The sequence below is a fragment of the Pseudomonas rhodesiae genome, from assembly GCF_007858255.1.
Taxonomy (GTDB): Bacteria; Pseudomonadota; Gammaproteobacteria; order Pseudomonadales; family Pseudomonadaceae; genus Aquipseudomonas; species Aquipseudomonas rhodesiae.
Genome location: NZ_VFEU01000011.1, coordinates 55,906 through 111,722 on the forward strand (window position 1 = coordinate 55,906; position 55,817 = coordinate 111,722).

Annotated in this window: 56 protein-coding genes and 4 tRNA genes (2 of these 60 only partly in view); 46 read left to right on the forward strand and 14 right to left on the reverse strand. The window is 59.5% G+C overall.

Going from position 1 to position 55,817, the window contains the following annotated elements; all coding sequences use genetic code 11:
* From FIV35_RS17175 to FIV35_RS17190, 4 genes are all read left to right on the forward strand, one after another.
* On the forward strand, positions 1–157 hold the final stretch of the coding sequence (locus tag FIV35_RS17175) for an acyl-CoA thioesterase (RefSeq protein ID WP_034099188.1). The gene continues 278 nt to the left of window position 1, outside the view; only the last 157 of its 435 coding nucleotides appear in the window; its start codon lies off the left edge, out of view; the stop codon is at positions 155–157.
* Positions 158–212: 55 nt separating this feature from the next.
* The gene (locus FIV35_RS17180; RefSeq protein ID WP_034136861.1) at positions 213–1,178 is read left to right on the forward strand and encodes a tRNA dihydrouridine synthase; all 966 of its coding nucleotides are present in this window, start codon (positions 213–215) and stop codon (positions 1,176–1,178) included.
* A 536-nt stretch (positions 1,179–1,714) separates the two neighbouring features.
* On the forward strand, positions 1,715–3,067 hold the full coding sequence (locus FIV35_RS17185) for a hypothetical protein (RefSeq protein WP_146375022.1): 1,353 nt from the start codon (positions 1,715–1,717) through the stop codon (positions 3,065–3,067).
* 87 nt (positions 3,068–3,154) lie between these two features.
* The gene (locus FIV35_RS17190; RefSeq protein ID WP_167418240.1) at positions 3,155–4,099 is read left to right on the forward strand and encodes a hypothetical protein; all 945 of its coding nucleotides are present in this window, start codon (positions 3,155–3,157) and stop codon (positions 4,097–4,099) included.
* Between the two features lie 34 nt (positions 4,100–4,133).
* On the opposite strand, the gene FIV35_RS17195 is transcribed toward FIV35_RS17190, so the two are convergent.
* The gene (locus tag FIV35_RS17195) at positions 4,134–7,412 is read right to left on the reverse strand and encodes a sensor domain-containing protein (protein WP_034136862.1); all 3,279 of its coding nucleotides are present in this window, start codon (positions 7,410–7,412) and stop codon (positions 4,134–4,136) included.
* A gap of 70 nt (positions 7,413–7,482) precedes the next feature.
* Positions 7,483–8,373 carry a LysR family transcriptional regulator gene (locus tag FIV35_RS17200; protein ID WP_034114436.1) on the reverse strand — a complete coding sequence of 297 codons (891 nt, stop codon included), beginning with the start codon at positions 8,371–8,373 and terminating at the stop codon, positions 7,483–7,485.
* Positions 8,374–8,521: 148 nt separating this feature from the next.
* Here FIV35_RS17200 and leuC point away from each other — a divergent pair, with 148 nt between their 5' ends.
* The 19 genes from leuC to FIV35_RS17295 all read left to right on the forward strand — a co-directional run bounded on the left by leuC (position 8,522) and on the right by FIV35_RS17295 (position 27,411).
* Entirely contained in the window at positions 8,522–9,940 is a 1,419-nt protein-coding gene (leuC, locus tag FIV35_RS17205) for a 3-isopropylmalate dehydratase large subunit (RefSeq protein WP_034099176.1), read from the forward strand.
* 10 nt (positions 9,941–9,950) lie between these two features.
* Positions 9,951–10,595: a 3-isopropylmalate dehydratase small subunit gene (gene leuD / locus FIV35_RS17210; protein WP_034099174.1), complete on the forward strand. Its 645-nt coding sequence runs from the start codon at positions 9,951–9,953 to the stop codon at positions 10,593–10,595.
* A gap of 136 nt (positions 10,596–10,731) precedes the next feature.
* Entirely contained in the window at positions 10,732–11,496 is a 765-nt protein-coding gene (locus FIV35_RS17215) for a class I SAM-dependent methyltransferase (protein WP_034136863.1), read from the forward strand.
* Between the two features lie 53 nt (positions 11,497–11,549).
* Complete coding sequence (gene leuB / locus FIV35_RS17220) at positions 11,550–12,632, forward strand: 3-isopropylmalate dehydrogenase (RefSeq protein WP_034136864.1); 1,083 nt, start codon at positions 11,550–11,552, stop codon at positions 12,630–12,632.
* A 64-nt stretch (positions 12,633–12,696) separates the two neighbouring features.
* On the forward strand, positions 12,697–13,809 hold the full coding sequence (gene asd / locus FIV35_RS17225) for an aspartate-semialdehyde dehydrogenase (protein ID WP_034099168.1): 1,113 nt from the start codon (positions 12,697–12,699) through the stop codon (positions 13,807–13,809).
* 237 nt (positions 13,810–14,046) lie between these two features.
* The gene (locus FIV35_RS17230) at positions 14,047–15,057 is read left to right on the forward strand and encodes an aspartate-semialdehyde dehydrogenase (RefSeq protein WP_034136865.1); all 1,011 of its coding nucleotides are present in this window, start codon (positions 14,047–14,049) and stop codon (positions 15,055–15,057) included.
* A gap of 164 nt (positions 15,058–15,221) precedes the next feature.
* On the forward strand, positions 15,222–17,732 hold the full coding sequence (locus tag FIV35_RS17235) for a FimV/HubP family polar landmark protein (RefSeq protein ID WP_034136866.1): 2,511 nt from the start codon (positions 15,222–15,224) through the stop codon (positions 17,730–17,732).
* A gap of 158 nt (positions 17,733–17,890) precedes the next feature.
* Complete coding sequence (gene truA, locus FIV35_RS17240; protein WP_034136867.1) at positions 17,891–18,715, forward strand: tRNA pseudouridine(38-40) synthase TruA; 825 nt, start codon at positions 17,891–17,893, stop codon at positions 18,713–18,715.
* A gap of 63 nt (positions 18,716–18,778) precedes the next feature.
* Positions 18,779–19,411: a phosphoribosylanthranilate isomerase gene (locus FIV35_RS17245; RefSeq protein ID WP_034136868.1), complete on the forward strand. Its 633-nt coding sequence runs from the start codon at positions 18,779–18,781 to the stop codon at positions 19,409–19,411.
* 244 nt (positions 19,412–19,655) lie between these two features.
* Positions 19,656–20,576, forward strand: a complete 921-nt coding sequence (accD, locus tag FIV35_RS17250) for an acetyl-CoA carboxylase, carboxyltransferase subunit beta (RefSeq protein ID WP_034136869.1) — start codon at positions 19,656–19,658, stop codon at positions 20,574–20,576.
* Positions 20,573–21,880: a bifunctional tetrahydrofolate synthase/dihydrofolate synthase gene (gene folC, locus FIV35_RS17255; protein WP_034136870.1), complete on the forward strand. Its 1,308-nt coding sequence runs from the start codon at positions 20,573–20,575 to the stop codon at positions 21,878–21,880. Before accD ends, folC begins: the two co-directional genes overlap by 4 nt.
* Entirely contained in the window at positions 21,864–22,532 is a 669-nt protein-coding gene (locus tag FIV35_RS17260) for an SPOR domain-containing protein (RefSeq protein ID WP_034136871.1), read from the forward strand. The genes folC and FIV35_RS17260 overlap by 17 nt, the downstream gene beginning before the upstream one ends.
* A 227-nt stretch (positions 22,533–22,759) precedes the next feature.
* A complete protein-coding gene (locus FIV35_RS17265; RefSeq protein WP_034099153.1) occupies positions 22,760–23,317 on the forward strand; it encodes a CvpA family protein in 558 nt (185 codons plus the stop codon).
* A gap of 41 nt (positions 23,318–23,358) precedes the next feature.
* Positions 23,359–24,864: an amidophosphoribosyltransferase gene (gene purF, locus FIV35_RS17270; RefSeq protein ID WP_034099151.1), complete on the forward strand. Its 1,506-nt coding sequence runs from the start codon at positions 23,359–23,361 to the stop codon at positions 24,862–24,864.
* Between the two features lie 65 nt (positions 24,865–24,929).
* Complete coding sequence (locus FIV35_RS17275) at positions 24,930–26,141, forward strand: O-succinylhomoserine sulfhydrylase (protein WP_034136872.1); 1,212 nt, start codon at positions 24,930–24,932, stop codon at positions 26,139–26,141.
* 11 nt (positions 26,142–26,152) lie between these two features.
* On the forward strand, positions 26,153–26,917 hold the full coding sequence (locus tag FIV35_RS17280) for an SDR family oxidoreductase (protein ID WP_034136873.1): 765 nt from the start codon (positions 26,153–26,155) through the stop codon (positions 26,915–26,917).
* 107 nt (positions 26,918–27,024) lie between these two features.
* Positions 27,025–27,100 (forward strand) — tRNA-Val (locus tag FIV35_RS17285).
* A 54-nt stretch (positions 27,101–27,154) separates the two neighbouring features.
* Positions 27,155–27,231, forward strand: a tRNA-Asp gene (locus tag FIV35_RS17290).
* Positions 27,232–27,334: 103 nt separating this feature from the next.
* A tRNA-Asp gene (locus tag FIV35_RS17295) sits at positions 27,335–27,411 on the forward strand.
* A gap of 155 nt (positions 27,412–27,566) precedes the next feature.
* Here FIV35_RS17295 and FIV35_RS17300 read toward each other — a convergent pair.
* Complete coding sequence (locus FIV35_RS17300) at positions 27,567–28,850, reverse strand: NAD(P)/FAD-dependent oxidoreductase (protein ID WP_083377794.1); 1,284 nt, start codon at positions 28,848–28,850, stop codon at positions 27,567–27,569.
* A 184-nt stretch (positions 28,851–29,034) separates the two neighbouring features.
* Here FIV35_RS17300 and FIV35_RS17305 point away from each other — a divergent pair.
* The 7 genes from FIV35_RS17305 to FIV35_RS17340 all read left to right on the forward strand — a co-directional run bounded on the left by FIV35_RS17305 (position 29,035) and on the right by FIV35_RS17340 (position 34,518).
* Positions 29,035–29,111: transfer RNA gene (locus tag FIV35_RS17305), tRNA-Val, on the forward strand.
* Between the two features lie 156 nt (positions 29,112–29,267).
* Positions 29,268–29,690 (forward strand): hypothetical protein, encoded by a 423-nt coding sequence (locus FIV35_RS17310; protein ID WP_034136875.1) that lies wholly within the window; start codon positions 29,268–29,270, stop codon positions 29,688–29,690.
* A 121-nt stretch (positions 29,691–29,811) separates the two neighbouring features.
* Complete coding sequence (locus tag FIV35_RS17315) at positions 29,812–31,425, forward strand: histidine kinase famiy protein (RefSeq protein WP_034136876.1); 1,614 nt, start codon at positions 29,812–29,814, stop codon at positions 31,423–31,425.
* Between the two features lie 254 nt (positions 31,426–31,679).
* A complete protein-coding gene (locus FIV35_RS17325) occupies positions 31,680–32,396 on the forward strand; it encodes a DUF969 domain-containing protein (RefSeq protein WP_034136877.1) in 717 nt (238 codons plus the stop codon).
* Entirely contained in the window at positions 32,393–33,343 is a 951-nt protein-coding gene (locus FIV35_RS17330; RefSeq protein WP_034099141.1) for a DUF979 domain-containing protein, read from the forward strand. The genes FIV35_RS17325 and FIV35_RS17330 overlap by 4 nt, the downstream gene beginning before the upstream one ends.
* 7 nt (positions 33,344–33,350) lie before the next feature.
* Positions 33,351–33,980, forward strand: a complete 630-nt coding sequence (pcp, locus tag FIV35_RS17335) for a pyroglutamyl-peptidase I (protein WP_034136878.1) — start codon at positions 33,351–33,353, stop codon at positions 33,978–33,980.
* 76 nt (positions 33,981–34,056) lie between these two features.
* Positions 34,057–34,518 carry an anti-virulence regulator CigR family protein gene (locus FIV35_RS17340; protein WP_034136879.1) on the forward strand — a complete coding sequence of 154 codons (462 nt, stop codon included), beginning with the start codon at positions 34,057–34,059 and terminating at the stop codon, positions 34,516–34,518.
* Here the strand turns inward: FIV35_RS17340 and FIV35_RS17345 are convergent, their stop codons facing one another.
* Genes FIV35_RS17345 through FIV35_RS17355 form a run of 3 tightly spaced genes read right to left on the reverse strand, consistent with a single transcriptional unit; the run spans position 34,519 to position 36,884 of the window.
* Positions 34,519–35,922, reverse strand: a complete 1,404-nt coding sequence (locus FIV35_RS17345; RefSeq protein WP_034136880.1) for a heavy metal sensor histidine kinase — start codon at positions 35,920–35,922, stop codon at positions 34,519–34,521.
* Positions 35,919–36,590 (reverse strand): heavy metal response regulator transcription factor, encoded by a 672-nt coding sequence (locus tag FIV35_RS17350; RefSeq protein WP_034136881.1) that lies wholly within the window; start codon positions 36,588–36,590, stop codon positions 35,919–35,921. The genes FIV35_RS17345 and FIV35_RS17350 overlap by 4 nt, the downstream gene beginning before the upstream one ends.
* 42 nt (positions 36,591–36,632) lie before the next feature.
* Positions 36,633–36,884 carry a DUF2790 domain-containing protein gene (locus tag FIV35_RS17355; RefSeq protein ID WP_034136882.1) on the reverse strand — a complete coding sequence of 84 codons (252 nt, stop codon included), beginning with the start codon at positions 36,882–36,884 and terminating at the stop codon, positions 36,633–36,635.
* Positions 36,885–37,088: 204 nt separating this feature from the next.
* On the opposite strand from FIV35_RS17355, the gene FIV35_RS17360 reads away from it, so the two are divergent.
* Positions 37,089–37,766 (forward strand): HAD-IA family hydrolase, encoded by a 678-nt coding sequence (locus tag FIV35_RS17360; protein WP_034136883.1) that lies wholly within the window; start codon positions 37,089–37,091, stop codon positions 37,764–37,766.
* Between the two features lie 19 nt (positions 37,767–37,785).
* On the opposite strand, the gene FIV35_RS17365 is transcribed toward FIV35_RS17360, so the two are convergent.
* Positions 37,786–38,082, reverse strand: coding sequence for a DUF1652 domain-containing protein (locus tag FIV35_RS17365; RefSeq protein ID WP_034136884.1), 297 nt, complete (start codon positions 38,080–38,082; stop codon positions 37,786–37,788).
* 551 nt (positions 38,083–38,633) lie between these two features.
* Complete coding sequence (gene csrA, locus FIV35_RS17375) at positions 38,634–38,828, reverse strand: carbon storage regulator CsrA (protein WP_003192511.1); 195 nt, start codon at positions 38,826–38,828, stop codon at positions 38,634–38,636.
* 262 nt (positions 38,829–39,090) lie between these two features.
* On the opposite strand from csrA, the gene FIV35_RS17380 reads away from it, so the two are divergent.
* The gene (locus FIV35_RS17380) at positions 39,091–39,456 is read left to right on the forward strand and encodes an SPOR domain-containing protein (protein ID WP_034136885.1); all 366 of its coding nucleotides are present in this window, start codon (positions 39,091–39,093) and stop codon (positions 39,454–39,456) included.
* Between the two features lie 32 nt (positions 39,457–39,488).
* Here FIV35_RS17380 and FIV35_RS17385 read toward each other — a convergent pair whose 3' ends face one another.
* The 3 genes from FIV35_RS17385 to FIV35_RS17395 form a co-directional block, all read right to left on the reverse strand.
* Entirely contained in the window at positions 39,489–40,178 is a 690-nt protein-coding gene (locus FIV35_RS17385; protein ID WP_034099128.1) for an endonuclease, read from the reverse strand.
* Between the two features lie 4 nt (positions 40,179–40,182).
* Positions 40,183–40,434 carry a DUF1654 domain-containing protein gene (locus FIV35_RS17390; RefSeq protein ID WP_169869002.1) on the reverse strand — a complete coding sequence of 84 codons (252 nt, stop codon included), beginning with the start codon at positions 40,432–40,434 and terminating at the stop codon, positions 40,183–40,185.
* Positions 40,435–40,599: 165 nt separating this feature from the next.
* On the reverse strand, positions 40,600–41,688 hold the full coding sequence (locus FIV35_RS17395; protein ID WP_034099126.1) for an asparaginase: 1,089 nt from the start codon (positions 41,686–41,688) through the stop codon (positions 40,600–40,602).
* A 545-nt stretch (positions 41,689–42,233) separates the two neighbouring features.
* Between FIV35_RS17395 and FIV35_RS17400 the strand changes: the two genes are divergently transcribed.
* Genes FIV35_RS17400 through FIV35_RS17430 form a run of 7 tightly spaced genes read left to right on the forward strand, consistent with a single transcriptional unit; the run spans position 42,234 to position 49,203 of the window.
* Positions 42,234–43,193 carry a sugar ABC transporter substrate-binding protein gene (locus tag FIV35_RS17400; protein WP_034136887.1) on the forward strand — a complete coding sequence of 320 codons (960 nt, stop codon included), beginning with the start codon at positions 42,234–42,236 and terminating at the stop codon, positions 43,191–43,193.
* A 59-nt stretch (positions 43,194–43,252) separates the two neighbouring features.
* The gene (locus FIV35_RS17405; RefSeq protein WP_034136888.1) at positions 43,253–44,806 is read left to right on the forward strand and encodes a sugar ABC transporter ATP-binding protein; all 1,554 of its coding nucleotides are present in this window, start codon (positions 43,253–43,255) and stop codon (positions 44,804–44,806) included.
* Positions 44,803–45,780: an ABC transporter permease gene (locus FIV35_RS17410; protein WP_034136889.1), complete on the forward strand. Its 978-nt coding sequence runs from the start codon at positions 44,803–44,805 to the stop codon at positions 45,778–45,780. The genes FIV35_RS17405 and FIV35_RS17410 overlap by 4 nt, the downstream gene beginning before the upstream one ends.
* Positions 45,781–45,783: 3 nt before the next feature.
* Positions 45,784–46,806, forward strand: coding sequence for a LacI family DNA-binding transcriptional regulator (locus FIV35_RS17415; protein WP_034114417.1), 1,023 nt, complete (start codon positions 45,784–45,786; stop codon positions 46,804–46,806).
* 23 nt (positions 46,807–46,829) lie between these two features.
* Complete coding sequence (rbsK, locus tag FIV35_RS17420; RefSeq protein WP_034136890.1) at positions 46,830–47,747, forward strand: ribokinase; 918 nt, start codon at positions 46,830–46,832, stop codon at positions 47,745–47,747.
* The gene (rbsD, locus tag FIV35_RS17425; protein WP_034136891.1) at positions 47,744–48,148 is read left to right on the forward strand and encodes a D-ribose pyranase; all 405 of its coding nucleotides are present in this window, start codon (positions 47,744–47,746) and stop codon (positions 48,146–48,148) included. Before rbsK ends, rbsD begins: the two co-directional genes overlap by 4 nt.
* A gap of 26 nt (positions 48,149–48,174) precedes the next feature.
* The gene (locus tag FIV35_RS17430) at positions 48,175–49,203 is read left to right on the forward strand and encodes a nucleoside hydrolase (RefSeq protein WP_034136892.1); all 1,029 of its coding nucleotides are present in this window, start codon (positions 48,175–48,177) and stop codon (positions 49,201–49,203) included.
* A 33-nt stretch (positions 49,204–49,236) separates the two neighbouring features.
* Here FIV35_RS17430 and FIV35_RS17435 read toward each other — a convergent pair whose 3' ends face one another.
* Complete coding sequence (locus FIV35_RS17435; RefSeq protein WP_034099115.1) at positions 49,237–49,449, reverse strand: hypothetical protein; 213 nt, start codon at positions 49,447–49,449, stop codon at positions 49,237–49,239.
* A gap of 171 nt (positions 49,450–49,620) precedes the next feature.
* Here FIV35_RS17435 and FIV35_RS17440 point away from each other — a divergent pair, with 171 nt between their 5' ends.
* Both FIV35_RS17440 and FIV35_RS17445 read left to right on the forward strand, forming a co-directional pair.
* Positions 49,621–49,929 (forward strand): hypothetical protein, encoded by a 309-nt coding sequence (locus tag FIV35_RS17440; RefSeq protein ID WP_034136893.1) that lies wholly within the window; start codon positions 49,621–49,623, stop codon positions 49,927–49,929.
* Between the two features lie 145 nt (positions 49,930–50,074).
* Positions 50,075–50,395, forward strand: coding sequence for an I78 family peptidase inhibitor (locus FIV35_RS17445; RefSeq protein ID WP_034099112.1), 321 nt, complete (start codon positions 50,075–50,077; stop codon positions 50,393–50,395).
* A gap of 72 nt (positions 50,396–50,467) precedes the next feature.
* Here the strand turns inward: FIV35_RS17445 and FIV35_RS17450 are convergent, their stop codons facing one another.
* Both FIV35_RS17450 and FIV35_RS17455 read right to left on the reverse strand, forming a co-directional pair.
* Positions 50,468–50,680 carry a cold-shock protein gene (locus FIV35_RS17450; RefSeq protein ID WP_003234260.1) on the reverse strand — a complete coding sequence of 71 codons (213 nt, stop codon included), beginning with the start codon at positions 50,678–50,680 and terminating at the stop codon, positions 50,468–50,470.
* Between the two features lie 289 nt (positions 50,681–50,969).
* On the reverse strand, positions 50,970–51,284 hold the full coding sequence (locus tag FIV35_RS17455) for a hypothetical protein (RefSeq protein ID WP_080761387.1): 315 nt from the start codon (positions 51,282–51,284) through the stop codon (positions 50,970–50,972).
* Between the two features lie 366 nt (positions 51,285–51,650).
* Between FIV35_RS17455 and thrS the strand changes: the two genes are divergently transcribed.
* The 5 genes from thrS to pheS all read left to right on the forward strand — a co-directional run.
* Positions 51,651–53,573 carry a threonine--tRNA ligase gene (thrS, locus tag FIV35_RS17460; RefSeq protein WP_034114413.1) on the forward strand — a complete coding sequence of 641 codons (1,923 nt, stop codon included), beginning with the start codon at positions 51,651–51,653 and terminating at the stop codon, positions 53,571–53,573.
* Positions 53,573–54,124: a translation initiation factor IF-3 gene (gene infC / locus FIV35_RS17465; protein WP_169850653.1), complete on the forward strand. Its 552-nt coding sequence runs from the start codon at positions 53,573–53,575 to the stop codon at positions 54,122–54,124. Before thrS ends, infC begins: the two co-directional genes overlap by 1 nt.
* Before the next feature lie 60 nt (positions 54,125–54,184).
* Entirely contained in the window at positions 54,185–54,379 is a 195-nt protein-coding gene (rpmI, locus tag FIV35_RS17470) for a 50S ribosomal protein L35 (RefSeq protein ID WP_002553160.1), read from the forward strand.
* A 30-nt stretch (positions 54,380–54,409) separates the two neighbouring features.
* On the forward strand, positions 54,410–54,766 hold the full coding sequence (gene rplT / locus FIV35_RS17475) for a 50S ribosomal protein L20 (RefSeq protein WP_002553161.1): 357 nt from the start codon (positions 54,410–54,412) through the stop codon (positions 54,764–54,766).
* 109 nt (positions 54,767–54,875) lie between these two features.
* A protein-coding gene (gene pheS, locus FIV35_RS17480) for a phenylalanine--tRNA ligase subunit alpha (protein ID WP_034136894.1) crosses the window boundary here: on the forward strand, positions 54,876–55,817 show its 5' portion. Its footprint extends 75 nt past the window's final position; 942 of the gene's 1,017 nt are visible here — the first part of the coding sequence; its start codon is at positions 54,876–54,878; the stop codon falls past the right edge of the window.

Sequence of the window (55,817 nt, forward strand, 5' to 3'; positions counted from 1 at the left end):
GATGACCCGCCGTTTCCAACTGGTCCGCCCCCGGGATGGCGCCACCTTGCTGCGGGCGCACACCACATTCGTCTGCATTGAGCTGTCCAGCGGCAAGCCCAAGCGCATGCCGGCGGAGTTTCTCGATGGCTATGGCCCTGCCCTGACAGGGGGTTAACGGTTGCAGCGGGAAACCCAGTAAACTGCGCCACGATTTTTCTTGAGTGTTTTCCATGCAAATTGCTTTGGCGCCCATGGAGGGGCTGGTCGATAACATCCTGCGTGACGTGCTGACCCGCGTCGGTGGGATTGACTGGTGCGTGACCGAATTCATCCGCGTCAACGACCGCCTGCTCACCCCAGCCTATTTCCATAAGCTCGCGCCTGAACTGCTGCACGGTGCCCACACCGCTGCGGGTGTGCCATTGCGTGTGCAATTGCTCGGCTCCGATCCGGTTTGCCTGGCGGAAAACGCCGCGCTGGCCTGTGAGCTGGGCTCTGAAGTGATCGACTTGAACTTCGGCTGTCCAGCCAAGACCGTCAATAAATCGCGCGGCGGTGCCGTGCTGCTCAAGGAACCAGAGCTGCTTAACCAGATTGTCGAGCATGTGCGCCGCGCGGTGCCGACGCATATCCCGGTGACTGCCAAGATGCGCCTGGGCTTCGACAGCCCCGACGGTGCATTGGTGTGCGCCACGGCCTTGGCCGAGGGCGGCGCCGCCCACATCGTGGTGCATGCTCGTACCAAAACCGATGGCTACAAGCCGCCCGCGCATTGGGAGTGGATTCCTCGTGTGCAGGAGGTGGTCAAGGTTCCGGTGTTTGCCAACGGCGATATCTGGAGTGTTGAAGACTGGCGGCGTTGTCGCGAAGTCAGCGGCGCCGAAGACATCATGCTCGGCCGTGGCTTGGTGGCGCGTCCTGATCTCGCGCGGCAAATCGCGGCTGCTCGTGCAGGTGAAGACGTGGTGGAAATGTCCTGGGCCCAACTGCAACCGCTGCTGCAGGATTTCTGGGTGCAATGCGTGGCGCAATTGACCGAGCGCCAGGCGCCGGGTCGCCTGAAACAGTGGCTGGCGATGTTGACGCGTAACTACCCTGAAGCGGTGGCGTTGTTTGCCGCCTTGCGGCGTGAGACATCGCTGGAGCAAGTCAGTCGTTTGCTCGGCGCGCCCCACCCTCCGGTTTATCAACCCTGACGGGGGAGTGGGTCGGCGGCATGGCGTGAATGGCTGCATGTTTTAAGGAAATGCTCCGTATCGAAAGATGCGGGGCATTTTTTGTTTATGGGCAGCATTAGTGATGCGGCGTCAAGTGAGATGTATTTTTTATATTTAACCAAGCTGATGTATCGCCGGGTGTCTTTTTATTTAAGTTCATACACATGTGTCAGTTTGTCTTGATTTGTTTCTTGCGAGGCTGTTAGCAGAATCAATTACTGGGCGGTATCCGGAATTATTTCGCTGAGTTGCGCGCGCGTCGATTTATTAATTTGTATTTCCGTTAATGCTTTCGCTTGGCGGCTTGATTCGCGGACTTCCGATAAAAGCCATGGGGTATTATCTGAAAATTCGGTTTGGTTTCCTTATATGAAATGCGATTCGAGGAACCCGACAGCGTTATTTTCCACGAAAGTAGGGACTGTGAAGCAGCTTTGTTGCTTACTGGTCAATAAGACTAATTGCTTTCCTGTTCCTATAGCGGAGTCAGGTTGCGTTAATTGAGGAATTTATGAATGTCTCTAACGATCAATAATCCTACTTTTGTAAAACCTGATACATCGATTCTCGATCAACCGTCGTCCAAGCCGACGAGCGCTGATGCTAAATCCACCCCGCCTAGTAGCACTTCCCGTTCCGATGTTTCGACGGCGCGCTTTGAAAATTCTAGCGTTAAAAATAACGAGTTGATGTTCAGCGCGGGTGCACTCTCCAAGATGTTTGACATGATCGAACAGTTCTTTAGGTCTATGCGGGAAGTGTTTGTTGGGCGAAATAATGCGCCTGATCTTATGTCTGGTTTGAAGCATTCGCCGGGTCTTACGCCGGACGTCACCAAAGCGCCTGTGAAGCCGGATGCCGCTGACCAACCGGCGACGCCAGGTGCAGATAAGCGAATGGTTAAGCCGGATATGGAAAAGCAATCGGTAAAGCCGGATATGGAAAAGCAATCGGTAAAACCAGATATGGAAAAGCAATCGGTGAAGCCGGATGCTGCCGACCCATCCGTGACACCAGGCTTGGATAAGCGTCGGGTAACCCCTCAGACAACGGACCTCTCCGGTAAGGCTGACGCAGAGAAGTCGATGGTTTTAGCGGACGCCCGCAACACCCCAAAACCGGTGATGCCGCAAGTGCCCCGGCCTGAGGTCGCAGTGACCAACGATGCAAAGGCGAACGTACAGGTGAATGTCAACGTCAGCCATTGTCACTGCCCCGACCACGGCGTATTGCCTGATAGTGGGATCAGGCCAAGGGTTATCCCAGACGTGCGCGTTGGGCCCAATCCCGATGTAACGCCTGGCGTAACGCCAAAACCCGTGCCGAGAGTCAAGCCTGAGGTGAAACCGGACACGAAGCCAGACGTGAAGTTGGAAGTGAAACCGGACACGAAGCCGGCGGTGAAGTTGGATGTGAAACCGGACACGAATCCGGCCGTGAAGTTGGATGTGAAACCGGACACGAATCCGCCGGTGAAGTTGGATGTGAAACCGGACACGAATCCGGCCGTGAAGTTGGATGTGAAACCGGACACGAATCCGGCCGTGAAGTTGGATGTGAAACCGGACACGAATCCGCCGGTGAAGTTGGATGTGAAACCGGACACGATTCCGGCCGTGAAGTTGGATGTGAAACCGGATACGAACCCTGCCGTGAAGTTGGATGTGAAACCGGACACGAATCCGGCCGTGAAGTTGGATGTGAAACCGGATACGAAACCCAACGTGACGCCACCCGTCAATCCGGACACCCTCGTCGAAGTTAAACCTGACAAAACGGAACCTGATTTGACCAGCCCTGGCCCAGCCGAAAATACATTCGATAACAGGGACTGGCGTTTTAATAGGCGGCCTGCATTCAGGCGTTGAAAACAACAGGCTAGGTTCGTTCACGTAAAACAATGACTTCTCCGGTGTCGGCTCGGTTCGGTGAGGTCATTGTTCAAGGAGTCAGTTATGCCATGTCCTTTAATTAATAATGTTGCGCGTGTGATAGATGTGCGCCAGGTCCTGGGTGTTGATACTTTCAATGCAGTGAATGAAGACGTCTCGCACGGTTCTTCCAGAAATAACATAAAGTTTGATGCGTCGCCCAGCGCCGTCGCGAATGTAAAAAATAGTGCTGTCCAAAATGCGGATGCGGTCAATTCATTGGTGGCATTATTTACTTCATTTTTTAACCAATTAATTGGCTTGATATCCAATAAAAAAGAAACAACCGTACCTGACGTTCCACGTCCCCCTGACGTACTGCCCAAGGTCGTACCTGATCCGACACCGCCCGCTCCCGGACCAGCCACTGATATCCCAGGTCTTTCAAGCAAGCGTAGTGGTGCCAAGCCGGAGAATATTTGGAGTGGTTTTCGTCAGGGCCCCGATGGCAATTGTGTCACTGTCTCGGCGATCAAGGCGGCGATGCATCGCTTCGGTCAAAGCCCAACGGATATTTATAAAGAGGTGAAAAAAACCAGTACGGGTTATCACGTGGTCATGCGGGACGGCTATGAACTGACCTTGAGCGACCAAGAGTTGAGAGAGGGCGCACAAGGCGCGAAGTTTATTGGCCCAGACAAAGGAATGCTCAAGGATGCGCAGTTTCTGTTTGCGGTGAGCGCCAAGCGTGCTCAACTGGACAATAACGACGGCACGGCGGGCAGGAGTTACCGTGCTGCGATCCACAGCTTGAACAACGGTGAGGATGAATCCATCGCGGGTGAGGGGTTTGAACGGCTTGGGTTGAAAAAGCACATGAAAAGAGTCTCCGTGCGTGAGCTCGCCCGTGGACAAATAGGCATGTGTAATCGAGCCGGGCATTCGGTGGCGGTTATCAACGGACGTGAAGAGTTGTGGGGGCGACAGGGTTCGACACCGAGGCGGGGCGTTGCAGTAGCCTTGATCTAGGGGTCGCTTACCAGCGCTGAAGGGCGGGTGTCGGCTATACCAGCAGCCGCCTGAAGCCTTCAATCGGCAGCGGACGACTGTGTAAATACCCCTGGTATAAATGGCAGCCCAGCTTTTGCAGGAACGCCAGTTGTTCAGGGGTTTCCACGCCCTCGGCAATCACCTCCAGGTTCAAGCTGCGCGCCATGGCCACAATGGCGCGGATGATTTCGGCATCGTTGGGATCGTGGGTGGCATCGCGGACAAACGATTGGTCGATTTTCAGCGCGTCCACCGGCAAGCGCTTGAGGTAAGTGAGGGATGAATAGCCGGTGCCGAAGTCATCCATCGCAAAGCTTACGCCGAGTTTTTTCAGGCGGCGCATCTTGCTGATGGTGTCGTCGAGGTTCTGGATCACGATGCCTTCGGTGATTTCCAGTTTCAGCAGGCTGCAGGGCAAGGAGTGCTGCTGCAGACTGCGCTCCACCCGCTCGACAAAATCGCTCTGGCGGAACTGCCGCGGGCTGATGTTCACACACAGGCTGAAGTCCAACGGGTCGATCTTGCCCTCCTGAAGCAATTGCCCGAACGCCGCGCAGGCCTCGTCGAGAATCCAGGTGCCGACTTCAAGGATCAAGCCACTGTCTTCCAATACCTTGATAAATTCCGCCGGCGACTGCGCGCCCAATTGCGGGTGCTGCCAGCGCACCAAGGCTTCGGCGCCGACGATACGGTTGCCGCGCGCGTCCACTTGCGGCTGGTAATGCACGCTGAACTCGCCGCGCGACAGGGCCAGGCGCAGGTCGGTTTCCATGCGCAGCCGTTCGCTGGCGGTCTTCTGCATGCTGTTGTGGAACATTTGCGTGGTATTGCGCCCCGAGTCCTTGGCGCGGTACAGCGCGATGTCGGCGCGCTTGAGCAGGTCGGCCGGGGTCGAACCGTGGTCGGGGATCAGCGCCACGCCGATGCTGGGAGTGACTTGCAGGCGGTGACCGTCTAAAAACATTGGCTCCGAGAGCAACTCACGCAGGGTATTGGCCAGGTTCTGAACCTGATGGCTGACTTCGTTGCGTGAGCCTTCCAGACCGCTAAGCAACACCACGAACTCATCGCCGCCCAGGCGCGCCACGGTGTCTTCCATGCGCACGCTGGCTTCAAGCCGCGCGGTGACGATTTTCAACACGGTGTCGCCCACCGGGTGGCCGAGGGAATCGTTGATGTGCTTGAAATGGTCCAGGTCCAGAAACAACAGCGCCCCGCGCAGGTTATGGCGCTTGAGCAATGCAATCTGCTGGCTCAGACGATCCATCAGCAACGCGCGGTTGGGCAGGTTGGTCAGTGGGTCGTGATAGGCCAGGTGGCGGATCTGCGCCTGGGCGTTTTTCAGCAGGCTCACATCCCGCGCCGTCAGCAGCAGGCACGGGGTTTCATTCAGCGTAATAGGCTCCACCGAGACTTCCACTGCCAGTAATTCGCCGCGTTTGTTGTGCCAGAGCATCTCCAGATGATGGATGCGACCCTTGATCTGCAGCTCGGCCAGCAGCGCCGAGCGTTGTTTGTCGTCGGCCCAGATGCCGATCTGGTAGAGGGTCAGACCGATGGCCTCTTCAGCACGGTAGCCGGTCAAGCGGCAGAAACCATCGTTGACTTCTACATACCGGCCGGTGTCGCGTTCGGTGATCGAGATAGCGTCCGGGCTGGAATGGAACGCCTTGGCGAACTTTTCTTCGCTGGCCTTCAACGCCGCCTCCGAGCGTTGTTGCTGGGTGATATCGCGCAAGGTTGTGACAATGCATGGTTGCTCCCCCACTTTGATCAGGCGGCTGGAAATTACACAGGTGAGGCTGCGGCCGTCTTTGTGATGGGCCACCACCGCCACATTGTTCAGCGCTTGCTCGCGGATTACTCGCTCGATGCGCTCAAGGCGCTGGCTCGAATCGTTCCATAGGCCGATTTCATCGGCGCTTCTGCCGATCACCTCGGCGACGCTCCAGCCGAAGGTCTGGGTAAACGCCGGGTTGATCTCGATGAACGCGCCGCTATCCAGGCCGGTGACGCAGATTGGGTCGGGGCTGGCCTGGAACAGACTGGCGAATTTCTCTTCGGAGGCGCTCAGGCGCTGTTCCCGTTCGACCTGGTCAGTGATGTCCAGCAAGGTGCCCGCCATGCGCAACGGCGCGCCCTGGGCGTCGCGGTACAGGCGGGCGCGGCTTTCCAAGTAGCGTGAGGAGCCGTCTTCCATCGGCACGCGGTAGGTCAGCTGATAGTTGCCGGCCGGGCCTTCGCGCAGGGTGCGGTAGGCATGGCGCATATTTTCGCGCTCTTCATCGGGCATGCCTTCGAAAAACGCATCGAAGGACTCGTGGAACGGCTCCGGCGGCAGGCCATGCAGTTGGGCGGCGCGGGCCGAGCCGTAGAGCATGCCGCTGGGGATGTGCCAATCCCAGGTGCCCAATTGCGCGGAATCAAGGGCCAGGTCGAGACGCTCCTGGCTGTCCTTGAGGGCGTCCTCGGCCATTTTGCGTTCGGTGGTGTCGAGGAACGTGCTGATCAGGTAGGCCTCACCGTCCAGTTCGACCTTCTGGGCGCTGAGCGTGCCGTCGTGGATCTGGCCGTTACTGGCGCAGAACTGCACTTCCATGGTGATCGGTTCGCCCTTGCGCTGGGTGGCTTTGACCAGTTGCGCGCGCTGTTCGGGATGGCGCCACAGGCCCAGGTCCAGGGTGGTGCGGCCAATCGCATCGGCCAGGGGCCAGCCGAACAGCATTTCGAAATACTGGTTGGCCTCGCTGATCAAACCGTCGGCCTGGCGGGTCAGCAGCACCATGTTCGGGCACAGGTGGAACAGCGTGGCGAAGCGCTTTTCGGAGTGGCTGAGGGCGTGCTCCCGTTCGCGCTGCTCGGTGATCTCGCGGATCACCCCGATCATGCGGCCCCGTCCGGTGCTGTCCGGCACCACACTGCCGTTGATCTCCAGCCAATGAAAGCTGCCGTCGGGCCACTGGATGCGGTGGTGCATGGCTTGCTCGAACGGCTCGCCGGCCAAGACGGCGTGGAAGGCGCGCACCACCCGGGAGCGATCGGCGGGATCCAGCAGCTCCAGGTATTCCAGGTCCTTGGGCAGTGGCTGGCGCGGGTCGAAGCCGAACAGCGCCTGGGTGCCCCGTGACCAACTGATGCGCCCGCTGTCGATTTCCCAGCACCATGCGCCCAGGCGCGCGGCATTGAGCGCCGCCAGCAACTGCGGGGCGCTCTCCCAGCTTTGCTCCGCCTCACGCGGGTCGAGGGCGTAGATGCGGGGCAGCGGTGGCATGGAATCGACGGGGGTGCGCATTATCAAAGGGCCTTGGCTCACTCAATGGGCAAACAACGCGGTCCTGCTCAATAAACCGGGACGCAGTAGGTCATGCCGATATCCCCGGGAGATCGACCTGTGCATCCAGCAAGCTCATAAAGGCCCGCGCAGCGTTCGACAGCGTCCTTTCGGTGTGCACGATATAGCCTAGCTGGCGACTGAGCTGTATGCCTGGCAAAGCAACACTGGCCACCTGATCGTCCAGCATGGTGCGCGGCAGCACGCTCCAGGCCAGGCCGATGGACACCATCATTTTGATGGTTTCCAGGTAATTGGTGCTCATCGCAATATTCGGCGTGAGCCCCTGAGCCTCGAACAAACGGCTGACAATATGGTGGGTAAAGGTGTTACCGCCAGGGAATACGGCTGGGTGGCCGGCAATGTCGGCCAGACTCACAGGGCTATCGCCGGCCAGGCTGTGTTCCGGCGCTACCACGAAATCCAGCGGGTCGTCCCAAACGGGGGTGGCGCGCACTAGATGATGAGGGTCGGGCGCCAGGGTGATCACCGCTACTTCGGCACGGCCATGGAGGATTTCTTCGTAGGCCACTTCCGAATCCAGAAACTGAATATCCAAGGCCACGTTAGGGTACTGCCGGGTAAATGTGCGCAGTACCGGCGGCAGGCGATGCAGGCCGATATGGTGGCTGGTGGCAAGGGTCAGGCGCCCGCTGACTTCGCCGGTGAGATTGGTGAGGGCGCGGCGCGTGTCGTCCAGCACATTCAGAATCTGATACGCGCGCGGCAGCAGGGCACGCCCGGCTTCGGTCAGGCCGACCTCGCGGCCCAGGCGGTCGAACAGTCGCACGTTGAGCTGTTGCTCCAGGCCAGCAATGCGCTTGCTGATGGCGGGCTGGGTCAGGTGCAGGCGCTCGCCGGCCCCGGAAAAGCTGCCAGTCTCGGCGATGGCAATAAAGGCATTGAGGTTGGCCAGGTCCATTGTTGTATTCCAGCTGGTAATCCAAAGCATAAAAAATATGAATTTGAGTTATTTAATGTAGCGCCATACCATCAGCCTCACAAGCCAAAGGGTTATTGATACATCTCAAAACCCGGGGCATAGAAAGACCGCTGATGAGGACCGACTGATGGCCGGCAAAACGCTTTACGACAAGCTTTGGGATTCCCATGAAGTGAAACGGCGCGACGACGGTTCGTCGCTGATCTATATCGACCGTCACATCATCCATGAAGTGACCTCGCCCCAAGCGTTCGAAGGCCTGCGGCTGGCCGGGCGCAAGCCTTGGCGCGTCGATTCCATCATCGCCACCCCGGATCACAATGTACCGACCACTCCCGAGCGCAAGGGCGGCATCGACGCCATCGCCGACCAGGTATCGCGCCTGCAGGTGCAAACCCTCGACGACTATTGCGACGAATATGGCATCACCGAATTCAAGATGAATGACGTGCGTCAAGGCATCGTGCACGTCATCGGCCCGGAGCAGGGCGCCACGCTGCCGGGCATGACCGTGGTGTGCGGCGACTCCCACACCTCTACCCACGGTGCGTTCGGCGCGCTGGCCCATGGCATCGGCACTTCCGAGGTGGAGCATGTGTTCGCCACCCAGTGCCTGGTCGCCAAGAAAATGAAGAACATGCTGGTGCGCGTCGAAGGCCAATTGCCTTTTGGCGTGACCGCCAAGGACATCGTGTTGGCTGTGATCGGCAAGATCGGCACCGCCGGCGGGAACGGCCATGCCATCGAGTTCGCCGGCAGCGCCATTCGTGATCTGTCCATCGAAGGCCGCATGACCATTTGCAACATGTCCATCGAAGCCGGTGCCCGCGTGGGCATGGTGGCGGCGGACGAAAAAACCATCGAGTACGTCAAAGGCCGGCCGTTCGCCCCGCAAGGCGCCGACTGGGCCGCGGCGGTCGAAGCCTGGAAAGACCTGGTGTCCGACGCCGATGCGGTGTTCGACACCGTGGTCGAGCTGGATGCAACCCAGATCAAGCCGCAGGTCAGTTGGGGCACTTCGCCGGAAATGGTCTTGGCGGTGGATCAGAACGTGCCGGACCCGGCCAAGGAAACCGACCTGGTCAAGCGCGGCTCCATCGAGCGCGCCTTGAAGTACATGGGGTTGACCGCCAACCAGGCGATCACCGATATCCAGTTGGATCGCGTGTTCATCGGCTCCTGCACCAACTCGCGGATCGAAGACCTGCGCGCCGCGGCGGTGATCGCCAAGGGCCGCAAAGTCGCCTCGACCATCAAGCAAGCCATCGTGGTGCCGGGCTCGGGCCTGGTCAAAGCGCAAGCCGAGGCCGAGGGCTTGGACAAGATCTTCCTTGAGGCCGGTTTTGAATGGCGCGAGCCGGGCTGCTCCATGTGTCTGGCGATGAACCCGGACCGTTTGGAGTCGGGCGAGCATTGCGCGTCGACCTCCAACCGTAACTTCGAAGGGCGTCAGGGCGCCGGTGGCCGTACCCATCTGGTCAGCCCGGCCATGGCCGCCGCTGCTGCCGTCAACGGTCGTTTCATCGACGTTCGCGAATTGATCTGAGGAATACCCGATGCGAGCTTTTACCCAACACACAGGTCTTGTCGCGCCGTTGGACCGTGCCAACGTGGACACCGACCAGATCATCCCCAAGCAGTTCTTGAAGTCGATCAAGCGCACCGGCTTCGGCCCCAACCTGTTCGACGAGTGGCGCTATCTGGACGTGGGCTATGCCTACCAGGACAACTCCAAGCGCCCGCTGAACAAGGATTTCGTCCTCAACGCCGAGCGTTACCAGGGCGCCAGTGTATTGCTGGCCCGGGAAAACTTCGGCTGCGGTTCCAGCCGTGAGCACGCGCCGTGGGCCCTGGAAGAATATGGCTTTCGCAGCATCATCGCGCCGAGCTTTGCCGACATCTTCTTCAACAACAGCTTCAAGAACGGCCTGTTGCCGATCATCTTGAGCGACGCCGAAGTGGACGAGCTGTTCCAGCAAGTGGAAGCCACTGTGGGCTACCAGTTGACGGTGGACCTGGCCGCGCAGACCGTGACCCGTCCGGACGGCAAGGTGTATCACTTTGAAGTGGATGCCTTCCGCAAGCACTGCCTGCTCAACGGGTTGGACGATATTGGCCTGACCCTGCAGGACGGCGATGCGATTGCGGCGTTTGAAGCCAAGCACCGGGCCAGCCAGCCTTGGTTGTTTCGTGATGCGTAAATTGATGTAGGCAGGGCCGGCTTCATCGGGGGCAAGCCCCCTCCCGCCTTTTGAGTTGTGAATACATTCAAATGTGGGAGGGGGCTAGCCCCCGATAGGGCCGGTACCAGCAACACAGCCCTTGAAGGATGCCACCATGACTACCACCGCCCACACCCAAGTCGTGCAAAAACAATTCGGCGAACAGGCCTCGGCCTACCTGAGCAGCGCCGTGCACGCCCAAGGCACCGAATTCGCGCTGCTCCAGGCCGAGCTGGCCGGGCAGGGCGGTGCGCGACTGCTGGACCTGGGGTGTGGAGCCGGTCATGTGAGTTTCCAGGTGGCGCCGCTGGTCAAGGATGTGGTGGCCTACGACCTGTCCCAGCAGATGCTCGACGTAGTGGCCGCCGCCGCGCAGGAGCGCGGTCTCACCAACATAAGCACCGTAAACGGCGCCGCCGAGCGCTTGCCGTTCGCCGATGGCGAGTTCGATTTTGTGTTCAGTCGCTATTCGGCCCACCACTGGAGTGACCTCGGCCTGGCCCTGCGCGAAGTACGCCGGGTGCTTAAACCAGGGGGCGTGGCGGCCTTTGTCGATGTGCTGTCACCCGGCAGCCCGCTGCTGGACACTTACCTGCAAACCGTCGAAGTGCTGCGCGACACCAGCCACGTACGCGATTATTCTGCCGCTGAATGGATGCGTCAGCTCAGCGAAGCCGGTTTGCACGTACGCAACAGCAGCCGCCAACGCCTGCGTCTGGAATACACCTCTTGGGTCGAGCGCATGCGCACGCCACAAGCCTTGCGCACCGCGATTCTTGAGCTGCAGCAAGCGATGGGCCAGGAAGTGCGCGATTACTACGAGATTCAAGCCGACGGCACCTTCAGCACCGACGTGTTGGTAGTGTGGGCCGAGCGCTGATTAATTTTTCCGACCTGTCCCGTGGATGGGTCGCCCGATGAAATGAGGCAAGCATGAGCAAGCAGATTCTGATTCTCCCTGGCGATGGTATTGGTCCGGAAATCATGGCCGAAGCGGTCAAAGTCCTGGAGCTGGCCAACACCAAGTACAGCCTGGGCTTCGAATTGAGCCACGACGTGATCGGCGGCGCCGCCATCGACAAGCATGGCGTGCCGCTGGCCGATGAAACCCTGGAACGTGCCCGCGCCGCCGATGCCGTGCTGCTGGGCGCCGTGGGCGGACCGAAATGGGACAAGATCGAACGCGACATCCGTCCAGAGCGCGGCTTGCTGAAAATCCGCGCGCAACTGGGCCTGTTCGGCAACCTGCGTCCGGCGATCCTCTATCCGCAGTTGGCTGATGCGTCGAGCCTCAAGCCGGAGGTTGTGTCGGGCCTCGACATTCTGATCGTGCGTGAGCTGACCGGCGGCATCTATTTCGGCGCCCCACGTGGCGTGCGCGTGCTGGACAACGGCGAGCGTCAGGCCTACGACACCTTGCCCTACAGCGAAAGCGAAATCCGCCGGATCGCCCGTGTCGGTTTCGACATGGCCCGCGTGCGCGGCAAAAAGGTCTGCTCGGTGGACAAGGCCAACGTACTGGCGTCCAGCCAACTGTGGCGCGAGATTGTCGAAGAAGTCGCCAAGGACTACCCGGACGTTGAACTGAGCCACATGTATGTCGATAACGCCGCGATGCAGCTGGTGCGTGCGCCCAAGCAGTTCGACGTGATCGTCACCGACAACCTGTTCGGCGATATCCTGTCCGACCAGGCCTCGATGCTCACCGGCTCCATCGGCATGCTGCCGTCGGCGTCTTTGGACACCAACAACAAGGGTATGTACGAGCCTTGCCACGGCTCGGCGCCTGACATCGCAGGGCAGGGCATTGCCAACCCGCTGGCGACTATCCTTTCGGTGTCGATGATGCTGCGTTACACCTTCAACCTGAGCGACGCGGCGGATGCCATCGAGAAGGCCGTGAGCCTGGTCTTGGATCAGGGCTTGCGCACTGGCGACATCTGGTCGCAGGGTTGCACCAAAGTCGGTACGCAAGAAATGGGCGACGCAGTAGTCGCCGCGCTGCGGAATCTGTAATCTCTCGGGCCCGCTTGCAGTTGTTGCTGCAAGGCGGCCCACTTTTTAACAAGGTGTAGTTGCGATGAAACGTGTAGGTCTGATCGGTTGGCGCGGTATGGTCGGTTCCGTGCTCATGCAGCGGATGCTGGAAGAGCAGGATTTCGATCTTATTGAGCCGGTGTTTTTCACCACGTCGAACGTGGGTGGCCAGGGGCCGTCCGTGGGCAAGGACATTGCTCCGCTCAAGGACGCCTACAGCATTGACGAGCTGAAGACCCTCGACGTGATTCTGACCTGCCAGGGCGGCGACTACACCAGCGAAGTCTTCCCCAAGCTGCGCGAGGCCGGCTGGCAGGGTTACTGGATCGACGCCGCGTCGAGCCTGCGCATGCAGGACGATGCCGTGATCATCCTGGACCCGGTCAACCGCAAGGTCATCGACCAGCAACTGGACGCCGGCACCAAGAACTACGTCGGCGGCAACTGCACCGTCAGCCTGATGCTGATGGGCCTGGGCGGCCTGTTCGAAGCAGGGCTGGTCGAGTGGATGAGCGCCATGACCTATCAGGCGGCGTCCGGCGCCGGCGCGCAGAACATGCGCGAGTTGATCAAACAGATGGGCGCCACCCACGCCGCCGTCGCCGATCAATTGGCCGATCCGGCCAGCGCGATCCTCGACATCGACCGCCGTGTGGCCGAAGCCATGCGCAGCGAAGCCTACCCGACCGAGAACTTCGGCGTGCCGTTGGCCGGCAGCCTGATTCCCTGGATCGACAAGGAGCTGCCCAACGGTCAGAGCCGTGAAGAGTGGAAGGCCCAGGCCGAGACCAACAAGATCCTCGGTCGCTTCAAGAGCCCGATCCCAGTCGACGGTATCTGCGTGCGCATCGGCGCCATGCGCTGCCACAGCCAGGCGCTGACCATCAAACTGAACAAAGACGTGCCGATCGCCGATATCGAATCGCTGATCAGCCAGCACAACCCCTGGGTCAAGCTGGTGCCGAACAACCGCGAGATCAGCATGCAGGAGCTGAGCCCGACCAAGGTCACCGGCACCCTGAATGTACCGGTGGGTCGTCTGCGCAAGCTGAACATGGGCACCCAGTACCTGGGCGCATTCACCGTCGGCGACCAGTTGCTGTGGGGCGCGGCCGAACCGCTGCGTCGCATGCTGCGGATTCTGCTGGAGCGTTGATCGCCTGAGGCGGTAAGAGAAACCCGCGTTCTGGTGACAGACGCGGGTTTTTTGTTGGGCGTTCGGGTGCTATCGGGGGCAAGCCCCCTCCCACAGTGGCATGTGTTCGCAACTCAAAGCTGGGAGGGGGCTTGCCCCCGATAGCGCCATCCGCCCCACCACACCCCCACGCCAATTGCCTCGCCCCCAGCCACCCGGTAAAGTGCCGCTCCCCCCGCAATGCCCGAGGCAACCCCCATGACCCAGACCTTTGAAGTCGCCGTGATCGGCGCCACCGGCACCGTCGGTGAAACCCTGGTGCAGATTCTCGAAGAACTGGCATTTCCGGTGGGCACTTTGTATCTGCTGGCGGGCAGCAATTCCGCCGGCGCCTCGGTGCCGTTTCGTGGCAAGAACGTGCGGGTCAGAGAAGTCGACGAGTTCGATTTCAGCAAAGCGCACCTGGCGTTTTTCGCCGCCGGCCCGGCCGTGACCATGAGCTTCGCTGCGCGCGCCACGGCCGCGGGTTGCTCGGTGATCGACCTGTCGGGCGCGTTGCCCGCCGAGCAGGCGCCGCAGGTGGTGCCCGAGGCCAATGCCCATCTGCTCGATGGACTGGGCAAACCTTTCCTGCTGAGCAGCCCGAGCCCATCCGCCACATACCTGGCGGTGGCCCTGGCGCCGTTGCGTGGCTTGCTGGATATCCAGCGCGTTAACGTCACCGCTAATCTGGCGGTGTCGGCACAGGGGCGCGAAGCCGTCAGTGAACTGGCCCGGCAAACCGCCGAATTGCTGAATGCGCGGCCATTGGAGCCAACGTTTTTCGATCGCCAGATGGCCTTTAACCTCTTGGCGCAAGTCGGCACGCCAGATGCCCAAGGTCATACCGCCCTGGAAAAGCGCCTGGTACACGAACTGCGCGCCGTGCTGGATTTACCTTTGCTAAAGATTTCCGCAACCTGCGTTCAAGCCCCGGTGTTTTTTGGCGATAGCCTGACTGTCTCGCTGCAATTGGGGGCGCCGGTCGATCTTGCTGCGGTGAATCGCATCCTCGATACCTCGCCAGGGATAGAGCTTGTGGAGGAGGGCGATTATCCAACGGCAGTCGGCGATGCGGTGGGCCAGGATGTGGTCTATGTCGGGCGCGTGCGTGCCGGTGTGGATGACCCGGCGGAACTAAATCTGTGGCTGACGTCAGATAACGTACGCAAAGGCGCGGCGCTCAACGCCGTGCAGCTGGCGCAGTTGTTGATAAAAGGCCTTGTGTAAAAGATACTTGGCGGCAATTTGTAGATTGATTCTAACCAGGCGCTATGCTTGGCCCCAAGCAGGAACAATTGCGTGTCGGTGACCTATCGGCTCGCCATGCCTTTTATGGCAGCGGTTACCAACCTTCTCGCAGGCCGGGGAGCGTTCAAACAAAGGATGAGGCTATGGTTCAAGTTCGCAAACTGGTGTTAGCAATAGCGGCCGCCTCGGCGCTGTCCTCCGGTATGGCGCAGGCGCTCCAGTTGGGGGAAATGACCCTCAAGTCGAAGCTGAACCAGCCCTTGTCGGTGGAAATCGAATTGCTCGATGTCGGCGGCCTCACGGCGTCCGAGATCACGCCGAGCCTGGCGTCTTCCCAGGCATTTGTGGATGCCGGCGTCGATCGTCAGGCGTTTCTCGATGACCTGACGTTCACCCCGGTGGTCAATCCCAATGGTCGCAGTGTGGTGCGCGTCACCTCCAGCAAGCCATTGCCCGATTCCTACATCCGTTTCCTGTTGCAGGTGCAATGGCCCAATGGCCGTTTGATGCGTGACTACAGCGTGCTGCTTGACCCGGCCAAGTTCGATCAGCCAGCCGCCACCACGGCAGCCCCGGCGCCGCGCCTGAGTGCGCCGGCCGTGAGCAAGCCCGCCCAGCACACCACCACTCCCCGCGATACCCTGTGGGAAATTGCCGAAAAGCATCGCAATGGCGCTTCGGTCCAACAGACCATGCTGGCTATCCAGGCACTTAATCCGAGCGCGTTCGTCGACGGCAATATCAACCGGCTGAAAACCGGCCAGGTGCTGCGCCTGCCGGACACCGTCCAAAGTACCGCACTGCCGCAACCCCAGGCGATCGCCGAAGTCAGGGCGCAGAACGAGGCCTGGCGTCAGGGCCGTCGCACGGCGGCCAACCAGGCCACCGGCAAGCAGCAGCTGGACGCCACCAAACGCACCCAGGCAGGCAATGCCCCGGCGACCACCAATGCCAAGGACAACCTGAGCCTGGTCTCTGCCGAAGCGGCCAAGAAAGGCGGCAAGGGTAAGGCTGGCGACAGCCAGGCCCTGAGCGACAAGTTGGCGATGACCCAGGAGCAATTGGACACCACGCGCCGCGACAACGAAGAGCTGAAAAGCCGCGCCGCCGACCTGCAAAGCCAACTGGACAAGCTGCAAAAGCTGATTCAACTGAAGAACGATCAGTTGGCTCGCCTTCAGGCTGAAAAAGCGGACCCTGCCGCCGCCGCGCCGGCGATGTCGGCCCAACTGGCCGCCGACCCCGCTGCCACCCCGGCTGCTCCTGCTGCACCGACCACACCGACCCCAGTGGCCCCGGTGTCTGAACCGATCAAGACGGACGCAGCACCGGCCACCACCGAAGGCAAGTTCAATGAGCTGCTGACCAATCCGATCGTCCTGGGTGTGGTCGGCGGTGCCGCGGCCTTGATTGCACTGCTGCTTTTGCTGCTGGTGTTGCGCCATCGCAATGCTCGCCGCGAAGAAGAAAAGCACCTGCGCATGGCGCGAGCCCTGGCCGAAGAGCCGGAATTCACCTCCAATATCGACCAGGACTTGCCGCCGGACAGTTTTGAAGGCCTGGAAGTGCCACCACCAAACGTCAAACTGGCTGCTGCGCCCGCGCCTGCTGCGGTGAGCGCGCCGGTGGCGGCACCGTCGGTTGCGTCCGTGCTGTCGCCCCTGGCCGCGGCGGTCGCGCCGCAAAACGCCAATGATGCCTTGGCGCTGGCTCAGTCCCATATCGATCGCGGCCTGCTCAACCAGGCCGCCGACGTATTGGAGCAAGCGATCAAGCATGAGCCCAAGCGCAGCGATCTGCGCCTGAAGCTGATGGAGGTCTATGGCCTGCAAAACGACAAAGACGGCTTCGTCACCCAAGAGCGTCAACTGGTGGCCAACGGTGAAAACCACGCCCAGGTCGAGCAGCTCAAGGCGCGCTTCCCGGCGATGGCTGTGCTGGCGGCGGGGGTCAGTGCCGCGGTGGCCGCCGCTGCCCTTGACGCTCAGTACGTCAAGGAGTTGCTGGAAGATAAGCCGGCGCAGCAGTCGGAAGCGTTCGATACCGATTTCGACCTGAGCCTGGACGAGCTGGAGTCGGCATCCCCAGCCGAACTCAAGGACGATCAGCAGACCTTCGAATCCCTGCTCAAGGAGCAAACCCAGGCCCAGGCCGCCACCGATGAACTGGCGGATTTCGATTTGCAACTGGACGCACCGGCGTCGGCGCAGTCGGACGACGATTTCCTCTCGGGTCTGGAAAGCGAGATGAAGGATGTACCGGCCGTCGAGCCGCCAACGTTGACCCCCGCGGCGCTGGACGACTTCGAACTGCCGGAAGATTTCGATTTGTCACTGGCGGACGAACCCGAAGCAGAGGCCAAGCCGGATGCGTTTGCCTCGGAGCTGAACGACGTCAACGCTGAGTTGGATCGCCTGTCTCAGAGCCTTGAGCACCCGTCCTTCACGGCGCAGGACGCTGCGCTGGGTGACGATGAGCCAGAGTTTGACTTCCTCTCCGGCACCAATGAAGTGGCCACCAAGCTCGACCTGGCCCAGGCCTATATCGACATGGGCGATGCGGATGGTGCGCGGGACATCCTTTCCGAAGTGCTCACCGAGGGCGACGAGGTGCAGCGCGGCGAGGCCAAGGAGATGCTCGGCCGGCTGGCTTGATGACCGGTCAGTGACGCAGCGGCGGCCTTCGGGTCGCCGTTTTGCTTTGCAGCCCACCAAACACATGGCGTCCGCGGCGAGCCGCCTTATAATGGCCGCCTTTGCGCAACTCATCAGGCTCTCAGTTCTTGGCAAATATAGATAACGCGGCCGCCGAAATGGCGGCCGCAGGCTTTTACCGCATCGCCTTGGGCGTTGAATACAAAGGTTCGCGCTATCGCGGCTGGCAGCGCCAGGCGTCCGGCGTGCCGACGGTGCAGGAAACCCTGGAGAATGCGCTGTCCAAAGTCGCCGACTCGCCGGTGTCGCTGATGTGCGCCGGGCGCACCGATGCCGGCGTCCACGCGTGCGGCCAGGTGGTGCATTTCGATACCCAGGCCGAGCGCTCGATGAAGGCATGGGTCATGGGCGCTAATATCAATTTGCCCCATGACGTCAGCGTCAGCTGGGCCAAAGTGATGCCCGCGCATTTTCACGCGCGTTTCAAGGCCATCGCCCGGCGCTACCGTTACGTGATCTACAACGACCAGATCCGTCCGGCCCACCTCAATGAAGAGATCACCTGGAACCATCGCCCGCTGGACGCCGAACGCATGGCCGAGGCGGCGCAGCATTTGGTCGGTGTACATGACTTCAGCGCGTTTCGTGCCGGCCAGTGCCAGGCCAAGTCGCCGATCAAGGAAGTTCATCACCTGCGTGTGACCCGTCACGGCAAGATGATTGTGTTGGATATTCGTGCCGGGGCGTTCCTGCACCATATGGTGCGCAATATCGCTGGCGTGCTGATGACCATCGGTGCCGGCGAGCGCCCGGTGGAATGGGCCAAGGAAGTGCTGGAAAGCCGCATCCGGCGTACCGGGGGGGTGACGGCGCACCCGTTCGGGCTGTATCTGGTGCAAGTGGAGTACCGGGACGAATTTGAGCTGCCGGAGCGTTTTATCGGGCCACACTTCCTGACCGGCTTCAGCGAACTTGGCGGCTGACGCCCGGAAAAGCTTTTGTTACCATCCGGGACTTTCGCGGTCCAACCCCGAGGTTTCTACGACATGTCAGCCGTTCGCAGCAAGATTTGCGGGATTACCCGCATAGAAGACGCGCTGGCAGCCGTCGAGGCGGGGGCGGATGCCATCGGCCTGGTGTTTTATGCCAAAAGCCCGCGGTCGGTGAATGTGTTGCAGGCGCGGGCCATCATTGCCGCCTTGCCGCCGTTCCTGACCACCGTGGGGTTGTTCGTCAACGCCAGCCGTTGCGAACTCAACGAAACCCTGGATGCCGTGGCGCTGGACATGCTGCAATTCCATGGCGACGAGACCCCCGAAGAATGTGAAAGCTATCAGCGGCCTTACATCAAGGCGCTGCGAGTCAAGGCCGGCGATGACATCGCCAGTGCCTGCGCCGCCTATGCCGGTGCGCGGGGCATACTGCTGGACACCTACGTCGAAGGTATTCCGGGCGGCACGGGTGAAGCGTTCGATTGGTCGCTGATTCCGCAAGGGTTGAGCAAACCGATCATCCTGGCCGGCGGGCTCACCCCAGCGAATGTCGGGGCGGCCATCCAGCAAGTCAGGCCCTATGCGGTAGATGTCAGCGGTGGGGTGGAGCAGGCCAAAGGCATCAAGGATCACAGCAAGATTCGCGCGTTCATGCAGGCCGTGCGCGACAGCAATGGCGGGATGTGACGGCTGGCAGTCTGCCGCCGTCCATAACTACCACTGTGTAAAACAGCCCGACGCCGTCTGTGGGTGGCTCGGAAACGAAGTGGCAACCTTGCGTTGGCAGGTTGTCTGGAAGGCTGAGGGCACTGGCTGGAAATGGCAGGTCGAACGTCTGACCCCGTCCAGTTTGTGTCATCGCCACATATGAATTTAGCTCAAGGGCATACGCGGGGCTGAGTTCAAGCCACCGGTACTGGAGAAAGAAAGCATGAGCAACTGGTTAGTAGACAAACTGATCCCTTCGATCATGCGTTCCGAGGTGAAGAAAAGCTCGGTTCCTGAAGGTCTGTGGCACAAGTGCCCATCCTGCGACGCGGTGCTGTACCGCCCCGAGCTGGAAAAGACCCTGGACGTTTGCCCCAAGTGCAACCACCACATGCGTATTGGCGCTCGCGCCCGCATCGACATCTTCCTCGACGCCGATGGCCGTAATGAGTTGGGCGCCGACCTGGAACCGGTCGACCGTCTCAAGTTCCGCGACGGCAAGAAGTACAAGGACCGTCTGAGCGCCGCACAAAAGCAGACCGGCGAGAAAGACGCACTGATTTCCGTCAGCGGTAAGCTGCTGGGCATGCCGGTCGTCGTGTCGGCGTTCGAATTTTCCTTCATGGGCGGCTCCATGGGCGCCATCGTTGGTGAGCGCTTCGTACGCGCCGCCAACTATGCGCTGGAAAACCGTTGCCCGATGATCTGCTTCGCCGCCTCCGGTGGTGCGCGTATGCAGGAAGCCTTGATCTCCCTGATGCAAATGGCCAAGACCTCCGCGGTACTGGCGCGTCTGCGCGAAGAAGGCATCCCGTTTATTTCCGTGCTGACCGACCCGGTCTACGGCGGCGTTTCCGCCAGCCTGGCGATGCTGGGTGATGTGATCGTCGGCGAGCCAAAAGCCCTGATCGGCTTTGCCGGCCCGCGCGTGATCGAGCAGACCGTGCGCGAAAAGCTGCCCGAAGGTTTCCAGCGCAGCGAGTTCCTGCTGGAGCACGGAGCCATCGACATGATCATTCCGCGCGGCGAACTGCGTCCGCGCCTGGGCAACCTGCTGGCGCAAATGATGGGCTTGCCGACGCCGGTATACGTTGCGCCCAAGGTCGAGCCGATCGTGGTGCCGCCGGTGCCTGCAAACCTATGACCCAACGAACCCTGGGCGAATGGCTCGCCTACCTTGAGCAGTTGCATCCTTCCGCCATCGACATGGGCCTGGAGCGCTCGCAACAGGTAGCGGCCCGCCTCGGGTTGGGCCGGCCGGCACCGCGCGTGATCACGGTGACCGGCACCAACGGCAAGGGCTCTACCTGTGCCTTTGTCGCCGCGTTGCTGCAGGCCCAAGGCCTGAAGGTGGGCGTGTACAGCTCGCCGCACCTGCTGCGCTACAACGAGCGGGTGCAGATCAATGGCGTCGAAGCCACCGATGCGCAACTGTGCGACGCCTTTGCCGCGCTTGATGCCGGGCGTGGCGATATTTCCCTGACTTACTTCGAAATGGGCACTCTGGCGGCGTTCTGGCTGTTCGAGCGTGCGCACCTGGATGTGGTGGTGCTGGAAGTGGGCCTGGGCGGGCGCCTGGACACGGTTAACGTGGTGGATGCCGACCTGGCGCTGGTCACCAGTATTGGCGTGGATCACGCCGATTATCTGGGCGACACTCGGGAATCCGTGGCGTTCGAGAAGGCCGGAATCTTCCGCCAGGGCAAGCCTGCGCTGTGCGGCGATCTTGACCCGCCGCAGCCATTGCTGGACAAAGCGCGCACGCTGAATTGCCCGTTTTTCCTGCGAGGCCGTGAGTTCAAACTTGAGATCGGCGAGCGGCACTGGCAATGGCAGGGGCGTGATGCGCGCGGACAGGTCGTGACGCTGGGTGACCTGCCGCTGTTGAATCTGCCGATGGAAAACGCTGCGCTAGCACTGCAAGCCTATCTGCTACTGGATCTGCCGTGGAATGCCGAGCAGATTGCTGCGACCTTGTTGGCGACCCGGGTGACCGGGCGCCTGGATCGTCGTGTGGTCCAATGGCAAGGCAAGCGCTTGAATCTGTTGCTGGACGTGGGGCATAACCCCCACGCCGCCGACTACCTGGCGCGCCGCTTGGCGTGCACACCGCCGGTCGGGCGACGTCTTGCGGTCTTCGGGTTGCTGGCCGACAAGGATCTTGATGGGGTGCTTGCGCCTCTACTGAGCAGCGTCCAGGCGTGGGCGGTAGCGCCGTTGGATACGCCGCGCAGTCGTCCTGCCGCGGAATTGGCGGCGGCGCTACAGAACCTTGGTGCACCGGTGACGTCGTATACAAGCGTCATCGCAGCCCTTGAGGCGCAGTGTGCGGTGGCAATGCCCGAGGACGAGATTCTGTTGTTCGGATCATTTTATTGTGTTGCCGAGGCGCTTGAGTGGTTGGCCCGGCGCTCCACGGAGGAAGCTGCACATGGCATTACTGGATAGCGCTTACAAGCAGCGGATGGTCGGCGCGCTGGTGCTGGTGGCGTTGGCGGTGATTTTCCTGCCGATGCTGTTTTCCCGCCAGGACGAACAGCGCCAGGTGGTGGTCGAGGCCCCGGCTGCGCCTCAGGCGCCAGCAGTGCCGCAGGTACAGGTTGAGCCGGTGGTGGTGCCTGAGCCGCAAGCCTTGCCGGAAGAAGAACCCGTGCCAAGCGAGGAAGACCTGGCGACGCAACAGGCGCCGTCGATGCCGGTGCAGCCAAGCGTGCCGGTGGTCAAGCCTGCTCCGGCACCTGCGCCAGCGACCGCAGCGGCCAAGCCTGCAGCGCCCGCGCCGGCACCCAAGCCGGTGGCGCCACAGCCCGCCGCCCCGGGCAAGCCGGACGTGGGGCAGAGCCGTATCGACGCCAATGGTCTGTCGATCAGCTGGTCAATCCAGGTAGCCAGCCTGGGCAATCGCGACGGTGCCGACGCCTTGCAGAAAAAGCTGCGGGCTCAAGGGTACAACGCTTATATCCGCAGTGCTGACGGCAAGAATCGGGTATTTATCGGGCCGTTGATCGAGCGTGCCGAAGCCGATCGTTTGCGCGATTTGCTCGATCGTCAGCAGGGTCTGAAAGGTTTTGTGACCCGTTTCCAGCCTGAGCGTGGCTGATTCAAGCCGACCAATCGTTCTTAGTGTGGGAGGGGGGTTGCACCAATGGCGATTTAGCGGTCGGCGCATGAATGACTGATCCAGCGCCATCGGAGGCAAGCCTCCTCCCACATTGGTTTGTCATGGGCGTCACAAACCATTGATTTGCTAAGCAGCTGCAATCACCGCTTACCGACAGCCCGACGCTCTGCTAAAATGCGCCGCCTTATCCGTCCGTAGGCTCAAACGTGCCATTTACCTGGGTTGATTGGGCGATTGTCGCAATCGTCGCCATCTCCGCTTTGATCAGTCTCAGCCGCGGCTTCGTCAAAGAAGCCCTGTCGTTGCTGACCTGGATCATCGCAGGAGTCGTAGCCTGGATGTTCGGTGGTTCACTGTCGGTTTATCTGGCCGGTTACATCGAGACACCTTCGGCTCGCGTCATCGCGGGCTGCGCCATCATGTTCATCGCCACGCTGCTGGTGGGGGCAATGGTCAATTATCTTATTGGCGAGTTGATACGCGTCACCGGCCTCTCCGGGACCGATCGATTTCTCGGCATGGCCTTCGGCGCCGCGCGTGGTGCGTTGCTGGTGGTCGTGGCGGTCGGGCTGTTGAGCCTGGGGCCGGTACAGCAGGATGCATGGTGGCAGGAGTCGGTACTCGTGCCAAAATTTCTATTGGTTGCAGATTGGTCCAAGAACCTCATATTGGGGTGGAGCAGTCAGTGGCTGGCCAGCGGCATCAGCGTACCCGCTGATATGCCGTTCAAGGAGCACCTCTTACCGGCCAAAACGCCTCAGTAAGCGGTACTCAGTCAAGATCCATTAAGTAGGGGTTGCGTCGCATGTGTGGCATCGTCGGTATCGTCGGTAAGTCGAACGTCAATCAGGCGCTGTATGACGCGCTAACCGTCCTCCAGCACCGCGGCCAGGATGCTGCCGGTATTGTGACCAGCCACGACGGCCGGTTGTTCCTGCGCAAGGATAATGGCCTGGTACGTGACGTGTTTCATCAGCGTCACATGCAGCGGCTGGTCGGTCACATGGGCATTGGCCATGTGCGCTACCCGACTGCCGGCAGCTCCACTTCGGCCGAAGCCCAACCGTTTTACGTCAACTCGCCTTACGGCATCACCCTGGCGCACAACGGTAACCTCACCAACGTTGAGCAACTGGCCAAGGAGATTTACGAGTCTGACTTGCGCCACGTCAACACCAGCTCCGATTCGGAAGTGCTGCTCAACGTGTTCGCCCACGAGTTGGCTCAGCGCGGCAAGCTGCAACCCACCGAAGAGGACGTGTTCGCCGCGGTCACCGATGTGCACAACCGTTGCGTAGGTGGCTATGCGGTAGTGGCCATGGTGACTGGCTACGGCATCGTCGGTTTCCGCGACCCCCATGGCATCCGCCCGATTGTGTTCGGCCAGCGTCACACCGACGAAGGCGTCGAGTACATGATCGCCTCGGAAAGCGTATCCCTGGACGTGTTGGGCTTCACCCTGATCCGCGATCTCGCGCCGGGTGAAGCGGTGTACATCACCGAAGATGGCAAGCTGCACACCCGTCAGTGCGCCGTGGCGCCGAAACTCACGCCGTGCATCTTCGAACACGTCTACCTGGCGCGTCCGGACTCGATCATCGACGGTGTGTCGGTGTACAAGGCGCGCCTGCGCATGGGTGAGAAACTGGCCGAGAAAATCCTGCGCGAGCGTCCCGAGCACGATATCGACGTGGTGATCCCTATTCCGGACACCAGTCGTACCGCTGCGCTGGAACTGGCTAACCACCTGGGCGTCAAGTTCCGCGAAGGGTTCGTCAAGAACCGCTACATCGGCCGTACTTTCATCATGCCGGGTCAGGCAGCACGCAAGAAGTCGGTGCGTCAGAAGCTCAACGCCATCGAGCTGGAGTTCCGCGGCAAGAACGTGATGCTGGTGGATGACTCCATCGTGCGCGGCACCACCTGCAAGCAGATCATCCAGATGGCCCGCGAAGCTGGGGCGAAGAACGTGTACTTCTGTTCCGCCGCACCCGCCGTGCGCTACCCGAACGTGTACGGTATCGACATGCCGAGCGCCCATGAGCTGATCGCCCATAACCGCACGACCCAGGACGTGGCTGATCTGATCGGCGCCGATTGGCTGATCTATCAGGACCTACCGGACCTGATCGAAGCGGTCGGTGGCGGCAAGATCAAGATCGACCAGTTCGATTGCGCCGTGTTCGACGGCAAGTACGTGACCGGGGACGTCGACGAGGCGTACCTGGACAAGATCGAGCAGGCGCGTAACGACTCGTCGAAGATCAAGACCCAGGCGGTCAGTGCGATCATCGACCTGTACAACAACTGAGTAGACACCGGCCCTGAGGGGCCGGTTTTGTATCTTAAATACCGTATTGAGTAAGGAGTGGCAGCATGAGTCAGGAATGGGATGCCGGTCGGCTGGACAGCGACCTCGATGGCGTAGCTTTCGATACCCTGGCTGTGCGCGCCGGCCAGCATCGCACGCCGGAAGGTGAGCACGGCGATCCGATGTTCTTCACCTCCAGCTATGTGTTTCGTACCGCTGGCGATGCCGCTGCGCGCTTTGCCGGTGAAGTGCCGGGCAATGTGTACTCGCGCTACACCAACCCTACCGTACGCGCATTCGAAGAGCGCATTGCGGCCCTGGAAGGCGCCGAGCAGGCGGTAGCCACCGCGACCGGCATGGCAGCCATCATGGCGGTGGTGATGAGTTTGTGCAGCGCCGGCGACCATGTGCTGGTGTCACGTAGCGTGTTTGGTTCGACCATCAGCCTGTTCGAAAAATACTTCAAGCGCTTCGGCGTCGAAGTGGACTACGTGCCCTTGGCGGACCTGTCCGGCTGGGACGCGGCCATCAAGGCCAACACCAAATTGTTGTTCGTCGAGTCGCCGTCCAACCCGTTGGCCGAGCTGGTAGACATTGCCGCCCTGGCCGAAGTGGCGCATGCCAAAGGTGCAATGCTGGTGGTCGACAACTGTTTCTGCACACCAGCCTTGCAGCAGCCGCTGAAGCTGGGTGCGGACGTTGTGGTGCATTCGGCGACCAAGTTCATCGACGGCCAGGGTCGTTGCATGGGCGGTGTAGTGGCTGGTCGCGGCGAACAGATGAAGGAAGTGGTGGGCTTTTTGCGCACCGCCGGCCCGACCCTGAGCCCGTTCAACGCCTGGATCTTCCTCAAGGGCCTGGAGACCCTCAGTCTGCGCATGAAGGCCCACTGTGCCAACGCTCAGGCGCTGGCCGAGTGGCTGGAGCAGCAGGACGGCATCGAGAAGGTTCACTACGCGGGCCTCAAGAGCCATCCGCAGCACGAGTTGGCCCAGCGCCAGCAGCGTGGTTTCGGCGCTGTGGTGAGTTTTGAGGTCAAGGGCGGCAAGGACGGCGCCTGGCGCTTTATCGACGCCACGCGTTTGATCTCCATCACCGCCAACCTGGGTGACAGCAAAACCACCATTACCCATCCGAGCACTACGTCCCACGGACGCTTGGCACCGCAGGAGCGGGAAGCGGCCGGTATCCGTGACAGCCTGATCCGCATCGCAGTCGGCCTGGAAGACGTGGCCGACCTGCAGGCCGACCTGGCTCGCGGGCTGGCGGCCTTGTGATCGAGTGGGCCATGGAAGCCGCGGTAGCCAGTAACGGCCGTGTTGCGCTGGTGACCGGCGCGGCGCGGGGCATTGGCCTGGGTATCGCGGCGTGGTTGATCAGTGAGGGTTGGCAAGTTGTGCTGACGGACCTTGATCGTGAGCGCGGTGCCAAGGTGTCCAAGGTGCTGGGCGATAACGCCTGGTTTATCAGCATGGACGTGGCCGACGAGAAACAGGTCGCCCAAGGGGTTGCCGAAGTGCTCGGGCAGTTCGGGCGCCTGGACGCCCTGGTGTGCAATGCGGCGGTTGCCGATCCGCATAACATCACCCTGGAAAGCCTGGATCTGGCGTATTGGAATCGTGTGCTGGCGGTTAACCTCAGTGGGCCGATGTTGCTGGCCAAGCATTGTGCGCCCTACCTGCGTGCCCACGGTGGCGCAATCGTCAATCTGGCCTCGACCCGTGCGCGGCAATCGGAGCCGGACTGTGAAGCCTATGCGGCGAGCAAGGGCGGGCTGCTGGCGCTGACTCACGCGCTGGCTATCAGCTTGGGGCCGGAAGTGCGGGTCAATGCCGTCAGCCCTGGCTGGATCGATGCACGTGATCCTGCGGTGCGGCGCGCTGAGCCGTTGAGTGACGCCGATCATGCTCAGCATCCGGCCGGCCGGGTCGGCACGGTGGAGGATGTGGCGGCGATGGTGGCGTGGTTGCTGTCGCGTCAGGCCGGGTTTGTTACCGGGCAAGAGTTCGTCGTGGACGGTGGCATGAGCAAGAAGATGATTTACAGCGAGTAGGGCGCAGGGCTGTCTTGAAGCAATTTTGTCTTTTTTGGAAAAACTTCAAGCGGGCTATTGACTTAGGTCTGCTACCTGCGTAAATTTCGCGGCCTCAACGAAGCAAAGGGTGATTAGCTCAGCTGGGAGAGCATCTGCCTTACAAGCAGAGGGTCGGCGGTTCGATCCCGTCATCACCCACCACTTCTTGAGAGTTTTGCCTTCGGGCAAGACGCAACGTTAAGGTTGCACCGACGCGCAGCGGTAGTTCAGTCGGTTAGAATACCGGCCTGTCACGCCGGGGGTCGCGGGTTCGAGTCCCGTCCGCTGCGCCATATTTTCCAGGTCTGATACATCGGGCCTGAGATTGAACAGCCAAGGTTGATCAGTCAGACGTTTAATGACGGTAGAGATGTTGCTCTGCCGGTCAAGCGATACGCAGCGGTAGTTCAGTCGGTTAGAATACCGGCCTGTCACGCCGGGGGTCGCGGGTTCGAGTCCCGTCCGCTGCGCCATATCTGCCTCAAGGCCCACTGAACGCCTTGAAGCACAAAGCAAGCTAAAAGCTGTTTTGATCCGATAGCAAAAACCCTGGTCGAAAGACCGGGGTTTTTTGTTTGTGCGATTTGCAACGGATTTTGGAGCCGGCGAACCGGCTCCAGCGACCTATTCAGAAGCCCAGCTTGTCCCGCAACCCGTAATACCACGCCCCCATCGCCGCAAACGGCGTACGCAACAGTTGCCCGCCCGGGAACGGGTAGTGCGGCAGGTCGGCGAATGCGTCAAAGCGCTCTGCCTGGCCTCTCAAAGCCTCCGCCAGTACCTTGCCTGCCAAGTGCGTGTAGGTCACGCCATGGCCGCTGCAGCCTTGGGAATAGTAGATGTTGTCGCCCAGGCGCCCGACTTGCGGCAAGCGAGACAGAGTCAGCAGGAAGTTACCCGTCCAGGCGTAGTCGATCTTCACGTCCTTGAGTTGTGGGAAGGCCTTGAGCATTTTCGGATGGATGATCGCCTCGATGTTGGCTGGGTCGCGCGCGCCATACACCACGCCGCCGCCGAAGATCAGGCGTTTATCGCTGGTCAGGCGATAGTAGTCGAGCAAGTAATTGCAATCTTCGACGCAGTAATCCTGCGGCAGCAGCGAATTGGCCAAGTCATCGCCCAGCGGCGCAGTGGTGATGACTTGGGTGCCGCACGGCATCGACTTGGCCGCCAACTCCGGCACCAGGTTACCCAGATAGGCATTGCCCGCAACGATGATGAACTTGGCTCTGACCTTGCCTTCGGCGGTATGCACCACGGGGCTCGCGCCTCGCTCGATACGTACCGCCGCCGATTGCTCGTAGATCGTGCCACCCAGGGATTCCACGGCGGCGGCTTCGCCCAATGCCAGGTTGAGCGGATGGATATGGCCGCCGCTCATGTCTAGCAGACCGCCTACGTAGTTCTCGCAGGCCACCACCTCGCGGATACGACGCTCGTCCAGCAGCTCTAGTTGTGTATGGCCGTAGCGTTCCCACAGACGCTTTTGCGACTCCAGATGGGCCATGTGCTTGCTGTTGAGCGCGGCGAAAACTCCACCATCTTTCAAGTCGCACTGAATCTGATACTTGGCCACCCGTTCGCGAATGATCTTGCCCCCTTCGAACGCCATTTGCCCCAGCAACTGCGCCTGCTTGGGCCCGACGCTGCGCTCGATCACGTCGATATCGCGGCTGTAGCTGTTGACGATCTGTCCGCCATTGCGGCCCGAGGCGCCGAAACCCACTTTCGCGGCCTCCAGTACCGTAACGCGAAAGCCGTGCTCCAGCAGGAACAGTGCGCTGGAAAGACCGGTATAGCCGGCGCCAATCACACACACATCGGTTTCGACCTCGCCTTGCAGCACAGGGCGAGGTGTAACGGCGTTGGCGGAAGCGGCGTAATACGACTGGGGGTAGGGGGTGTTCGCCATCCTGGAACCTCTGTTTTATATTTTTTACGAGTGCGTCGATCCTACCTGAGTTGAAAATCGGCTGCCAGCCATGCAAAAACTGCGGGTGATGTGGCCCTCGATAAAAAATTCGCATATTCATAGGGTTAGCTACGAAAAAGATGTTGACACACCTTCGGAATTCCGTAGAATGCCGCCTCACAGCAGGCACGTAGCTCAGTTGGTTAGAGCACCACCTTGACATGGTGGGGGTCGTTGGTTCGAGTCCAATCGCGCCTACCAAACAAAATCCGCTCTGCTGGGCGGTTTAGAAGGGCTCACCGAAAGGTGGGCCCTTTTTTGTTGTCGAAATTACCGCAATGGAAATGGACAGCAAGACTAAAGTCCCCGGTAATCAAGCCGATAAAGTGAGCAATCTCTCGTTATCGGACATTCGACATGCTTATCAATGTTGGTAATTCCAGCTCCGTAGTCGTCCCGCAGACCACGTCTATCACCAGTGAGACAACCAAGAACGAAGACACCGGGGCTCTGACCATTCGTATGGATCCAAAAGCCACGGGGGCTGCTGCGAACGGCGGGGACCAGGCTCTATCCGGCACGCAGGAGTCAGATCAGGTCAAAGAGTTGAAAAAACAGATCGAGCAACTGCAAAAGCAGCTTCAGCAGGCTCAGGAGGCGTTGCAGAGAGCCCAGTCCAGCAAACAAAGTGAAGAGGCCAAGGCTGTGGCTGTCATGGCGGCTCAAACACAGATTTCGACCATAAACGCGGCATTGCAGACGGTTACCGCGGCGCTTTTGCAGGCCGTCATGGCCGAGAGCGGCAGCGGGAAGGGGTCAATGCTCAGCACCACGGCTTGAACTGATCGTAAAGGGTCGTTGTAGAACGGAGCCACGGGGCGCCAAACTATTTTTTGACTCCGGTTGTCTATGAGGCAGGAAGTCCGTTTTCTCCTCTATCAAGCCGACAGGATTTAGCCCCGTGACTCATCAACCAAAAGATCTCCACACCCGCGTGGATAACTCTGAAACCGGTGATATCACATCGGCAGGTAAGAACATCTTCTTTGCTGCCGTCGGCACCACGCGTATGCCCATGATCGTCACCGATCCCAATCGCGAAGATAATCCGATCATTTTTGCCAACCAGGCCTTCCTGGATATGACCGGTTACAGCGCCGACGAAATCTACGGGCGCAACTGCCGCTTTCTACAAGGCCCGGATACCGACCCCGAGGTGGTGGGCCAGATCAAGCAATCCATCAGTGAAGAAGAAGACGTCGCGGTCGAGTTGCTCAACTACCGCAAAGACGGCTCGACGTTCTGGAACGCGTTGTTCATTTCGCCGGTGTACAACGAATCCAATCAGTTGATGTACTTCTTCGCTTCGCAGCTGGACGTCAGTCGCCGCCGCGATGCCGAGGACGCGCTGCGTCAGGCGCAGAAAATGGAAGCGCTGGGCCAGCTCACCGGCGGTATTGCTCACGACTTCAACAACCTGCTGCAGGTCATCGGCGGCTACGTCGAGATGGTCGACCGCGCCGTGCGCAAGCCTGTGCTGGACGAAGATCGTGTGATTCGCAGCCTGAGTATGACCAAAGGGGCGGTAGAGAAAGCGTCCACGCTGACGCAGCAGTTGCTGGCGTTTTCCCGCAAGCAGAAGTTGCAGGGGCGAGTGATCAACCTCAATCATTTCGTCGAACTGGCCAGACGCTCCGCTGAGCGGGTGATGGGCGACAACATCGATTTTCGCACCGACCTGCAAACCGATCTGTGGAACTGCCGCATCGACCCGACCCAGGCCGAGCTGGCCATCCTCAATATCGTGATCAATGCGCGCGACGCCTTGGTGGAGCGTGAGCAGCCTGCCTTGGCTATCGAGACCCGCAATATCCAAGTGCGCGAACTCAGCTCCATGTCCTACGACGGGCTGATGCCGGGACGCTATGTCAGTATGGCCTTGACGGACAATGGCTGTGGGATGCCCGACAGTATTCTTACGCGGGTTATGGACCCGTTCTTCACCACCAAGGATGAAGGCAAGGGCACCGGCCTGGGCTTGTCGATGGTCTACGGCTTTGCCAAGCAGTCCGGCGGCGCTGTGCGGATTTACTCCGAGGAGGGCCTTGGCACCACGGTGCGCTTGTATTTCCCGGCGGATGAGGCTGGCGTGTCGGCCCAGGAAGAGCCCAAGGTGTCGGAAGCCCGCAGCGGTTCGGAACGTATCCTGATCGTCGAGGACCGCCCGGATGTCGCGGAGCTGGCGCGCATGGTGCTGGAGGACTACGGCTATCACACCACCATCGCCTACGGCGCTGCCGAGGCATTGGACGTGTTGGCCAGGGAAGAGCGTTATGACTTGCTGTTCTCCGACGTGATCATGCCCGGCGGCATGAATGGCGTGATGCTGGCGCGGGAGGTCTGCCAGTTGTACCCCGACATGAAAATCCTGCTGACCACTGGCTACGCGGAAAACGCCATTGAACGCACCGACCTGGGCGGCGCGGAGTTCGAGGTGATCTCCAAACCGTGCTTGCCCAATGTGCTGGCCAAGAAGGTCAGGTACGTGCTCGATGGCCCCAACGGCGTGAGCTGAGTCTCGTGTTGGGGGCGTTGCCGACGGCACGCCCCCATCCCCTCCGATACCCACAAAATTTATTGGATCGCAGCAACAATTTTTCTTGTTGGACACCTCCCGCCTCCAGGCAGCAAAGTTGCCGCCACTGACGCTCGACCTTCCGGGTCAACAATAAAAAACCGAGCCGACTGCACGCCACCTCTTGCTGTGAACCCTTTGTTCACATCCTGCTGTAATGGCGCCGCAGCGCGCATTTAAAGGACCTCTCCGTCATGCACACTGTTGTGAATCTATGGCCGTTGATTGGCGTGCTCGTCATCGTGTTCGGCTTTGTTTTGCGCTTCAATCCGCTGCTGGTGGTCACCGCTGCCGCGATCGCCACCGGGCTTGCTGCTCACTTTCCCCTGGAAAAAATCCTCGCCTCCATGGGGGATGGCTTCCTTCAGACCCGTGCCCTACAGCTAATTCTATTGTTACCGTTGGCAGTCATCGGACTGCTGGAGCGTCATGGGTTGCGTCTGCATGCGCAGAACTGGATCGCACGGTTCCAGCGCGCCACGGTCGGGCGCTTGTTGATCATCTATCTGTTCGTACGCGAATCCACTGCGGCCATGGGCCTGACCAGCCTGGGCGGGCATCCGCAGATGGTGCGGCCGCTGCTGGCGCCGATGGCCGAAGGCGCGGCGGAAAAGCGCTACGGCAAACTGCCGGACAAAGTGCGTCACAAGGTCCTGGCCATGTGTGCGGCCACGGACAACGTTGGGCTGTTCTTCGGTGAAGACATCTTTGTGGCGTTCGGCGCCATCGCGCTGATGCACACGTTCCTGCTGGGCTCGGGGATCAATGTGGAGCCGCTGCACATTGCGGTATGGGGCATTCCCACGGCGATCTGTGCATTTATCGTGCATGGGATCCGGCTGCACCGCTTCGACCGACGGCTCACCCGCGAGCTGACGCCCAGCGTGAAGGCTGTGGAGGCGGCGCAATGATTATTTCGATTCAATACCTGTACTGGCTGGCCGGGGTGCTGCTGTTGATTACGGCAGGCATGATTGTGCTGGATCGCAGTCACCCCAAGCGTTGGTCCAGCGCGCTCTTTTGGCTGCTGTTCGCGATTCCGTTTCTGGTGGGTGAGCGTCTGCCCTCGGTGGTGATCGGCGCCGGCGTGGTGGTAATGGCATTGATCGCCGGTTTCGGCGGTGTGGGGCGTGGCTCCCATGCTGAACTGCATGACAAGGCCACCCGTGCCAGTGCCGGTCGCCTGGGGCACAAGTTGTTTATTCCAGCGTTGGCTATTCCCCTGACCACGGTGATCGGTTCGGTCTTGCTCAAGCACACCGAGATCGGCGGCGTGCCGTTGCTGGACCCGAAAAACACTACCTTTGTGTCCCTCGGTATCGGCTGTCTGATCGCCCTCGGCCTGGCCTGTTGGCTGACCCGCGATACACCGGTGCAAGCCTTGCGCGAGTCGCGTCGCCTGACCGAAGCCCTGGGCTGGGCCATGGTCTTGCCGCAGATGCTGGCCATGCTCGGCCTGTTGTTTAACGAGGCTGGGGTGGGCACGGCGGTCGCCCATGTCACCACTACCTACATCAACCTGGATTTCAAGTTGGTGGCGGTGATGGTCTATGTGCTGGGGATGGCGTTGTTCACAGTGATCATGGGCAACGGTTTCGCGGCGTTCCCGGTGATGACCGGCGGCGTCGGTGTACCGGTGCTGGTGGGGATCTACGGCGGCAACCCAGCGGTCATGGCTGCCATCGGTATGTTCTCCGGCTACTGCGGTACGCTGATGACCCCGATGGCCGCCAATTTCAATATCGTCCCGGCGGCCTTGCTGGAACTGCCGGACAAGAACGCGGTGATCAAAGCGCAACTGCCGACTGCCTTGATGATGCTGGTGGTCAATATCGTCCTGCTTTACCTGTTGATGTGAGGCCACTATGCACACGGTGTTGCTAACGGGATTTGAGCCCTTCGACCAAGACCCGGTGAACCCGTCCTGGGAAGCCGTGCGCCAGTTGGATGGTCTGCAACTGCGCGACGACGTGCGGATCGTTGCGCGGCGGCTGCCCTGTGCCTTTGCCACGGCCCCGGAATCCCTGCTGCAAATGATCAACGAACTGCGCCCGGCGATGGTTATCGCCACGGGGCTGGGGCCTGGGCGTAGCGATATTTCCATCGAAAGGGTGGCGATCAACCTCAACGATGCGCGTATCGCCGATAACCTCGGGGCGCAGCCGATCGACACGGCGGTGGTGACGGATGGCCCGGCGGCGTACTTCACCACGCTGCCGATCAAGGCGATGGTGCGGGCGGTGCGCGAGGCTGGGGTGGCCGCTTCGGTGTCCCATACAGCGGGTACGTTCGTGTGCAACCAGGTGTTCTATCGCCTGCAGCATGCGCTCGCCGGCTCTGGTGTGCGCAGCGGCTTTATTCATGTGCCGCGCTTGCCAGGGGGCAGCGAGCCGTCCATGCCGTTGACGACCCTGGTCGAAGGACTGCGCGTCGCGGTGACGACAGCCTGGCAGACCTCGGTGGATGTGGTGGAGGCGGGCGGTCAGGTAAGTTGATCGGGCGCTGCTTTCAATGCGTCGCCGTGCAATTTCAACTACAGTTCAAGGACGTTTCTGCCCTGGAAAAATCGCCATGCTCAAGTGTTCGAAATATGCGTCTGTTGTGCTAGTGCTTGCGTTGTCTGCCGGGAGTGCTCTCGCGTTGGCTGATCCTGGCAACGGCCATGGGAATGGCAAGGGCGGCGGCGGTAACGGCAAAGGCAATAACCCTGGCGGCCAGAACTACGACAAACCCAAAGGCAAAGGTGCCTCGGGCAGTCATGGGCCCAACGTGGATCGCAGCAGCGTACTGAGTGTGCTGGGCGGTTATCGCGACTATTGGAGCCCCGGCCCGGCCTTGCCGCCGGGGATCCAGAAGAACCTGGCACGCGGCAAACCGCTGCCGCCGGGTATCGCGAAAAAACTCGATGGCCGCTTGCTGGGCCAGTTGCCACATTACGATGGCTACGAATGGCAGCAGGCGGGCACTGACTTGATCCTGGTGGCCATTGCTTCGGGCATCATCTACGAAGTCCTCAATGGGGCGTTCAACTGATCAGTCCGCTTCTCGCCCGGGGAACAACAGCTCGAAACGGGTGACACCGTTCTGGCTGCTGACGCTGTAGCGGCCATTGTGCAACTGCATGATGGTCGCCACGATCGACAGGCCCAACCCGTTGGAGTGAGCCGAACGTTCCCGCGACTCATCCACTCGATAAAAACGCTCGAACAGACGCGGCAGGTGTTCGGCCGCAATCGTCTCCCCCTGATTGCTGACCCGCAGGATGAGGCCCTCATCCGTGGGCATCGCCTCGATACGCAGCTCTGAATGCGCGGCGCCGTACTTGATCGCATTAGCGCACAGGTTCGCCAGGGCGCGCCGCAGTAGCATGGGCTCGGCCCAGATTTCCCCTTGGCCAGCGGCGAGAATGCGCATCCCCCGATCACTTGCCAGCCCCTCGAAGTATTCCGCGATGCGTTCCACTTCATCTGCGGCGCTGAGTGCCTGGCGTTGGCGCAGGGCGCTGGCCGGGTCAGTGCGTGCGAGGAACAGCATATTGTCGAGCATGCGCGCCAGCCGTTCGAGTTCTTCGACATTCGAGGCCAACAGTTGCTGATAGCTATCGACGCTGCGCTGTTGATGCAGGGCAACCTGGGTTTCCCCCAACAAGTTGTTGATAGGCGTGCGTAGTTCATGCGCCATGTCGGTCGACACCTGGCTCAATTGCGCAAAACCCTTGGCCAGGCGTTCGAGCATGGTGTTGAAGGCATCGATCATCGGCAATAGTTCTTTCGGCGCGCCCCGGCTGTCGAGACGTTCGGCCAGGTTGCCGACGCCGATCCCTTGGGCATGCTGCGCCAACCGTCGCAACGGCAGCAGGCCGCGATGCACCAGTAGATAGCCGGCCAGCGCCAGGGCCAGTGCGGCGATACCTGCCAGGATATACACACTCAATCGATAACTGGCGAGCATGGCGGTACGTTCGGTCATCAAGCGTCCGCTGGTAACTTGCAGGTTGCCCAGGTCGCCGGAGTCGATAGACGCGGCAAGGGCGGCCAAAGGAACGCCGTTGACACCAGCCAGGTGCTGCACATCGGTAAGGTCCAGGACATGGCCTTTGGGCACCGGTGTAACCGCCGGCAAGTCGATATTTCCGGGATTCACCAGCAGCAATGGCTGTTGCCCGGGAGCTGCGATACTCAGCACCGATTCGCGGTTGCCCAGCATGTTTTGGAACAATTCCGGTTTGTTCCTGATCAGCTCCAAGGTGTTGCTGTCGTTGAGCAGGTTGCGCAGTTGATCGACCCGCGAGATCAGCGCGGCATCGTCGCGGCGGATCAGCTCCCGCTCCAGTTCCCGGTACAGCGCCACGCCGAGGGTGGCCAGCAGAGCAAAGGCGAGCAGGGCGAACACCAGCGCCAGGCGCAAAGTCAGCGAATAATGTCGGCGAGGCGTCATGGTTGGGTATCGAAGCGGTAGCCGATGCCGCGCACGCTATGGATCAGCTTGAGCTGGAACGGGTCGTCGATCTTCAGGCGCAAGCGGCGCACGGCCACGTCCACCACATTGGTGTCGCTGTCGAAGTTCATATCCCATACCCGCGACGCGATCAGCGAGCGTGACAACACCTGGCCCTGGTGCGTGGCAAACAGGTGCAGAAGGGCAAATTCCTTGTTGGTCAGGGTAATGCGTGTGCCGGCGCGGGTGACGCGTCGTTTGAGCACTTCAATGTGCAAGTCGGCGATGTGCAGCTGGTCTTCTTCACGGGTTGGGCCGCGACGGGTCAGGGTGCGTAGGCGGGCTACCAGTTCGGCGAAGGAAAAGGGCTTGATCAGGTAATCGTCCGCACCCAGCTCCAGGCCCTTGATGCGGTCGGCGATATCATCACGGGCGGTAAGAAAAAGCACTGGTGTGTCAGCTTCTTTACGCAGGCGGCGCAGCACTTCCCAGCCGTCCATTTTCGGCATCATCACATCCAGGACGATCACATCGAACGGCGTTTCCAGCGCTTGGTGCAGGCCGTCCACGCCATCGCGGGCAAGGCTGACGGAATAGCCCAGTTCCTGAAGGCCATTGAGCAGGTAATTGCCGGCCTTGGGTTCGTCTTCGACAACAAGGATATTCATGGGAAGGGCTCAAGTTCGGTACGTCGCGCCAGTGTAATCCGATCAATTGTCATTGGGGCAACCGATGGCCTGGACCTGGTAGTCCAGTACATGTTCGCGCCCCTGGTGGTCGAGGTAGCGCAATTGCGCCGGGACAACGCCGCATTGGCTGCCGGTGTCGCTGCTCGACAGTACTTTGGCGACGTCCAGGTGCACGTAGAAGCCAGTGGCGTCATGGATTATGCCGGTGTTGTCGGCAGCGAATACGGAGCCGGTGGCAAGCAGTGCGGTGACGCCGAGGATAAACAGTTTCATCACGGTCTTGCTCCAGAAGGGTGGCTGCCAGGCTTTGGCAGTACGTTCACGGTAATCAGCCACCCCTAACAGCCCGCCAACAGAATGATGACAAGTTCGTAATCAAACCCGTTGCCCCAGGCCTGGCGGCGTTTACAAGCCACCGGCTAGCCCCGTAGATTGCAGCAGCCGATCATGTGTTACCGCCCACGAGGAAGCCATCCAGTGTCCATCCGCGCTTCAGCTGTATTTGCCCGTCCCTACCGTGCTTTTCTGTTCGATATGGATGGAACCCTGCTCAACTCCATCGCCGCCGCGGAGCGGGTATGGAGCCTCTGGGCCGAACGTCACGGTCTGGATGTGGCGGCGTTTTTAACCACCATCCATGGCGCCCGCGCCATCGATACCATCACGCGCCAGGGGTTACCCGGCGTCGACCCGCACGCTGAAGCGCAATGGATCACCGAAGCTGAAATCAACGATGTGCGCGGCGTGGTTGCGATTTCCGGCGCTGCGGCGTTTCTCGACAGCCTGCCTGCCGATCAGTGGGCGTTGGTGACGTCGGCGCCCAAGGAGCTGGCAATGCGCCGGCTGCAAGCGGCGGGCATTGCGCCGCCGACGGTGATGGTGACGGCAGAAGATGTCACTATCGGCAAGCCGAATCCGGCCTGTTATGTGCTGGGCGCCCAGCGTTTGGGCGTTTCGGTGCAGGAGTGTCTGGTGTTTGAGGATGCGTCGGTGGGCATTCGCGCAAGTGAGGCGGCGGGCGCGGATGTGATGGTGGTGACTGCGACCCACCTCAAGCCGTTGGCGACACAACACCCAACCATTAGTGGGTATGAGCGGCTGCAGGTGCGGCGGAATGCCGAGGGCTGGTTGACCTTGCACAACGAGACGGGTTGATACAAGAAAGCCAAGACCTTTACGGGTCTTGGCTTTCTTGCCACGCAATCGCGTTGGGCGGTGCATGCATGCGTTCGCTCCTCATGCCGCGTCGTGACACCACCATTTCGCGAAGAATCTCATTAGCCAGTCGTGCAATCGCTTCGGCGCCGCGATAGTGCGCGCGTACGATCCCGGTGATTGCGAAATGATCTGTCTCCGGGCCGCTGAGCACCACGGACAAGGTGCCGTCAGCGTGTAGCGTGCAGGCAACCGCATAGCTGGGTAAGCGGGCTGCGAGGGCGGATTCGATTTCTGATCGGCTGAGGGTATCCATCGGTTTCAGGCCTTCAACTAACGGGTAAACACACCAAGCATAGGCCGCGATGCGACACTGTAAATACCGGCAATCTGCTAGCTGATACGTCACTATGGGCGTGACGTTTTTCCAGGGCTGCGCTGACAGAATCTGCGGTGTACAACCTTTTGTATAGGCTTGAGGCAGAACATAAACAGATAACCGCATAGCAGTAGCGTCAGGTCCAGCACCGAATGCTGATCGGTGGGAGCGCTGCCTGCAATTTCAAACCTGATTGCCAATTCCAGGCCGATAAAAGCCAGCCCTATCAGCAAGGCGATCAGCCAGGATCTGGAAAAGCGCGGCGATGCGGTATGAGACCTCATGTACGTGCTCCCGAGTGCACATTGAGGAAGTCAGTCAGGAGTTTCGGCTGTAAATGACGTAACAAGTTCCGGTCCCGAAGATTGTTTCATCTTGTCGCGTGGACCGACTTGATGGCGATGCTGGCCACGTCCGAAACGCAGGCCGTTGGGAAGAGTTTTCGCCAGCCGTTACCGTGCACGAAAGGGCTGGCTACTGAGGGCGTTTCAAGGCGTCTGGTTTTTGTCCGGAGCAGTCAGGCCAGCCTGGATACGTTGATAGATCTCTTCGCGATGCACGGCAACGTCTTTCGGTGCGTTGATGCCGATTCGTACTTGCTGGCCGCTGACGCCCAGGATGGTGATCGTGATGTCATCACCGATGTTTATGCTTTCACCAACTTTGCGGGTGAGTATAAGCATGGACTTCTCCTTGATTACTTTTAAGGACACATGTTTCAGACAGGGCAGGTGTCGGATGTGTATAGCTTACTGCTAAGCGCTTCCCTGTGACTGCCTCTTTAGGACGCATAGAGGCAACATTAATTCCCATGGGCGCATCATACAGGTCTGCGATACATCATTCGCATTGTTTAATCCAACGTTTATGACGGCCAGAATAGACAGTGGATGATAAAGTCGCCTCTTTAATCCTTAAAGGAGCAGGGCAGTGCGTAAAGTAGTGATGGCAATGATGGTGTTGGCGCTGGCCGGCTGTGGCGAAGGCAAGCCCGTCGATACCCCCAAGGCCAAGCCTGCCGTGGGCGAAAGCCAACCACAGACCGGCGCGATTGCTGTGCAGGAATGGGATGTACGGGTAGGCCCGCCGGACCACAAGCTGCAGGCGATCACTGACCTTACCGCCTGGTTGCTGGAACATGGTTTCAATTTTTATATCGTGAAGGTGGACGGCAAGGACGAAGTGCTTCTAGGGCCGTTCGCAACCAAGGAGGAAGCAGAAGCCAAGCAGGCACTGCTCACTGAAAAACTCGCGCGGGCCAAGAAGAACGACACCGAGTCCCAAGTCATCGAGCACAAGGCCGCCCAGTAATGGGCCGATTGGGCGGGGGCTCCCGCCCATGTTCAACCGCATGCTTTGAGGTTCACCGGGCCGACAAACTCATTGCCGCGCCCCATCACGCAGGCCACGGTCTGGTTACGCTGGCGCTCCCAGGCCTGTACGGGGTAGGTCTTGTTCCAGGCTTCGTACAATTGGCGATCCTGTTTCGACAAGCGCAAACCGTACTGCTTACTCATGTAGAAATAGGTACGCGCAATCATTCCGCGAATCGATGGGCGCGGCATGACTTTCTTGGCCTTGAAGTCAACCTGTGTCAGGCATGAGCCGTATTGCCCACTCTGTACCGGCAGCCAACCAAAGCTGAAGTTGTTACGGTCGCCGTTAACTTCGCCAATGCTGGGTACCAGGTTGTGCAAATCCGCTTCGGCACGCTTGAACACATCATCATGGCGCGTGCAGTTTTTGCGACCGCCGTTCTGCCAGCACTGGCGCTGATGCCCGATCTGCCATGCGGGCACAATGTGTTCCCATTCAATGCGCGCGGCGCGGTTGGCGTTTTTGCGTGGAATGTACCCGCAGGCTTTCAGGTCCACGCGATTGCCGGTGTATTTGCAGCCGCAATAGAACTCGGTGGATTGCGGGGCGTAGAGTTTCCAGGCAATTTTCTTGGCTTCGCTGAACGTGCGAGGCGCTTGGGCATGGGCGGAAATGGCAAAAAACAGGCAACACACAGCAATAAAGCGGGCACTCATTGAGTCAATCTTCCTTCGGCACAACCCAGAAAATCTGCACGCCACCGTCGTCGCGGTAGGCGAGGGTGACATTATCGTTTTCAGCGATTTCCTCGAGCAGGCGCTGCCATTGCTCTTCAGGCTCATCCGGCAGGCGGAAGATGAGGGCGGCCTTGGCTTTCTGAGCCTGGGTCGAGTTAATGATCTTTTGCACACGAACGGCCAAGCGTTCATAAGCATCAGGTGCTGTCGGCAGTGCCGCAGAAGATTTTGCCACGGAATATTCCTTAGTTTGCTGTACGTGCATACAGTATTTAACTGTAGGCAATTTCGCAACTGCTTAAACTTCTGGAGGTTCTTCTGTCAGCAATTCGGGATGGCTGATGGAGGGGGGAGGAGGGACTGTAGGAGCGAATTCGCTCCTACAGAAGATGTTTAGAAATCAATATTCCCAGAACATCCGTTGCAGCTCTTTGCTGTCCTGAGTCTTGGTCAGGGCGACCATTGCCAGAATCCGCGCTTTCTGTGGGTTCAAGTCCAGGGCTGCGACCCAGTCGTACTTGTCGTCAGGCTGTTCGGCGTTACGCAGCACCATGCCACCCGCGTTGACGTGGGAAGAACGAATGATCTGCACGCCTTGCTTGCGCAGGTCCACCAGAGTCGGCACCACTTTGGAAGACACCGAGCCGTTACCGGTGCCGGCATGGATGATGGCTTTCGCGCCAGCTTGGGCCAGGGCCTTGTAAGCAGTGTCGCTCACGTTGCCGTAGCCGTAGGCAATTTCCACATCGGGCAGGCTCTTGATGGTTTTGATGTCGAACTCGGAGTCCATGGTGTGGCGCTTGGCTGGCAGGCGGAACCAGTAGGACTTGCCCTCAACCACCATGCCCAGTGGACCCCATGGGCTCTTGAAGGCTTCGGTCTTGATGTTGATCATCTTGCTGACGTCACGACCTGACTGGATTTCGTCGTTCATGGTCACCAGTACGCCTTTGCCGCGTGCATCTTTGCTGCCGGCCACGGCCACTGCGTTATACAGGTTGAGCATGCCGTCCGCCGACATGGCGGTGCCTGGGCGCATCGAGCCGACCACTACGATAGGCTTGTCGGTTTTCTCTACCAGGTTCAGGAAGTAGGCGGTTTCTTCCAGGGTGTCGGTACCGTGGGTGATCACGATGCCATCCACGTCTTTGCTGTCGGCCAGCTCCGCAACACGGCGACCCAGTTGCAGCAGGTTCTCATTGTTGATGCTTTCGGACGCAATTTGCATCACTTGTTCGCCGCGCACATTGGCGATCTGACTAAGCTCAGGAACACCGGCGATCAATTGCTCGATACCGACCTTGGCCGCCTGATAGGTGGCGCTGTTAGCGGCACTGGCGCCGGCGCCGGCAATGGTGCCGCCGGTGGCGAGAATCACCACGTTGGACAGTTTGGTCTTGGCTTCAACTTCTTTTGCCTGGGCGGCAACGGGGAACAGCAGCAGGAGGGCTAAGGCGCCCGGAACAAAGTTCTTCAGTGCGGATTTCATTATTTTTCTCTCTGATTTTTTGATGAGTGCTGTAGCAGTTTCATCCAGAACACTCGGGCGATGCTAAATGCCGCGAGGTGCTGACTAGGAGCAGGATCTGTACCAGCCTCATGGTTGATGGTTTTTTAAATTAACTTATTGATAAAAAAGGATTTTCTGTGAAATTTAAGTGTGATCGATTTTCGTGCCGTCCGGCTTTCCGAACACGGCATCAATTGCCGTTCGGTTGTCCGAAAATAATGACGGAATAATCCGCATTGGCTTGCCAGGCGTAAGCGGTTCAGAGAGCAATAAGGGAGACGATGTTCAGAAGCTGCCGCGTATGCTGCAAAGGTGTTGATGAAAGGAGCTGCATGAAAGATGCTTCCCCCGTTGACAAATTTCGACAAGGTTCTCATAGTTTGAGTAACGCAAACGTTTGCGAGATGTTTCCGATGCGCTTGGCGTAACGTGACAGCTCGTATCAGCCACCCAAGTGGGCGGGCTGCCGAAGCCTTCTTCGGTGCAAGCGTTGCTTACAATAATCATAAGATCGGAGTGACCCCATGAAGCTGCCATTTGCTGGACGTCTTCTCGCTATCGCTGTGCTTGCTGCCGCATCCGCCGCTTTACCGCTCTCTTCTGCATTCGCTGACGAGGCCGCCGCCAAACCGAAAGTCGGTCTTGTAATGAAGTCCTTGGCCAACGAATTCTTCGTCACCATGGAAGAAGGCGCCAAGGGCTATCATAAAGCTCACTCCGCTGATTTCGACATGATCTCCAATGGCATCAAGAACGAGACCGATACCGCTGCCCAGATCGATATCGTCAGACAGATGATCCTGTCCAAGGTCAACGCCATCGTCATTGCACCAGCCGACTCCAAGGCGCTGGTCGCCGTACTGGAAAAAGCCTCCGATGCCGGGATCAAGGTGGTCAACATCGACAACCGTCTCGACCCCGGTGTGTTGAAAAGCAAGAACCTCGACATTCCCTTCGTTGGCCCGGACAACCGCAAAGGTGCCAAGCTGGTGGGCGATTACTTGGCCAAGCAAATGAGCGCGGGCGACAAGGTCGGCATCATCGAAGGCGTACCGACCACCACCAACGCCCAGCAGCGCACCGCCGGTTTCAAAGACGCGATGGATGCTGCCGGCATGAAGATCGTATCCACCCAGTCGGGTAACTGGGAGATCGACCAGGGCCAGAAAGTCGCCTCCGCAATGCTGAGCGAATACCCAGACCTCAAAGCGCTGCTGGCTGGTAACGACAACATGGCTTTGGGTGCTGTCTCCGCCGTACGTGCAGCCGGCAAAGCGGGCAAGGTGCTGGTGGTGGGCTACGACAATATCGAAGCCATCAAGCCGATGCTGCAGGACGGCCGCGTGCTGGCCACCGCCGACCAGGCCGCTGCCCAGCAAGCCGTGTTCGGTATCCAGAACGCGCTCAAGCTGGTCAAGGGTGAAAAAGTCGATGCCAAAGATGGCGTGATCGAAACCCCGGTCGAACTCGTCCTCAAGAAGTAATTCTGGCAGCACCCAAACAGCGTCCGCTCGCTCCCGGGCGGACGCTCGGAGATTTTCCTATGTCATCTTCCGCCCCGAACGCTGTCCTCTCGGTCAGCGGTATCGGTAAGACGTATGCCCAGCCAGTTCTGTCCGACATCACTCTGACGCTCAATCGCGGCGAAGTGTTGGCGCTGACGGGTGAAAACGGCGCAGGCAAAAGCACCTTGTCGAAAATCATCGGCGGGCTGGTCACCCCGACCACCGGGCACATGCAGTTCAACGGCCAGGATTACTGCCCAGGTAGCCGTACCCAGGCTGAAGCGCTGGGTGTGCGCATGGTCATGCAGGAACTCAACCTGCTGCCGACCCTGACTGTCGCCGAAAACCTGTTTTTGCATAACCTGCCCAGCCACGGTGGCTGGATCAGCCGCAAGCAACTGCGCACGGCCGCGATCGAAGCCATGGCCCAGGTCGGCCTGGATGCCATCGACCCGGACACTCTGGTTGGCAGCTTGGGGATCGGCCACCAGCAAATGGTCGAGATCGCGCGCAACCTGATCGGCGACTGCCATCTGCTGATCCTCGACGAACCCACGGCTATGCTTACCGCCCGTGAAGTCGAGATGCTGTTTGAGCAGATCGCCCGTTTGCAGGCCCGCGGCGTAGCGATTATTTACATTTCCCATCGGCTGGAAGAGCTGGCTCGTGTCGCCCAGCGCATCGCGGTCCTGCGTGACGGCAAACTGGTGTGCGTCGAGCCAATGGCCAACTACAACAGCGAGCAACTGGTCACATTGATGGTCGGTCGCGAACTGGGCGAACACATCGATTTGGGCCCGCGCACCATCGGTGGCCCGGCGCTGACGGTCAAAGGTCTGACGCGCTCGGACAAAGTCCGCGACGTCTCGTTCGAAGTTCGTGCCGGTGAAATCTATGGCATTTCCGGGCTGATCGGCGCGGGCCGTACTGAGCTACTGCGCCTGATCTTCGGCGCTGACCAAGCCGACAGCGGCACCGTGGCCCTGGGCTCGCCAGCTCAGGTGGTGAGCATTCGTTCGCCGGTGGATGCCGTGGGCCATGGCATCGCGCTGATCACCGAAGACCGTAAGGGGGAAGGCTTGCTGCTGACCCAGTCCATCAGCGCCAACATTGCTCTGGGCAACATGCCTGAAATTTCCGCGGGCGGCGTCGTTAACAGTGGCGATGAAACCGCGTTGGCCCAACGTCAGATCGATGCCATGCGCATTCGCAGTTCCAGCCCGGCGCAGTTGGTGTCGGAATTATCCGGCGGCAACCAGCAGAAGGTGGTGATTGGTCGCTGGTTGGAGCGCGACTGCTCGGTGATGCTGTTCGACGAGCCTACGCGCGGTATCGACGTCGGCGCCAAATTCGACATTTACGCCTTGCTCGGCGAGTTGACCCGGCAGGGCAAGGCGTTGGTAGTGGTGTCCAGCGACCTGCGCGAACTCATGTTGATCTGCGACCGCATCGGTGTGCTGTCCGCCGGGCGCCTGATCGACACCTTCGAGCGCGACAGTTGGACTCAGGACGAATTGCTCGCCGCCGCCTTTGCCGGCTATCAGAAACGTGATGCGCTGCTCAACGATGCAGTGCTTAGGGATACCCCATGAAAACGACCACTTCTCCCGGTAAAACCGGCGGCAACTTCTACGGCCTGGGGACTTACCTGGGCCTGGCAGGTGCCTTGCTCGCGATGATTGCGCTGTTCTCGGTATTGAGCGATCACTTCCTGTCCTATGACACGTTCAGTACGCTGGCCAACCAGATCCCGGACCTGATGGTGCTGGCGGTGGGCATGACCTTCATCCTGATCATCGGCGGTATCGACCTGTCGGTAGGCTCGGTGCTGGCGCTGGCGGCATCGGCGGTCAGTGTGGCGATCCTCAGTTGGGGCTGGAGCGTTTTGCCGGCCGCCGTGCTGGGCATGGGCTGCGCCGCGTTGGCCGGCACGCTCACCGGTTCAATCACCGTGGCCTGGCGCATTCCGTCATTTATCGTGTCCCTCGGTGTGTTGGAAATGGCCCGCGGCGTCGCGTACCAAATGACCGGTTCACGCACCGCCTACATCGGTGACTCCTTCGCCTGGCTGTCCAATCCAGTTGCCTTTGGTATTTCGCCGTCGTTCATCATTGCCTTGCTAGTGATCATTGCGGCCCAACTGGTGTTGACGCGGACGGTGTTCGGTCGCTATCTGATCGGTATCGGCACCAACGAGGAAGCGGTACGCCTGGCGGGGATCAATCCCAAGCCCTACAAAATCCTGGTATTCAGCCTTATGGGGTTGTTGGCTGGCGTGGCCGCATTGTTCCAGATCTCGCGCCTGGAGGCGGCTGACCCGAACGCGGGTTCCGGTCTGGAGTTGCAAGTGATCGCGGCGGTGGTTATCGGCGGCACCAGCCTGATGGGCGGGCGCGGCTCGGTGATCAGCACGTTCTTCGGCGTCTTGATCATCTCGGTTCTGGCTGCCGGCCTGGCACAGATCGGCGCCACGGAGCCGACCAAGCGCATCATTACCGGTGCCGTGATTGTGATCGCCGTGGTGCTCGATACCTATCGCAGCCAGCGTGCCAGTCGGCGAGGCTGAACTATGGCAACGATCAAGGATGTGGCAGCGCTTGCGGGTATTTCCTACACCACGGTGTCCCATGTGGTGAACAAGACGCGCCCGGTCAGCGAGCCGGTGCGCCTCAAGGTCGAGGCGGCGATCAAGCAGCTCGACTACGTGCCCAGTGCCGTCGCGCGTTCGCTCAAAGCCAAGACCACCGCAACCATAGGCCTGCTGGTGCCCAACAGCCTCAACCCGTATTTCGCGGAATTGGCCCGTGGTATCGAGGACTATTGCGAGCGTAATGGCTATTGCGTGATCCTCTGCAACTCCGATGACAACGCTGAAAAGCAGCGCAGTTACTTGCGGGTATTGCTGGAGAAGCGTATCGACGGTTTGATCGTCACCTCAGTGGGCGGCGACGACAGTGGGCTGGCTGCAGGCTTGAGCGCGGTGCGAACGCCCATGGTGATCGTCGACCGGGCGTTGGATGGCATTGATGTCGATCTGGTGCGTATCGACCACGAAGAGGGCGCTTACCTGGCCACCCGGCACCTGCTCGACCTCGGTCATCGGGATATTGCCTGTATCGGCGGCCCGGCCCACACCCGCGTGGCACAAATGCGTCTGGCAGGGTATCGCCGGGCGTTGCACGAGGCTGGCGTGGAAGTACCGGCCGAGCGCATCCGCGAAAGCGATTTCACCAGCACCGGCGGTTATGCCGCCGCCGTGCAACTGCTGGCGGAAAAACCGCCCAGCGCGATTTTCGCCAGCAACGACATGATCGGCTTCGGTGTATTGCGCGCGGCGGCCGAGCGTAATATTCGCGTGCCCGGCGAGCTGTCGGTGATCGGTTTCGACGACATTCAAATGAGCCGTTACGTCTACCCGGCGCTAACCACGGTGGGGCAGTCCATCGTGCAACTGGGCGAGACGGCTGCCGAGCTTTTACTGCGACGGATCGCCAACCCTCAACTGCCGATCGATCAACGTATCGTGACGCCGAGCATTGTGTTGCGTGAGTCGACGGCCCCCGTCGCCGGTGTGTTTGCCCAATACCGCTGAACCGAATTGATGAGTACTGATGTATGCCCGCAAAAGTAGTGGTAATAGGCAGCTTGAACATGGATCTGGTGACCCGCGCCAGCCGCTTGCCGCACGCCGGTGAAACGCTGATCGGCCAAACCTTTTCCACCGTCCCCGGCGGCAAGGGCGCCAATCAGGCAGTCGCGGCGGCGCGGCTGGGTGGCGAGGTGGCGATGATCGGCTGCGTCGGCACCGATGCCTACGGCAGCCAACTGCGCGAGGCATTGCTGTTCGAAGGCATCGATTGCCAGGCGGTCAGCAGCGTCGCCGGCTCCAGCGGTGTTGCGTTGATCGTGGTGGATGACAGCAGTCAGAACGCAATCGTCATCGTGGCCGGTAGCAATGGCGCTCTGACGCCGGCGTCACTGCAAGCGTTCGACGCGGTGCTACAAGGGGCCGACGTGATCGTCTGCCAGCTTGAAGTGCCCATGGACACGGTGGGGTACGCCCTCAAGCGTGGCCGTGAACTGGGCAAGACCGTGATCCTCAACCCAGCGCCTGCCAGTGCTCCGTTGCCGGCCGAGTGGTACGCCTCGATCGACTATCTGATTCCTAACGAAAGCGAAGCCAGTGCGCTGAGCGGCGTGATGGTCGATTCTCTCGACAGCGCCAAAGAGGCGGCGACTCGTCTGATCGAAGCTGGCGCCGGTAAAGTTATCGTTACCCTGGGTGCGCAAGGTGCGTTGTTTGCCGATGGCCAAGGGTTTGAGCACTTGGTGGCACCCAGGGTCAAGGCGGTGGATACCACCGCAGCCGGCGACACCTTCGTAGGCGGTTTTGCAGCTGCGTTGTCCGCTGGCAAAAGCGAAGCCGAGGCCATCCGCTTCGGTCAGGTCGCGGCTGCGCTGTCGGTCACCCGCGCCGGCGCACAACCCTCCATTCCAACGCTGCACGACGTACAAGGTTTTGTAGCCTCATGAAAAAGACCCCACTGCTCAATATCGCCCTGTCGCGGGTGATCGCTTCTCTGGGACACGGCGACATCCTGGTCATCGGTGACGCCGGTTTGCCGGTGCCGCCGGGTGTCGAGTTGATCGACCTGGCGCTGACCCAGGGCATTCCGGACTTCATCAGTACCCTGCGCATTGTGCTCAGTGAAATGCAGGTGGAGAGTCATGTATTGGCCAACGAGATTCTGCTCAAGCAGCCTCCAGCGCTGACTGAGCTGAATGCCCTGACGGCTCAGGCCGGGCTCGGCGAGCGTCGTCTGTTGAGTCATGATGAGTTCAAACAGCTGAGCCGTCAGGCCCGCGCCGTGGTGCGTACTGGCGAATGCCAGCCTTACTGCAATATTGCGCTGGTGTCCGGCGTGACGTTCTAGTCTTTCCCAACGACAAGGAGTGTTTTATGCAACGTGGTCTACCCACCCTGAGAAATTTGTTTCGGAGTGTTCTGCTTTTGTCCGCACTCACTGCAGCAAGCGCCCAGGCGGCGGAAAAAATCGACCTGATCATCGACACCGACCCGGGCGCCGATGACGTGGTGGCGTTGCTGTTCGCCATGGCTTCTCCTGAGGAGCTGAATATCCGCGCGCTCACCACCGTCGCCGGCAATGTGCGCCTGGACAAAACCTCCCGTAACGCCCGGCTGGCCCGTGAGTGGGCAGGGCGCGAGGACATTCCGGTATACGCCGGTGCGCCAGCACCGCTGTTGCGCACGCCGATCTATGCCGAGAACATTCATGGCAAGGAAGGTATTTCCGGCGTCACCGTGCACGAGCCCAAAAAGGGCCTCGCGCCAGGCAATGCCGTGGATTACCTGGTCACGACCCTGCGTGCCGCCAAGCCTCACAGCATCACCATCGCTATGCTCGGCCCGCAGACCAACCTGGCGCTGGCATTGACCCAAGACCCGGAAATCACTCAAGGCATCAAGGAAGTGGTGGTGATGGGCGGTGCGCACTTCAACGGCGGCAATATTACGCCGGTCGCGGAGTTCAACCTGTTTGCCGACCCGGTAGCGGCAGAAATCGTGCTCAAGAGTGGCGTCAAGCTGACTTACCTACCGCTGGACGTCACCCACAAGGTGCTCACCAGTGAAGCGCGCCTGAAGCGGATCGCCGACCTCAAGAACAATGCGAGCAAGATCGTCGGCGATATCCTCAACGAGTACGTCAAGGGCGACATGGAGCACTACGGCATTCCCGGTGGGCCGGTGCACGACGCCACCGTGGTCGCCTATCTGCTCAAGCCTTCGCTGTTCAGCGGGCGTGAAGTCAACGTTGTGGTCGACAGCCGTGAAGGCCCGACCTTCGGCCAGACCATCGTCGATTGGTACGATGGCCTGAAACAACCGAAGAACGCATTCTGGGTTGAGAACGGCGATGCTCAGGGCTTTTTCGATCTGCTGACCGAACGCCTGGCGCGCTTGAAGTAACGTGCTGATCGGTCGGCGTTCGCCGGCCGATTCTTACTCGCGCTCGGGGTTATCTGCCCCCATGTGATCGGCTGGGTATTTTTCGAATACCTGGCCGATGAATGCTTGCGCGGCCTGGGTCCCCAATTCCTTGACTAGCAGGTCGATGCCGATGATTGCCAATTCCTCTGGGCTGCCTGGGCTGTAGGAACTCTGGCCCAAGGGCCATTTGGCTTTGATGTCGGCTTGAAGCGTTACGGTGGTCATGAAGGTCTCGCGAGGCAGAAAAAAATACTGGGCAGCGCGCTGGTGCGCGGTTTTTGCCGAGGCAGTTAACCATCTTGCACGCTGTTTGGCACTGATACTTAGGCATGAGGCTTAGGTGCGCGCGCGCGCTGTGCGACACTGTTAGCTTGTTTAATAGTCGGAAAACGCTCCGTGCATATCGATTTGAATAACCCCGAAAATCTGACATTGGCCGCCGTACGCCAACTGCTGGCCAGTGCCAGCGACGACGAGCATGCCCAGTTACGGGTGACCAAGACCGGTTTTGCCTATATTTCGAGCGGACGGGCGGTGGGCAGTGTGGATATCGACGGGTTGCTGTTTCGGCTGGAGACCTGGGCAAAAGGCTCCGGTTATGTCGGTAACGTGGCGGCCAGTGATGAAGTCTGGGTCACGCAGATTTTCAATGCGTTGCGGCAAAACTGGCCGAAACCGTCGGATGACTACATCGACATCTACTGATCGCGTTCATATCTGGTCACGATTGATCAAGCGAATGCCCGGCGAGAGTCAGGCAGACTTGCTTCTCAACGGTTTACGTCTTGAAACCAAATCGCCACACCGCTGTCGCACGATCTCTGTCCATTTTTTATTCATAGGAGGCTTCATGCCTTGGAAGCTCGCATCATTCGGTACTTTGTTGGCAGCACTCGCATTGGCGGGCTGCAGCACCTCGGGTACCTCTGAGCCAGCCAAAAATGCCGCCGTGACCGATGCCGGTCATAGCCGCTGTGAGGCGAAGGCTGCCGAATTTACAATTGGCCAGAAAGCCTCGCCGCAACTGTTGGAACAGGCTCGGACGCGCTCCGGTGCGCAGAACGCCCGGATCCTCAAGCCCAACGACATGATCACCCTGGAGTACCGCTCCGACCGACTGAACCTGAACACCGATGACAATTTGGTGATCACGCGGGTCAATTGCGGCTGATCCTCATCGGCTTTTGCAGTGCCCATAAAAAACCCCGTCACATGGACGGGGTTTTTTTAGCTCAGCGGAGAATTACTCGCCGCGAACCTGTGCAGCTTGCATACCCTTTTGGCCTTTCTCAGCCACGAAGGAAACGGTTTGGCCTTCTTTCAGGCTTTTGAAACCGTCGCTTTCGATAGCTTTGAAGTGTACGAACAGGTCGTCACCGCCACCTTGAGGAGTGATGAAGCCGAAGCCTTTTTCATCGTTGAACCATTTAACGGTGCCGGTTTGGCGATTAGACATGGTGTATCTCCAAGAAACATATATTTTCAGTAGTGCTGTGCTGCTCAGGCCAACTGGGCACACCGGGCTATCATAGTCGAAATGTTCGGCTTGGGAGCCCCCCCAAGGCATTGTTTGCTAATCAATAGCGTTGCGTTTAGCTCTTTGCCAGGCTGAAAGCCCCGATCTACGGGGCTTTTGCGCTAAATATAGGCTGTTAAAAAAAGCCGTAAAACCTGCGTAATTTGTGAGAAATTGCGGATTTCAGAGCTTTTTTTCAACCAGTCGCCCATGTGAACGGGCACTGAACTTACTTTTTCTTCACGACTTTGCAGGACGAAATAGCCGCTACAGCTTTGTTTTTAAGCTCCGCACTGGCGTTCTGGTTGGTCATCAATTCCTTGATTTCAGCAGTGCTCAATTCCGCGTTGATTTTGTCCGCGCCACATTCGCAATGGGCTTTGGCGGTTTTGACGTCCACGTTCTGGCTGGCCGCAGCACTGCAGTCGCTGACGAAACTATCGCGCGCACCGGCTGGCCAGTTCGATGGAGCCGCAGCCTGAGCGCCAAGGGAAACGAAGGTCAGTGAGGCGGCGAGAGCGAGGGTCGAGGTGAAACGCATCATGGGATGCTCCTTTGAGTCGAGGACGAACGGCGATTCTCAATGGGTTTGAGGCACTGCGTACAGCCCAAGTTCATTTTTGCACCTATTAAAGCCTGGAAATTATCGTTACCAGCAGCGGCGGCGGCGCGATGACCGTTCATCTGTGCTAGCATCGGCGGCCTGGCTATTTATCGGCGCGTTCCAGACGGCCTGGCCACGTTGTTTTTTTTCACTCCAGTCACTCTGGTTCGATTATCGGTTGGCCGAAAGGCTCCTGCCGCTGTAAGGCAGGCGTTCAGCATTGAGCGGCCTGGTGTTGGATCTTGTACTGGCTCATCCCAACCCACGTGACCTTTGGTAGGGGTCACCACTAGGAGAGGAGGCGCCATGCCAACTATTACTCTTCCCGACGGCAGTCAGCGTTCATTCGATCATCCGGTTTCCGTAGCCGAGGTCGCCGCATCCATTGGCGCAGGCCTGGCCAAAGCCACCGTGGCCGGTAAGGTCGACGGCAAGCTGGTCGATGCCAGCGACCTGATCACCACCGATGCCAGCCTGCAAATCATCACGCCCAAGGATCAAGAAGGGCTGGAGATCATTCGCCACTCTTGCGCGCACTTGATTGGCCATGCGGTCAAGCAACTGTACCCGACAGCGAAAATGGTGATCGGTCCGGTCATTGAAGAAGGCTTTTATTACGATATCGCCTACGAGCGTCCTTTTACTCCGGACGACCTCGCGGCCATCGAGCAGCGCATGCACGCGCTGATCGAAAAAGACTACGACGTGATCAAGAAGGTCACGCCGCGCGCCGAAGTGATCGACGTGTTCACCGCTCGAGGCGAAGACTACAAGTTGCGTCTGGTGGAAGACATGCCGGACGAACAGGCCATGGGTCTGTACTATCACGAAGAATACGTCGACATGTGCCGTGGCCCGCACGTGCCGAACACGCGTTTCCTCAAGTCGTTCAAGTTGACCAAGCTGTCCGGCGCATACTGGCGCGGCGACGCCAAGAACGAGCAATTGCAGCGCATCTATGGCACTGCTTGGGCTGACAAGAAGCAGTTGGCCGCTTATATCCAGCGCATCGAAGAAGCCGAAAAACGTGACCACCGCAAAATCGGCAAGCGCCTGAACCTGTTCCACCTTCAGGAAGAAGCGCCGGGCATGGTGTTCTGGCACCCGAACGGCTGGACCCTGTATCAAGTGCTTGAGCAGTACATGCGCAAGGTTCAGCGCGAAAACGGTTACTTGGAAATCAAGACGCCGCAAGTGGTTGATCGTAGTCTGTGGGAGAAGTCCGGACACTGGGCCAACTACGCCGACAACATGTTCACGACTGAGTCGGAAAGCCGCGATTACGCCATTAAGCCCATGAACTGCCCATGCCACGTACAGGTGTTCAACCAAGGCTTGAAGAGCTACCGCGAGTTACCGATGCGCCTGGCGGAGTTCGGTGCCTGCCACCGCAACGAGCCATCGGGTGCGCTGCACGGCATCATGCGTGTGCGCGGCTTTACGCAGGATGACGCTCACATCTTCTGCACGGAAGAACAGATGCAGGCTGAGTCGGCGGCGTTTATCAAGCTGACCATGGACGTTTATCGTGATTTCGGCTTTACCGAAGTTGAGATGAAGCTGTCCACTCGTCCGGAAAAACGCGTCGGTTCCGACGAGCTGTGGGATCGCGCCGAGGCAGCATTGGCCGCAGCCCTTGATAGTGCGGGCCTTGCATACGACCTGCAGCCGGGTGAGGGGGCTTTCTACGGTCCTAAGATTGAATTCTCGCTGAAAGATTGCCTTGGCCGTGTCTGGCAATGTGGTACCTTGCAGCTCGATTTTAACCTGCCGATCCGTCTGGGAGCCGAATACGTCTCTGAAGACAACAGCCGTAAGCACCCGGTCATGCTGCACCGGGCGATCCTCGGTTCGTTCGAGCGGTTCGTCGGAATCCTGATCGAGCACTACGAGGGTGCATTCCCTGCGTGGCTGGCTCCAACCCAGGCAGTGATCATGAATATCACTGATAAACAGGCAGATTTTGCCGCCGAAGTTGAAAAAACTCTCAACGAAAGCGGATTTCGTGCCAAGTCCGACTTGAGAAATGAAAAGATCGGCTTTAAAATCCGCGAGCATACTTTGCTCAAGGTTCCCTATCTTTTGGTTATCGGAGATCGGGAAGTCGAGATGCAGACTGTCGCTGTGCGTACTCGTGAAGGTGCTGACCTGGGCTCGATGCCCGTCGCCCAGTTCGCTGAGTTCCTCGCGCAAGCGGTTTCCCGGCGTGGTCGCCCAGATTCGGAGTAATTATTATTAAGCGTGAAATGAGACAAGATAAACGAGCTGCACCGAAAGCCCCGATCAACGAGAATATCTCGGCACGCGAGGTTCGGTTAATTGGCGCTGACGGCGAGCAGATTGGCATCGTCTCGATTGATGAAGCGCTTCGTATCGCTGAAGAGTCCAAATTGGACCTGGTGGAAATCTCCGCCGACGCAGTCCCGCCTGTTTGCCGGGTGATGGACTACGGCAAATCGATCTTCGAAAAGAAGAAGCAGATTGCTGCGGCGAAGAAGAACCAGAAGCAGATTCAAGTAAAAGAAATCAAGTTTCGTCCAGGGACGGAGGAAGGGGATTACCAGGTAAAACTGCGCAACCTGGTACGTTTCCTGAGTGATGGGGATAGGGCCAAGGTATCCTTGCGATTCCGCGGCCGTGAGATGGCCCACCAGGAGCTGGGGATGGAACTCCTCAAGCGGGTTGAAGCTGACCTGCTCGAGTACGGTTCGGTCGAACAGCATCCTAAGATGGAAGGACGCCAGCTGATCATGGTCATCGCCCCGAAAAAGAAGAAGTAATCAACAGGGCACGGCAGGCCTTCTGATTATGTTTATCAACTGAATGCGGAGTATCCGAACATGCCAAAGATGAAGACTAAAAGTGGTGCTGCTAAGCGGTTTCTGAAAACTGCTAACGGTATCAAGCACAAGCACGCTTTCAAGAGCCACATCCTGACCAAAATGTCGACCAAGCGTAAGCGTCAACTGCGCGGTAGCAGCTTGCTGCATCCGTCTGACGTGGCAAAAGTCGAGCGCATGCTGCGCCTTCGTTAATTTTTGGATCAAGAATAGAGGAAGTAACTCATGGCTCGTGTAAAGCGTGGCGTCATTGCCCGTAAACGTCACAAAAAAATTCTGAAACTTGCTAAAGGCTACTACGGCGCGCGTTCACGCGTATTCCGTGTTGCCAAGCAAGCGGTAATCAAGGCAGGCCAATACGCCTACCGTGACCGTCGTCAGAAAAAACGTCAGTTCCGCGCTCTGTGGATCGCTCGTATCAACGCTGGTGCTCGTGTTAACGGTCTGTCCTACAGCCGTTTCATCGCTGGCCTGAAAAAAGCGTCCATCGAGATCGACCGTAAGGTTCTGGCTGATCTGGCAGTGAACGAAAAAGCGGCGTTTGCTGCGATTGTCGAGAAAGCTAAAGCCACCTTGGCTTAAGTACCCCCGACAGTCACCCTGGGTTGCTCCTGCAGCCCAAGGTGTTAAACGTCATAAATAGGGGAAGAGCCTTAAAGCTCTTCCCCTATTTCGCATCTGGAGTCTGTACATGGAAAACCTGGACGCGCTCGTCGCTCAAGCTCTCGAGGCTGTGCAAAGCGCTGAAGATATCAATGCCCTGGAGCAAATCCGGGTTCACTACCTTGGCAAAAAGGGTGAATTGACTCAGGTGATGAAGACCCTGGGAAATTTGCCGGCTGAAGAGCGTCCGCAAGTCGGTGCGCTGATCAACGTTGCCAAGGAGCGTGTCACAGAGGTTCTCAATGCGCGTAAGGCGTCGCTCGAGGAGGCCGATCTTGCGGCCAAGCTCGCCGCCGAATCCATTGACGTGACCTTGCCTGGCCGTGGTCAGGCCTCGGGCGGTCTGCATCCGATCACCCGGACTCTGGAACGTATCGAACAGTTCTTTACCCATATTGGCTACGGCATTGCCGAAGGCCCTGAGGTCGAGGACGACTATCACAATTTCGAAGCACTCAACATCCCAGGCCACCACCCGGCCCGGTCGATGCATGACACCTTCTATTTCAACGCCAATATGCTGCTGCGCACCCATACCTCGCCGGTACAGGTCCGCACCATGGAAGCGAACAAACCGCCGATCCGCATCGTCTGCCCAGGCCGTGTGTACCGCAGCGACTCCGATATTACCCACTCGCCGATGTTCCATCAGGTCGAAGGCCTGCTGGTCGATCGCTATATCAACTTCGCCGACCTTAAAGGCACGATCGAAGAATTCCTGCGGGTGTTCTTCGAGAAAGAGCTGGCGGTGCGTTTCCGTCCCTCGTTCTTCCCGTTCACCGAGCCGTCCGCTGAGGTCGACATGGAGTGCGTGATGTGCAGCGGTAAAGGCTGCCGCGTGTGCAAGCAGACCGGCTGGCTGGAAGTCATGGGCTGCGGCATGGTTCACCCAAATGTGTTGCGCATGTCCGGGATCGACCCGGAAGAGTTCTCGGGCTTTGCTTTCGGCATGGGCGTAGAGCGCCTGGCT

Bases quoted from the DNA above. Each gene is read 5' to 3' on its own strand.
- FIV35_RS17180 (WP_034136861.1), top strand. From the start codon at position 213: ATGCAAATTGCTTTGGCGCCCATGGAGGGGCTGGTCGATAACATCCTG.
- FIV35_RS17185 (WP_146375022.1), top strand. From the start codon at position 1,715: ATGTCTCTAACGATCAATAATCCTACTTTTGTAAAACCTGATACATCG.
- FIV35_RS17190 (WP_167418240.1), top strand. From the start codon at position 3,155: ATGCCATGTCCTTTAATTAATAATGTTGCGCGTGTGATAGATGTGCGC.
- FIV35_RS17195 (WP_034136862.1), bottom strand. From the start codon at position 7,412: ATGCGCACCCCCGTCGATTCCATGCCACCGCTGCCCCGCATCTACGCC.
- FIV35_RS17200 (WP_034114436.1), bottom strand. From the start codon at position 8,373: ATGGACCTGGCCAACCTCAATGCCTTTATTGCCATCGCCGAGACTGGC.
- leuC (WP_034099176.1), top strand. From the start codon at position 8,522: ATGGCCGGCAAAACGCTTTACGACAAGCTTTGGGATTCCCATGAAGTG.
- leuD (WP_034099174.1), top strand. From the start codon at position 9,951: ATGCGAGCTTTTACCCAACACACAGGTCTTGTCGCGCCGTTGGACCGT.
- FIV35_RS17215 (WP_034136863.1), top strand. From the start codon at position 10,732: ATGACTACCACCGCCCACACCCAAGTCGTGCAAAAACAATTCGGCGAA.
- leuB (WP_034136864.1), top strand. From the start codon at position 11,550: ATGAGCAAGCAGATTCTGATTCTCCCTGGCGATGGTATTGGTCCGGAA.
- asd (WP_034099168.1), top strand. From the start codon at position 12,697: ATGAAACGTGTAGGTCTGATCGGTTGGCGCGGTATGGTCGGTTCCGTG.
- FIV35_RS17230 (WP_034136865.1), top strand. From the start codon at position 14,047: ATGACCCAGACCTTTGAAGTCGCCGTGATCGGCGCCACCGGCACCGTC.
- FIV35_RS17235 (WP_034136866.1), top strand. From the start codon at position 15,222: ATGGTTCAAGTTCGCAAACTGGTGTTAGCAATAGCGGCCGCCTCGGCG.
- truA (WP_034136867.1), top strand. From the start codon at position 17,891: ATGGCGGCCGCAGGCTTTTACCGCATCGCCTTGGGCGTTGAATACAAA.
- FIV35_RS17245 (WP_034136868.1), top strand. From the start codon at position 18,779: ATGTCAGCCGTTCGCAGCAAGATTTGCGGGATTACCCGCATAGAAGAC.
- accD (WP_034136869.1), top strand. From the start codon at position 19,656: ATGAGCAACTGGTTAGTAGACAAACTGATCCCTTCGATCATGCGTTCC.
- folC (WP_034136870.1), top strand. From the start codon at position 20,573: ATGACCCAACGAACCCTGGGCGAATGGCTCGCCTACCTTGAGCAGTTG.
- FIV35_RS17260 (WP_034136871.1), top strand. From the start codon at position 21,864: ATGGCATTACTGGATAGCGCTTACAAGCAGCGGATGGTCGGCGCGCTG.
- purF (WP_034099151.1), top strand. From the start codon at position 23,359: ATGTGTGGCATCGTCGGTATCGTCGGTAAGTCGAACGTCAATCAGGCG.
- FIV35_RS17275 (WP_034136872.1), top strand. From the start codon at position 24,930: ATGAGTCAGGAATGGGATGCCGGTCGGCTGGACAGCGACCTCGATGGC.
- FIV35_RS17280 (WP_034136873.1), top strand. From the start codon at position 26,153: ATGGAAGCCGCGGTAGCCAGTAACGGCCGTGTTGCGCTGGTGACCGGC.
- FIV35_RS17300 (WP_083377794.1), bottom strand. From the start codon at position 28,850: ATGGCGAACACCCCCTACCCCCAGTCGTATTACGCCGCTTCCGCCAAC.
- FIV35_RS17310 (WP_034136875.1), top strand. From the start codon at position 29,268: ATGCTTATCAATGTTGGTAATTCCAGCTCCGTAGTCGTCCCGCAGACC.
- FIV35_RS17325 (WP_034136877.1), top strand. From the start codon at position 31,680: ATGCACACTGTTGTGAATCTATGGCCGTTGATTGGCGTGCTCGTCATC.
- FIV35_RS17330 (WP_034099141.1), top strand. From the start codon at position 32,393: ATGATTATTTCGATTCAATACCTGTACTGGCTGGCCGGGGTGCTGCTG.
- pcp (WP_034136878.1), top strand. From the start codon at position 33,351: ATGCACACGGTGTTGCTAACGGGATTTGAGCCCTTCGACCAAGACCCG.
- FIV35_RS17340 (WP_034136879.1), top strand. From the start codon at position 34,057: ATGCTCAAGTGTTCGAAATATGCGTCTGTTGTGCTAGTGCTTGCGTTG.
- FIV35_RS17345 (WP_034136880.1), bottom strand. From the start codon at position 35,922: ATGACGCCTCGCCGACATTATTCGCTGACTTTGCGCCTGGCGCTGGTG.
- FIV35_RS17350 (WP_034136881.1), bottom strand. From the start codon at position 36,590: ATGAATATCCTTGTTGTCGAAGACGAACCCAAGGCCGGCAATTACCTG.
- FIV35_RS17355 (WP_034136882.1), bottom strand. From the start codon at position 36,884: ATGAAACTGTTTATCCTCGGCGTCACCGCACTGCTTGCCACCGGCTCC.
- FIV35_RS17365 (WP_034136884.1), bottom strand. From the start codon at position 38,082: ATGGATACCCTCAGCCGATCAGAAATCGAATCCGCCCTCGCAGCCCGC.
- csrA (WP_003192511.1), bottom strand. From the start codon at position 38,828: ATGCTTATACTCACCCGCAAAGTTGGTGAAAGCATAAACATCGGTGAT.
- FIV35_RS17380 (WP_034136885.1), top strand. From the start codon at position 39,091: ATGGCAATGATGGTGTTGGCGCTGGCCGGCTGTGGCGAAGGCAAGCCC.
- FIV35_RS17385 (WP_034099128.1), bottom strand. From the start codon at position 40,178: ATGAGTGCCCGCTTTATTGCTGTGTGTTGCCTGTTTTTTGCCATTTCC.
- FIV35_RS17395 (WP_034099126.1), bottom strand. From the start codon at position 41,688: ATGAAATCCGCACTGAAGAACTTTGTTCCGGGCGCCTTAGCCCTCCTG.
- FIV35_RS17400 (WP_034136887.1), top strand. From the start codon at position 42,234: ATGAAGCTGCCATTTGCTGGACGTCTTCTCGCTATCGCTGTGCTTGCT.
- FIV35_RS17405 (WP_034136888.1), top strand. From the start codon at position 43,253: ATGTCATCTTCCGCCCCGAACGCTGTCCTCTCGGTCAGCGGTATCGGT.
- FIV35_RS17410 (WP_034136889.1), top strand. From the start codon at position 44,803: ATGAAAACGACCACTTCTCCCGGTAAAACCGGCGGCAACTTCTACGGC.
- FIV35_RS17415 (WP_034114417.1), top strand. From the start codon at position 45,784: ATGGCAACGATCAAGGATGTGGCAGCGCTTGCGGGTATTTCCTACACC.
- rbsK (WP_034136890.1), top strand. From the start codon at position 46,830: ATGCCCGCAAAAGTAGTGGTAATAGGCAGCTTGAACATGGATCTGGTG.
- rbsD (WP_034136891.1), top strand. From the start codon at position 47,744: ATGAAAAAGACCCCACTGCTCAATATCGCCCTGTCGCGGGTGATCGCT.
- FIV35_RS17430 (WP_034136892.1), top strand. From the start codon at position 48,175: ATGCAACGTGGTCTACCCACCCTGAGAAATTTGTTTCGGAGTGTTCTG.
- FIV35_RS17435 (WP_034099115.1), bottom strand. From the start codon at position 49,449: ATGACCACCGTAACGCTTCAAGCCGACATCAAAGCCAAATGGCCCTTG.
- FIV35_RS17445 (WP_034099112.1), top strand. From the start codon at position 50,075: ATGCCTTGGAAGCTCGCATCATTCGGTACTTTGTTGGCAGCACTCGCA.
- FIV35_RS17450 (WP_003234260.1), bottom strand. From the start codon at position 50,680: ATGTCTAATCGCCAAACCGGCACCGTTAAATGGTTCAACGATGAAAAA.
- FIV35_RS17455 (WP_080761387.1), bottom strand. From the start codon at position 51,284: ATGATGCGTTTCACCTCGACCCTCGCTCTCGCCGCCTCACTGACCTTC.
- thrS (WP_034114413.1), top strand. From the start codon at position 51,651: ATGCCAACTATTACTCTTCCCGACGGCAGTCAGCGTTCATTCGATCAT.
- rpmI (WP_002553160.1), top strand. From the start codon at position 54,185: ATGCCAAAGATGAAGACTAAAAGTGGTGCTGCTAAGCGGTTTCTGAAA.
- rplT (WP_002553161.1), top strand. From the start codon at position 54,410: ATGGCTCGTGTAAAGCGTGGCGTCATTGCCCGTAAACGTCACAAAAAA.